Origin of the sequence: Roseibium sp. (assembly GCF_050301095.1) — a bacterium.
GTDB lineage: Bacteria > Pseudomonadota > Alphaproteobacteria > Rhizobiales > Stappiaceae > Roseibium.
This window is the reverse complement of record NZ_JBNKYW010000121.1, coordinates 1-57671: the sequence shown is the minus strand read 5'-3', so window position 1 is coordinate 57671 and position 57671 is coordinate 1. Positions and strand designations below refer to the sequence as shown.

Sequence of the window (57671 nt, the reverse complement as noted above, 5' to 3'; positions counted from 1 at the left end):
GTCTAGCCATGATGCCGGTGGTTCTCGCCATCATCGTCATGGCCCAGGTCTCCGGATATCTCTTCGGCAAGATCGCCTTCCGGCTACTGGCCATCACGGGAACGCTCGCCATTTCTCTCGGCTTCTTCTCCCAGGCCATCGTGCTGGAGCAGGGCAACATCCTCTGGATGATCCCCGGCATGTTGCTGATCGGCCTCGGCCTTGGACTGCTGGCGAGCACGGTGACCACGGAAGGCCTTTCCCAGGTATCGGCCGGGCAACGGGCAACTGCCTCCGCCATCCTGCAGACCCTGCGGCAAACAGGCGGTGTCTTCGGCATCGCCTGCATCGGCGCGGTCATCAACCTGATCGAGAAGACAAGGATCGCCGACGTTGCCGACCGGCTGGAGCCCGTGGCCCGAAAACGCCATGAGCTGCAAATGCTGCTGTTCCGGTCTGAACAGGCTCAGGCCGCCGCCACGACGGAGTTGAAAGAACATTGGCCGGATGCATTGGTGCAACTGAAAGGTATCACGACGGAAGCCATCGGATCCGGATATTATCTCGGCGCCGCTGTCGTACTCATCGCAACGCTCATTTCCCTCTGGGCCTTTGCGGCAAAAGTCCCGGCGAAGGCGGCGGCAGGCAAAGCCTGACACCGAACTATTGGCAATTTTCAAATCGAAAACCCGGACATTTGCGGCCCGGGTTTTCCTCTGCCCTGCCCGACTACGTCAGGTGTTCTTTAAAGAACGTAATTGTCCGCTCTTCCGCAAGCTTGGCGGACGCTTCATCGTACCGGGGCGTGGTGTCATTGTGGAACCCGTGGTTTACGCCCGGATAGACATAGGCCACATAGTCCTTGCCGTTTTCCTTGAGCGCGGCCTCAAATGCCGGCCAGCCCGCATTGATCCGCTCGTCCAGTTCGGCGTACTGCAGCATTAAAGCTGCCTGGATCTTCGGCACATCCGCCGCCGCCGGCTGCCGTCCGTAAAACGGCACCCCGGCGGCAAGTTCCGGATAGGCAACCGCGATCGCGTTGACAACGCCGCCGCCGTAACAGAACCCGACGGCTCCGACTTTGCCGGTACTGTCATCGTGGTTGAGCAGATATTCGAACCCGGCAAAAAAGTCGTTCATGAGCTTCGTGCCGTCCACGGTTCGCTGCAGTTCCCGCCCCTTGTCGTCCGACCCCGGGTATCCACCGACCGAAGTCAGACCGTCCGGCGCGAGGGCCATGAACCCGGCCTTGCCCATCCTGCGCGCAACATCCTCGATATAAGGATTGAGACCCCGGTTCTCATGCACCACCAAAACGGCGGGCAGCTTGCCGGTCGCACCGGCCGGTTTCACCAGATAGCCGTTGACCTCGCCGTGGCCGTTCGGCGAGGAATAGGTAATCCGCTCGGTCACGATGGCCGCATCGTCCGGCGCCACCTGCTGAGCCAGTGCATAGTTTGGTGAAAGTTGATCAAGCAGCATGGCGGCCGTCACCCCGGCAACTGCGAACTTGGCCGCCCCATTCAAGAACTCGCGCTTGGTAATCCTGCCGTGAGCATAGAAATCATAAAGATCGAGAAGTTCCTGCGGAAAGTCCTTTGCCGTCATGCGGCGGATCGGTGTCTGATCATTCATCTGGTCACTCCCTGAAAACACGAAACCCGTGCCTTCCGCAAAACTAGGAGCGCAAGCCCCCGGGTCCACACCCGCGAGCCAAAAGAAATGTAACGATATGTAATGAGGCCGGCGCTACAGCGTCAGCCGACCTGTCCGCGATGTCTGAGGAAATGGTCCGCCAGAACACAGGCCATCATCGCCTCACCGACCGGAACGGCCCGGATGCCGACACAAGGATCGTGGCGCCCCTTGGTCATTACGTCCACCTCCTCGCCCTGTTTGGTGATCGACTTGCGTTCCGTCAGGATAGACGAGGTCGGCTTGACGGCAAAACGTACCACCAGCGGATCGCCATTGGAAATGCCGCCCAGAATGCCGCCGGCGTTGTTGGTCAGGAACCTGGGCTGGCCAACGTCGTCGATGCGGATTTCATCGGCGTTTTCCTCGCCGGTCAGGCAGGCCGCGTCGAAGCCGTTGCCGACCTCGACGCCTTTGACGGCGTTGATGGACATCATCGCCGCAGCAAGGTCCGTATCGAGCTTGCCGTAGATCGGCGCGCCCCAGCCGGCCGGAACGCCTTCAGCCACCACTTCGACGACAGCTCCGACGGAAGAGCCCGCCTTGCGGATACCATCCAGATAATCGGCCCAGAATTCGGCAGCCTTCGCATCGGGTGAGAAGAACACGTTGTTGTCGACTTCCGTCCAGTTCCAATTACCGCGGTCGACCTTGTGAGGTCCGACCTGGACCAGCGCCCCACGGATGGTCACGCCCTGCAGCACCTTGCGGGCGACCGCACCGGCAGCGACGCGCATCGCTGTCTCGCGCGCGGACGACCGGCCGCCGCCACGATAGTCGCGAATGCCGTATTTGGCGTTGTAGGTGAAGTCCGCATGCCCCGGACGGAAACGGTCCTTGATCTCCGAATAGTCCTTCGACCGCTGGTCCGTGTTCTGAACCATCAGGGAGATCGGCGTTCCGGTGGTCTTCTGCACACCATCGTCGTCGACCATCACCCCGGACAGGATCTTCACTTCGTCCGGTTCGCGGCGCTGGGTGGTGAACCGCGACTGGCCCGGCTTTCGCTTTTCCATATACCCTTGGATGTCCACTTCGGTCAGCGGGATCAGTGGTGGGCAGCCGTCAATGACACAGCCGATCGCAGGGCCGTGACTTTCCCCCCAGGTTGTGACACGGAACAAGTGACCAAAACTGTTATGCGACATGATGGGCTTCCGGCGTTGCAGAGAATATCTCAGGCGCCGAGCGATACGCCATTGGACAGGCAAGCTCAAGCCCTGAAGACCAAAAGCTTACCACTTGGCGTATTCTTGCCCGGCAATACCTACAGCGGCAAGATTTTCAATTATTTGTGCTATTTTCGTATAATTTGAAGACAATACAAATATTTAGCAACGCTAGATAGAAAATAGCGGAAAATTCTCTGCGCATATACTTAAAGATTTCAAATCATTAAGGCCCACTTTCCTTCATGGACTTGCGAATATGAGTTGGTGGGACACCCAAGCGCGCATTCGGCCGTGGCTGACAGGATTGACGGTATTGCTGCTGGCTCCAAGCCTGCAGTTCGCTTCGCTATGGTTTTACAAGGAAATCGAGAAGGTGCAGGCAATCGACCGCAGCCTGACCAGCCTCAAACTGATACGCGCGTTTCAGCCCATGATGCAGGGGATGGCCCTCACCGGCCGGCCCCGGCGCCTGCCCGACCACCTGACGCGCAGCCTGGCGGAAATCGAAACCCCAGCGCAATCAGCGGGTTTTCCGGAAAAACTGCAGGCATTCCAGCGAGAACCGGGCCTCCTCCTTGCGCACCGCCAGGCCAGGGATCTGGCAGCCGCGATTTGCCGCCATGCCGAGATCAGTTCGTCCACCTCCTAAGACGCCTCCAGGCTTCCCCGCCTGATTACCGACCCCCTGATCTCTGTCGTCCTTGAATCGTCAATCATGGCGAAAACGCAGAAGACCTCCCGGCTTCTGGCCGACAGGCAATCTGACCGATCCCGTGCAGGTACTTTGAGCTCTTTCAGCTTGGGTCAGAGTTTGAGAATTCCGGGCTAAGCCGTTTTTGCGCCGCTCAGAGCCGCCTGCCTCAGTTTGAATTCCGCAGCCGCTACCGACAGACCGCCATCGGCGCCGTCCACAAAATGGATGTGACGGCCCTTGCCGATGTCTTCCACAAAACAGGTCATCAGCGCCGTGTCGGAGACATGCAGCCCGTAGACGAGCTCTCCAGCCTCAAAAGCCGACCCGAGCACCTTTTTCACCGCCCCAAGCTGCTCCCCGGACAGGTCCAGGACAAGCTGCAGGCTGTCACCGAGCTTGCGATGATCCGTATTGAGGCTGAGTTCCTTGAGGTACCGCCCGGCTTGAAAGGGACCGATCCGCCACCCGGTGAAATACCCAAGAACGAACACCAGGTTCTCCACCGTAACCCTCGCCCACCCCTTCAGAAGGTGCCGGGCATGCACCAGCCGGACCTCCAGTCCCAGCCTTCGCGGTGGAAAACGGAAGTTCAGATGATCCTTGTCCGCGAGTGTCGCGCGGGCGTCGTCAGTCAGGGGATTGAACCCGATTTCCTCCGCCATGGCCGCCATGATGTCCGTCAACGGCTTTCGGCCGGTCGGCTTGATAATCAGCGAAGCGATATAACCGTTCCTGGCCGGCAGCGGCTCCCAGCGGCAGGACAGTCCGTCGAGCGGCGGCAGGGCGGCTTCCCGATCCGTCAACGCAAAAGGCTTCACCGCTTCCGGATCCTTCAGGATCCGGTCTGCGATCGCCAGCCCGTCGCCCATGATCATGGCCAGGTGGTTTCCGCTGCTGAGCCTGTATTTGCGGACCCGGATGTCTCCTCCCTGCTCCCGGATATGGGCCAGGGGAATGACGGCCGCTCGCAGCTCCAGCTCCATCACCTGCCGCGCAAGATCGACCACGCCGGCAAGCACCTCGCGGCCAGCCACGACATCGCCCGCAGGCACGACGAGCATCGCTCCGTCGCCGCCGAAGACAAATGGAATGCGATCGCTACCAAGGCGGTTGAGGACAGCTGCAATCACCGCCGCCCCGACCATGTTCACTTCCTTGTAGCGGCCAGCGGCCACGGCGTCCTGGGATCGCACGATATCCGCGGCAAGGACATACCAGTCGTCGGGCACGGGGCGGTAGTCCGCAAGGGCGCTCACGGAACTGAAATCGGAGAAGCTTGGCAACTCGCTGTAGAAATTGTCAGCGGACACGATTTTCTCCCTGAGCCGTCTTCCCGGACCGGGTGTCTGTCACCGGGTTTCGGCAAATCACGGCGGCAATGTTCGGCCGAAGCCTTACATCTAGTTGTCGCCGCGCAGGTTTCCAGTCAGATCCTTGCCTTCAGAGGCGATCATACCTCGGTAAAGGCACCGTTCCGCCAGACAAAAACCTTGTCCTGCGGCACATCCAGCTTGGGAACCACGGTCTTGTCCAGGCCTTCCAGAAGGCCGCGCAAGGTACGGAACACACCACCGTGGGAGACGACCACGGACGGACGCTCGACGGTAACCAGCCATCGGGCGATCCTGTCCGACAGCATTTCATAGCTTTCCCCGCCCGGCGGCACGAATGCCCATTTGTCGGCCTTGCGCTCAAGGATCAGGTCCTGCTCCTCATCCGCGAGCTCCTCGAGTGTAAAGCCCTCCCAGTCGCCAAAGGTGATTTCCTTCAGCTGATCTTCGAGCCGGTAGTCTTCGGGAACAAGGCCCATGGCTTGCCGAAGCAGCTCCATGGTCTGACGTGTTCGGCCAAGCGGCGATGCGACGAAATCGAGCCCTCCGGCCTCCAGCCCCTCTTGTGCCAGAAACTCCTTCAGGCGCCGGCCGTTGCCACTTGCCTGGTCTTCACCAATCGGATTGAGCGGAATGTCCCTCTGCCCCTGCATGCGGCCTTCCGCGTTCCAGTCCGTCTGCCCGTGGCGGACAAAGATCAGCAGTTCCGGGTCAAACGCCTTCGGTGAGCTGGCAAAGTCTCGTGTGCTTGGAACACTCGTCATGGGATATCCGGTAATAGTGGCGGGCCGGTCCATATATCAGGACATGCCGGAAATAAAAATGGCCGGTCAAACCGGCCAATTTGTTTTGATGCTCTAAATCGTCAGTCCTTCACGACCGAGATATCCGGCGCATCCACCGCCTTCATGCCGACGATGTTGTAGCCGCAGTCGACGTGCTGGATCTCGCCGGTGACACCGCGGCCGAGATCGGAGAGCAGGAACAGGGCACTGTCGCCGACTTCCTCGATGGTGACCGTGCGGCGAAGCGGCGAATTGTATTCGTTCCACTTCAGGATATAGCGGAAGTCGCCGATACCGGAAGCCGCCAGTGTCTTGATAGGTCCGGCGGAGATCGCGTTCACCCGGATGTTCTGCGGGCCGAGATCCATCGCCAGATACTTCACACTTGTCTCAAGGGCAGCCTTGGCAACGCCCATGACGTTGTAATGCGGCATGACCTTTTCCGCGCCGTAGTATGTCAGCGTCAGGAGCGAACCGCCATCCGCCATAAGCTTCTCGGCACGCTGAGCGACAGCAGTCAGCGAATAGCAGGAAATATCCATCGTCCGGTTGAAGTTGTCGGAAGACGTATCGACGAAACGGCCGGTCAGTTCGGATTTGTCGGAGAAAGCGATGGCATGGACAACGAAGTCGATCTTGCCCCATTTGTCTTCCAGAGACTTGAAGACCGCATCGATCGTTTCGCCCTCGGTGACATCGCAATGGCCCGCGACGAAGGCCCCCAGCTGGTCTGCAAGCGGTTCAACGCGCTTCTTCAAGGCATCACCCTGATAGGTGAGCGCCAATTCGGCTCCGGCGTCGGCCAGCGCTTTGGCAATGCCCCAGGCAATTGATTTGTTGTTTGCCACGCCCATGATCAGGCCGCGTTTGCCGTTCATCAGTCCGCGCGTTTCCGCCATCGTCATCTCCGAAAAGAATTCCTCTACCGCCCCAGCGGGCTGGCTTCCTATGGCACAAGGGGTTAGTTCCTTCAAGAGAGCAAGCGGCGGAATGAGCCGTCGACGGCGGCGCGATCAGCCACTATGTTGGCGCCCGGATTTTACTGTCAAACTTCACAAGGACCCCTCGAATGGAGCGTTCTCCACATGCCGACCACTTCGCCAAACTGATCGGCGAAGCCAATGTTCTGACCAGCCCGGACGACCAGGCGCCCTATCTGACGGAGTGGCGCGACCTCTATCAGGGGATCACTCCGATGGTGTTGCGCCCGGGCTCGACGGAAGAGGTCGGCAAGGTGATGGCCTACGCCTATGAGCAGGGCCTGAAGATCGTTCCGCAAGGTGGCAACACCGGACTGGTTGGCGGGCAAATACCGCAGGAAACCGGGGATGAAATCGTCCTGTCACTCTCCCGCCTCAACAAGGTCAGGTCCGTCGATCCGGTCGGCTTCACCATCACCGTCGAAGCCGGAGTGGTCCTCGAAACGCTTCAGAACGAGGCGGAAAAAGTCGACCGTCTGTTCCCGCTTTCACTCGGCGCACAGGGCTCCTGCCAGATCGGCGGCAACATTTCCACCAACGCCGGCGGCACCGCCGTCCTTGCCTATGGCAACACCCGCGACCTGGTTCTCGGTCTCGAAGTGGTGCTGCCGACAGGCGAGATCTGGAACGGGTTGAGGACCCTTCGCAAGGACAATACCGGTTATGATTTGAAACAATTATTTATCGGCGGCGAAGGCACGCTCGGCATCATTACCGCCGCCTCGCTGAAGCTCTTTCCGAAACCGAAGAAGCTGGAGGCCGCCTTTGTCGGTTTGCCCGACCCTCAGTCCGCCCTCAAGCTGTTCACCCTTGCCAAGGCACAGGCCGGGCCGCTTCTGACCGGCTTCGAGATCATGCCGCGGGTCGGGGTCGAATTCTGCCTCCGGCACCTCGAGGGCGCTCGCGATCCACTGGAAGGCGAACATGCCTGGTACATCCTAATGGAGCTTTCCAGCGGATCCGACGCATTCGAAGTCCGCGACCTGATGGAAAGCATCCTGGGCGAAGCCTTCGAGGAAGGTCTTGTGGAGGATGCCGCCTTTGCCCAGAACCTCACACAGGTGCACGACTTCTGGCACATCCGCCACGGCATGTCGGAAGTCCAGAAGCCCGAAGGCGGGTCCATCAAGCATGATGTGTCCGTTCCCGTTGCCTCGATCCCCGACTTCCTCGACAAGGCCATGGCCGCGGTGGAAAGCCTCGTTCCAGGATGCCGGCCGGTTCCCTTCGGCCATATCGGCGACGGCAACATCCATTTCAACGTCAGTCAGCCCGTCGGCGCCGACAAGGAAGACTATCTGGCCAAGTGGGACGAGATGAATGCCATTGTTCACGGTATCGTTCATGACTTCGGCGGCAGCATTTCCGCCGAGCACGGCATCGGGCGCCTGAAACGGGACCTCCTCAAGGACGTGAAGACCGGTATCGAACTGGATCTGATGCAACGGATCAAGGACGCCTTCGATCCGAAAGGCCTTCTCAATCCCGGCAGAGTGCTCTGAGGCACGCCCGGGCGAATCCGACACCTTGACGTAACCGGCTCAAACCGTCCGGCATCCGCCGGGCGGTTTTTGCTTGCCGCCCAACCTCACCTGCCATCGCCGGCACGCATGAGGGGCCAGTTTTATGGAGCCGCCTCTTGAGGAAACAGGTGCTGAGCCGGTCTCATGCGAACGAATTCAGGACTAGCTCGTTAATAATAACGATCAAACAGATACGTAAAAACACATAAATTGTAGCTTGAAGACTGTCGTCGGCCGAAAAGTCACGAAGCCGGAATTGCAGGCAATTGTAAAAAATACGAACTCCCTGAAATTTCCTGTGCTCTGGGGATAACCATAGGCAGCCCCCTTATTTTTGACAAGTCTGCACTCGTGCCCGCGTTTTAGAATAACACATTGCGTTTAAACAACTTTTCAAAAATTCATCGTCGAGACGGGTTTTGAAGCCATTGGTCAAAAAACACGTTTGAGGGCCCAAAACTCTCCCCAGGAATCAGCCTTCGAAAGGACATCAGGAACGTCCGATCGGCCGCTTTCGCCCCCGGACCGGCTACCTCCGGTACATTCGATTCCCGAACGCTATCGTAAAAACTACCTTTCTTTTACGACGGATAGCGAATTTTCCATCGAAAAAACTGTCTATTTTCGAAGCTGCCTTTTGAAAACCCGCAGAAAAGAATGCGATTAGTTAAAAATTTCCTAAAACTGCTTGCATGCCCTGAGGCTTAGTTGAAGCGGTAAAAGGAGAACAACTTAAACAGGACTTGGCGGAAGTCCTGCACTCAATGCCCCGTAGATTCTCTATGTAGTTTTTACATTAGGACCGGGACACATCTACAAAAATCACAATACAAACCGTCTATGACCTCATAAAAATTAGCTATTTGAAAGTATGGTAAGCAAATGGTTAATGATTGTTCATAGGCGCTAACAAGCCACCCTGGTCAACGGAAAGACAGAACCCGCGACCAGACAAAATCAAACGGGCAGCGACGGCGGAATTTCGCTGCTCACAGACAGTGCACGGGGGGGGAGCGGTTCCAAGCGTTCCCTCGGATGGAGGCCACAATGCAGGTTCACAACCTAGCAACTTCGGATCAATGGGATCGCGTTAAAAAAGAACTTAGAAACGAACTTGGTGAAGATGTCTTTTCCAACTGGTTCGGCAGAGTAAATCATGAAGAAACAACGGACGGTTCCGTACGTCTGTCTGTTCCGACCCGTTTTCTTAAAAACTGGATCCTGAGCAACTACGAGAAACAGCTCGTCGGGCTTTGGAAACGCGAACAAAACGATATCAATCGGATCGAATTGACGGTGCGCGGCGCCCTGCGCCCCCGCCAGATCTCGAGCGGACATGCTCCCAAGGCGATCACCGCCCGCCGGATCAGCGGCCGTCCCGCCCCGTTCGGTTCCACCCCCCAGTTCGGCTCCTCTGCCAGCCAGGCGTCCATTCCTTGCCTGGTCGACATGGGCGAAGATGCGGCCCTCAGCTTCCTGAGCGGTGCGGCGCTCAATCCGAAGCTCACCTTCGATACCTTTGCCGAAGGCGCTTCCAACAGCCTCGCCTGCGCCGCCGTACGCCAGATGGCCGCCGGTCACGAAGGAACGCTGGATATGCTCTATATCCACTCCTCCACCGGCATCGGCAAAACCCATCTGCTGCAGGCAGCCGCGACCGAGGCCCGCAAGACAGGCCGTCAGGTTGCCTATCTCTCGGCCGAGTTCTTCATGTACCATCTGGTTCCGGCCCTCAGGACACCGGCTTTCCCGGTCCTGCGTCAGGCCATGAAGTCCATCGACCTGCTCTTGATCGACGACCTGCAGTTCCTGCACGGCAAACAGGCCCACGAGGAATTTTCCAAGACTCTTGAAATGCTGATGGAATCGCCGTCGCAGATCATCATAGCGGCCGACCGGGCACCGGAAGATCTCGACACGCTCGGAACCGGACTGTGCCACCGCATTCAAAGAGGCGAAGTCGTCCGCATCCAGGCGACCGACTATGCGCTGCGCCACGAGGTTCTGAAAAAACGCATCAACGCAGCCCGCCGGACACACCCGAGCTTCTCGGTGCCGGACGAAGTCATCGACTACATCGCCTGCTACGTCATCGCTTCGGCGCGTGACCTGGAAGGCGCGCTGAACAGGCTGTTTGCGCACAACCAGCTGACCAAGCAGCCGGTGACGATGGAACTGGCGGAAAAAACCCTGCACGACCTGGTGCGCATCGGCGAGCCTCGTTCCATCAAGGTCGAGGAAATCCAGCAGGTGGTCTGCAAGCACTACAGCGTCACCAAGGCCGACCTCCTGTCTTCCTGCCGGGCCCGCACCCTGGTCCGTCCGCGGCAGATCGCCATGTATATCGCCAAGGTCATCACCGGCCGCTCGCTGCCGGAAATCGGCCGCCGCTTCGGCAACCGCGATCATACGACGGTGCTGCATGCCGTGCGCAAGATCGAAGACATGGTTCGGAAGGACAAGTCGCTCGCTCAGGAAATCGAGCTGCTGAAACGGCTGATCCACGCCTGATCCGGTTTCAGGGATCCCCAGCCCTGATGTCCGTGGCAGCGGGTACGCCCGCTTCCACACCCGCACCCGGCGGTGGCGACCGCCAGGTGTTCATCGTAACCTCCCTCTCCTTGAAGCCGCTGTCTCAGCGGCTTTCTTTTTGCCCTGGGTGCGGTTTCCAGCGAGGTTGTTCACGTATTGACAGGAACACGTCCCGCGCCTATCGGTGTCAGCGGTCCGGGGGAGCCGGCCGCCCGCGGGGTTGACCCAAGGTGAATTCCCTCACGCGAAGTCCGGCTTCGCGGTTTCGATCGACCTTCACAAGACCGTGCAGGCTGATGGCAATGCGGGCCCCATGACTGGCAATCGCCAACCGCCTGCCTTTCTTGGAAAGGTAATCCCATGACGCTTCCCAGCGTTGCCGAACTGAAAGCCCAGGCCAAGCGCCTTCGGGCCGCCCTTGCGGCCAAGGGCCAGAACATCTCCCACAGCCAGGCCCTCGAACTCCTGTCCGCCCAATTGGGGTTCCGCGACTGGAACACGGCCAGCGCCACCGCCTCCCGTCCGAACCACATGGTGTTTTCGGTCGGCGACCGGGTGACAGGCACCTACTTGCAGCAGCCCTTCGTGGGGGAAATCAAGGCACTGTCAAAGATGGGTTCGTCGGAGCACTACAACGTGATCGTGTTGTTCGACACACCGGTGGACGTGGTGACCTTCGACAGTTTCTCAGCCTATCGCAGCCGGGTGACGTGTCTCATCCGGGCGGACGGAATTGCCGTGAAGAAAACCTCCAACGGCGAGCCGTACCTGAAAATGAAACCGCTGGAGTGAACATTCGCCAATTCTGTGACGTGAGGCGATAGGAAACGCTGGCGGGGCCGTGGCATACTCGGACGGAGAACACTGGTTGAGACGCCGGCAGGGCCTGGGCTCTCCCTCCGTTCAGGGAGACGCTCCGGCTTCCGGCCAGGGGAACTTTAGATGAATGAGCGCCTTTCAATTCCGATGCTCCCTTTGAAATTCCTCCTCATTCTCGTGTTCGCCGGTGTGCTGACCGCGGTCTCGGCCGTTGCAGGTGCGCGCGCCTCGGTCATGCCGGGCGGAAACAGCGGCTGGCTGGTTGTGGCCAGCCGTCCCGACGCCAACCAGGCCATTTCGGTTGCCAGCGGCTATGTCGGCCGGTTTCCGAAAACCAGCGTGTTTCAGTCCAATAACGGCTGGTATGCCGTCACCATCGGCTGGATGCGCCAACCCGAGGGCAACGCCTACAAGGCCCGGCTGATTGCCTCCGGAGCCATTCCCGGCGACAGCTATTTTCATAACGGTGAACGGTTTCAATACGTCATCTGGTCCGCGACCGGCCTGACCGGCGGTGCGTCGCAGGGGCTCTTTTCCGCGACGCTGCTTGTCCCGCCGGGAAGTGGCAGCTTCGGCGCTAGCCCGCCCGCCCCCAGGGCCTATGTTTCCGGCCTCAATCCCGATGGCGACAATTACCTCTCCCTGCGCACGGGACCAGGAACCGGTTACCGGGAAATCACGCGTCTGCGCGAAAACACGCAGCTGACCGTGCTCGCCCGCAAGGGATCCTGGGTGAATGTTGCGCTCGGCAACGGCCAGTCAGGCTGGGCCTACGGCAAATACATCACCGCGTCGCCCAGCTATTCCGCCCCGTCCTTTCCGCAAACCACCCCACCTCCTGCCAGCGCCCGGGCCTTTTCGCCACCGCGAGCAGGGCTTGTCGGTGACCTCAGCCCGAGCGGCGACACCTATCTGTCGCTCCGAACCGGCGCGGGAACCCAATACGCCGAAATCGCGCGGCTGCTGGAAGGCACGGAAGTGAAGATGCTCGCCCAGCAGGGCGCATGGATCGAGGTGGAGCTCGACAACGGAATGCGTGGCTGGGCTTCAGGGCGGTATCTGGCTGCCGCGCCCGAGAACCAGAGGCAACAGCAGGCCGCAGCTCCCGATATCCCGATCATCGGCCCGGCGCCGCAAAGCGGCCAGAACGCGGACTCCCAGTCATCGGGACAGGCTTCGGCGGGCAACACGAAGCTTCCGGATCTCTCCACCCTGCCCGACGGCAAGCGTGTCGCCCTTATCATGGGCAACTCCGCCTATGACAATGCCCCCTTCCTGCCCAATCCGAAAAACGATGCCGTCAGGCTGACGGATGCGCTGAAGCGCCTGGGTTTCACCGTCATTCTCGGGCTGGACCAGAGCAAGGTCGCGATGGAAAGCACGATCCGTTCCTATGTCCGCAACATCCGCGACGCGGATGTCGCCCTGTTCTTCTACGCCGGCCACGCCATGCAGATGAACGGCAAGAACTACCTGATCCCCATCGACGCCAAGCTTGAGGATGCCACCGCCGTCGACTTCGAGACCATCGAACTCGGTACCGTCCTGGATTACATGAACGCGCCCGGTCGCCTGTCGATCGCGCTCCTGGATGCCTGCCGGGACAACCCGCTGTCCCGCCGCTTCGCGCGCAATTTCAGCGCCAGCCGCAGTTCGGCTGCATCCCGCGGCCTTGCCGCCCCGCAAGCCGGTGGCGGCAACATCCTGATCGGCTATGCGACGGCACCGGGCGAAGTCGCCCTTGACGGCGACGGCGACAACAGCCCCTTCACCGCCGCACTGCTGAAGCACATCGAGACTCCGGGTCTCGAAATCGAAATCATGATGAAGCGGGTGAAAGCCGACGTTTACGCCACCACCGGCGGCTCGCAGTCGCCCTGGCACAACTCCGCCCTCCGCCGGGAATTCTATTTCATCAAGTAGGAGGCTTGCTGTTCTTAACGCAGACGGGCCATGACCAGATGGCCCGGTACCGGCTCGCCTTCCTCAAGGCGGACCGTGATCGGGTCCATCGCCAGGATTTCGAATCCCGCCGCATCGAGCGCTGAACGGATATAGGCTTCGCCCTGGGCGAACCGGTTCTTGGGACCGACCATATAGCGCCGGCCGCCCAACACCTCGTCGGGCAAGGTTTCCGTTGAAAAGGCGAGATAGCCTTTCGGTTCAAGCCGGCTGGCAGCCCCCGTCAGGAATGGCTCGACGGCGCCGAGGTACGGGAAGACATCTGTTGCCGCGATCAGGTCCCAGCGCGGACGGGAACCGTCCTCTTCTTCGAATTCCTGCAGGAACTCCACCGCCTCGCCGACATAAAGATCGTCATAGACCTCCCGGTCGAAGGCCAGTTCCACGATCCGCTCGGAAAGGTCGACGCCGGTGCGGTGGCTGGTGCAGTCTTGCAGCGCCATGCCGGTCAGGCCGGTACCGCATCCCAGATCCAGCAGGCGCTCAAAGGGACCGGTCCCGAGCCGCTGGATCTGGTCGCGCACCAGCAGCGGCACGCAATAGCCAAGCTCATCGACCAGGATTTCGTCGAAGACATCGGCATGCTGGTCGAAGAGCGTCGCCACATAGGCGTCAGGCATCTTCTCCGGCGAAACCTCGGCTCCAATGGCAGCAAGACGAATGCTGACACCTCCGATGTCGTCCGGGTCGATCGCCAGGGCTTCCCGGAAAGCTGCTTCTGCCCCTTTCAGGTCGCCCGCCTTCTGCAGCGCCAAGCCGCGGTTATAAGCTTCGGCCAGCGCCTCGTTGTCCGGCTCGTCTTCGGCTTCCGGTTGCTGCGTGCCGCTCTCGTCCATCTTGTCATCCTTACCTGTTCCGCCCTCCCCTACATCGGAGTTGCGGCATTTGCACGGTAAAACTGGTCAGAAAAGATCGAGCTGGCTGTCGCCGGAAGCCTGTTTGGCCTGACCATCGGACTTCGATGCCCTTTTCAAAGGAACCTCCATCTCCTCAGGAGAAATCGGGCGTTGCACATCCGGATCGTCATTGGCCACCTTGTTGACGCGCGGCGAGACCGGCACGGCGACCAGAAAGTCGTCCTCGACGGGCCGCAAGAGCTTTTGCGCCTCGCGCCGTTCCACATTGGCGACATCGAGCCAGGTATCGAAGGCCTCGGGTTTCAGGATAACGGGCATCCGGTGATGGATCGCGGACATCATCCGGTTCGACTGGATCGTCAGGATGGCGCCGGTATCGATATCGCCGCCATCGGGATCAGACCAGGTGTCCCAGAGACCGGCGAAAGCCATGAGGTCGCCGTCCGCAGGCCGGATCCAGAAAGCCTGTTTGCCTTCCGGCGTGCGTCGCCATTCATAAAAGCCTGAGGCGGGAACGAGACATCGATGATGGCGCATGGGCGAGCGGAACGACGGTTTTTCAGCGGCCGTTTCCGCGCGTGCATTGATCAGGAGCGTGAAGCTGGCCGGATCTTTCACCCAGGCAGGAATCAGGCCCCAGCGCACAAGGTGAAAGCGCCGCGTGCCGCCAAGATCCTGCCGGACAACCGCCAGAGGCTGGGTCGGGGCGATATTGTAGCGCGGCGGGAAATTCGGCTGGTCTGCATACTTGAAGAAATTCCGCACCGCATCGGGAGGTGTCGTGAGCGCGAGGCGGCCGCACATGATGATCTCTCCGTTCCTGATCCCGTCAAGTTAGGCAATTGGCAACAAAAAACCAGTAGCCTGAAGCTTAAATCGAATAGCAGGGGGATAGTATGGAATGTTTGGATCCAGTTCTGGGCGCCGGAGATCTGGCAGCCGAACGGCTGGAGCAGGCAAACATCAATCCCCAGACCGGCCTCGCCACGGATTATCTCAATCATTTCAATGAAGTCATGATGCTTCTGGAAATGCTTCCGGACATGCCCGATTGCGCCGAGGATATCCTGGAGTGGGAGCCGCTGGACTACGAGGGTCATTTCGAGAACTCGACCTTCAAGGACAAGCAGCTGGCGATTCTGGCCTACCGGGCGGCCCCGGCGCAACTGCGCGATCACCTGGAAGCCCAGGTCGCGGGAATCAACGCACTCGTGGGAAACATCCAGGACCAGCTGCGTGTCGAAACGGATCCGGTCCGGATTGCTTCCGAAATCGCGGAAATCGCAACGCATGAAATCAAACCGCTGATTGCCATTGCGGGCGCCGTGATCCACGGTCATGTTGAACCGGAAGCAACCCAGCATGAAGGCGACGGCGCTCAGGCGGAAATCGACGCTCTGTTCGCTTGATTAATTTCCAATGGTCATCGAGACGACCCTTGGCAAAACTCCTCCGAGGATAACGATGTCCCGGTTCTACCCGGATATGCCGCGGGTCGGCGTCAGCGTTCTGTGTCACCGAAGCGGCAAGGTGCTGCTCATCAAACGCGGCAAGCCCCCGTTCAAGGATCACTGGAGCCTGCCCGGCGGGCTTGTCGAACTCGGCGAAACGCTGCTGGCGGCGGCCGAACGGGAACTTCTTGAGGAAACCGGACTGACGGCCGAACTCGGCGCACCGGTGGAAACTTTCGATTCGATTCAGCGGGACGAAGACGGGCGCGTCGTTACCCATTTCGTGCTGTCGGTCTTTCTCGGCCCCTCCCTGTCCGGCGAAGCGGTTGCCGGCGACGATGCCAGCGCCCTTGAGTGGGTGCCCCTCGAAGAGCTGGAGGATCGCCCCACCACGCCGGGAACACCGGAGCGGATCCGGCGCCTCCTGGGGCGCTGACCTGTTCCCGCCCCTCACAAAGCTTTGCAGACGCTTGATTCCAACTGAACGACAAACGAGCCCAAACTTGGCCGACTTTTGTTTTCAGGAGGAAGGACATGCAAACAGTCAAACAGCGTTGCCGGAATTCTCTCGGAAGGCTTGGACTTGCGTTTCTCCTGACGATTGCCACAACCGGCCTTGCAGCCGCCGATCCCAAGCAGTGGAAGCGTGCGGGATTTACGACGGATTTCACCAAAGCAATCGTTGATCTGAAAACGATTTTTTCCGGTGGTCCACCGAAGGACGGCATTCCTTCCATCGACGCGCCTCGTTTCGAAACCGCACGCGACATCTCCTGGCTTGACGACCGTGAACCGGTAATCAGGCTCGAGGTGACTGGAACCATCAAGGCATACCCGTTGCAGATCCTGATCTGGCACGAAATCGTCAATGACCGGATCGGCAACGTTCCTGTCGCGATTACCTATTGTCCCCTGTGCAATTCCTCCATCGCCTTCGATCGCCGTCTGGGCGAAGAAACACTCGATTTCGGTACGACCGGCCTGCTGCGGAATTCCGATCTGGTCATGTATGACAGGCAGAGTGAAACCTGGTGGCAGCAATTCACCGGCGAAGCCATTGTCGGCACACATGCCGGACGGAAACTGAAGATGCTGCCCTCACGCGTGTTGTCGTTCGGCGCTTTCAGGAAGGCCCATCCGGAGGCAGAAGTTCTCGCACGCCCTGACCCGCCGCGCCGGGATTACGGCCTGAACCCCTATATCGGTTACGACAGCCGCAGAGCACCTTACCCGCTTTATCAGGGAGACCTGCCGGAAAATATCAATCCAATGGCGCGCGTCGTCATCGTGCGCGACGCGGAACGGTTCCATGCGGCGACGGTGGCCTATCTGCGGGAGAATGGCACCCTGGCCTTCAACGGATCGGTTGAGCTTCGCTGGACGGGAGAACAGGCCTCGGTACTGGACAACAGGTCAACGCGGGCCGGGCGATCGGTCGGCACCGTGTTGGCCGTCCGCAAGACCGCAGCCGGTGAAGAGCCCCTTGTCCACGATGTGACATTTGCCTTCGTCGTTCATGCATTTCACCCCGGCCTGGCAATTCTTGGGGTCAAACAGCCATAGCGCTTGCGGTAGGGCCTGCCGTTGAGCATGATCCGCCCATGAGCACCAAGAGCAAGCGATTTGGCGTTTTCCGGACGGCCCTTATGGCAGCCGCTTGCACCTTCATTGCCGGGCAGACCGCCATCGCACAGCAGAACGCCCCGGATGCTCCGCCTTACGAACAGGAGTTGATGCGCCTGTCGGAAATCTTCGGTGCGCTTCATTTCCTGCGCCCTCTTTGTAAAGAGGCAGATACGCCGAGCTGGCGCGACCGGATGGAAGACTTTCTGGACGCCGAAACACTGGACGAGAACCGCCGCCGCCGGTTCATCGAGCGCTTCAACCAGGGTTATCGTGGATTTTCAGTCGCTTACAGGGACTGCACGGACGCCGCGCGTCTCGCAATGGGACAGTATCTGAGCGAAGGCGAGACCATTATCGGCGACGTGACCAGCCGGTACGGGCGATAAATCTTCCCGAATTCCCCAATTTGTTACGAGTTGGTTAACCTTTTGAATCAAATTTGTGGGTGGCCGTTAAGTTTACGTTCACAGTTGCTTATCAGCACGCAGAGCCGTGCTAGGATCAAGTCATCAGATTCGGAGCTGGACACGCTGGAGTAAATTTCAAGCGTTCGGGAAGGACCGGTAAGGAAGCGAATGATAAACGACGATTATGCTGATGCGGCAATGGAAGCTGAATTTGCCGAAGACGAAGACATCAGGCGTGCCGCTCTCGGTTTTATTTCCGATGCCTGGGCCGAAGCCATAGCCAACGGTGTCGATGCGGATGCCGTTGCCCATGCAGCCATGTTTACCGCGCTCGCAGACCTTGTCGCCGCTTATGGCGAGGATGCAGTTGCCAAATTGGCCGAAGGCCTGCCGGACCGGATCCTGCAGGGCGATTACACGGTCAACCGCGTCCTTCAGTAAGCGCACGCAAACATACGACTGACTAAGGCCGGGTTTCCGGCCTTTGCGATTCCTGACGGGTGTCACACATTCTTGACAGATGTCACACCTTGGCGCGAAGCAGCTTCCAGACAAGGTTCAGGTAGATCAGCCCGCCAAAAGCGATGAGAAGCACGCCGGCGATATGGTTGATCCGGTCCAGCCAATGGTCGTCGATCCGGTGCTTGAAGTGTGACACGGATGCTGAGACGACCACCCACCATGAAGTCGCACCGCAGGCGATACCCGCGACCATCGTCAGGGCTCCCAGATGATTGCCATGGGCCGGCCTGTAGTCGCCGAGAACGCCGAAGATGGCGATAAAGGCAAAGATCGCCCCCGGATTCGTGATCGCCATGAAAAAGGCGGCCGTAGCTTCCCCCCAGAACCCCCGCCGCTTGCCGTTTCCGTCTTTGTGAATATGCGGGTGGGTATGCCAAATCTTGATGCCGAAGCCCAAAAGCAGCACACCGCCGATCATCTCAATCAGGTAAAACTGGTTGTCGATGAAATTCGTGACGGCCGAAACGCCGAAGATGGCACAGGCGGCGAAAATCGAATCCGCCAATACGGCCCCCAACCCGACGTAGACGCCCTGGCGGAACCCGCTGTGAACCGCGTGTTGTATGGCCATGATGTTGACGGGCCCGACCGGGGCCGTGGTGAGAATACCGATGACATAACCGATCAGTGCATATTCCAGAAATGTCACGCCCGGTCCTTTTCGGTCACCCGCAAAAATGTTCTGACAGGCAATGGAGCCTTTCGATAACCGGCCCACCTCGCGATGACAAGGATGAGATATTGTCATCACCCTGTTTTCACCATGGCACGAATTGTTTAAGGAACCGGCGGGGTTTGAAAAATGGAGCAGGTCATGACGTTTCGGATGATTGCCGCCGCCATCGTGGCGGCAACCTTGTTCTCGGGGACTGCAGGCGCAAAGACCGTCCAGACGGAAACGATACCGATTACGCCCGCCGCGCCGGCTTTCGAGCCTCCGGTGGAGGAGCTGACAGTCCCTGAGGCATCCGGACAGGCAGACGCTCCGGAGATGGCTGACGACGGTGCCCTACCGCAGGTTTTCTACGACACCTCATCCCTGCCGAAGCCGGTGGCGCGCATGCATGCCCAACTGAGGGAAGCCGCCCAATCCGGCAATCTGGAAAAGCTGCGCATGGTGTTTGAGAGCAACGAAATGCCACCGACGCTCTCTTTCGCCGAAATCGGCGATCCTATCGACTTCCTGAAGGAAAACTCAGGCGACGGCGAAGGCTTCGAGACCCTCGCCATTCTGGCCGACATTCTGGAGGCTGGATTCCTGCATGTCGACCAGGGCACGGCGCAGGAAATGTACGTCTGGCCGTATTTCGCCCGCTATCCGCTCGATAAGCTGACGCCGGATCAAAAGGTTGAACTCTTCCGGATCGTGACGGCGGGCGACTTCGCCGAGATGAAGGAATTCGGTGCCTGGACCTTCTACCGGGTCGGCATCGGTCCGGACGGTACCCTGCATTATTTCGTGGCGGGAGATTGAGCCTTCATCCGGTTCCCAGCCCGGATGAGCGGGCTGGCCGTGCTCAAGCCCGCTTTTCAGCCACCTGCCGGTCGCTGGCCGCGACGTCGCCGATCTCGTTCACATCGAACGGCGTCGTCTGGTAGACGTCGTTGATCCAGTTGCCGAACAGCAGATGCGCATGGCAGCGCCAACGGTTTTCAGGCGGCAGCGCCGGGTCGTCGCCGGGGAAATAGTCCACCGGCAGGGTGCCGGAACCGTCGCGGACATATTCCTCTCCGAGTGTCTCCGTGTCGTATTCGACATGATTGAACATGTGGAGCATGCGGCGGCGGTCATCGGACAGAAGGCAGAGCCCGTTTTTATCGTCCTCGGCAAGAATCTTCAGGCCGCTTGTCTCCGGAATGTCCTCACGGCGCACCTCGGTCCAGCGGGAAATGGGGATCCGGAAATTGTCGGAAAAGCCACGCAGGTAGGGCGAAGCCGGCTCGAGGATCTTCTGCTTGAAGACACCAAAGGCTTTTTCTGGCAGCAGGTATTTCTGCATGCCGTGGAAATGATGCACGGCTGCCTGGGCCGCCCAGCAGATCGTGAAGCACCGGTGGACATGTGTCTGGGTCCAGTCGAACACCTCAGACAGCTCCGGCCAGTAGTTGACCTCCTGGAAGGGGCGTTTTTCCACCGGTGCGCCGGTAATGATGAAGCCGTCGAAACGCTCGTGGCGAATGTCCCGCCAGGGCCTGTAGAAGGATTCCATATGGTCGGCAGGCGTGTTCCTCGGCACGTGGTCCGACATGCGCACGAGCGTCAGTTCGACCTGCAGGGGTGTCGCTCCCAGCAGGCGTGCGATCTGGGTTTCCGTCTTGATCTTGTTGGGCATGAGATTGAGCAGGCCGATCCTGAGCGGCCTGATATCCTGCCGGACGGCATCCGCCTCGCGCATGACGATGACGCCTTCGGCGTCGAGGGAACGGCGGGCGGGTAGATCGTCTGGAATTTTAATCGGCACTTTGCGTCAATCCTCATCCGGGAACGACGCCTGTGATGTGATCCGCTTGGTTGCCGGATAGGCCACATCCTCCGTCATGGAGTACCACCTTGCTCGGTCGGGCAGGTTGGCGTTGGGCGTCGCCCCAACTCTCAATGCGAGCCCATATGTATGAGGTCGGGTCGCCGATGACAATCAATTTGTGGTGACCAGCGCAATCCGTAGAAGGGCATGATCTCCCCATGAACAACGGCCGAGCCCAAGGGAACGGTTACACCAGGAACTGCGCATCCGACAGTTTTCTCCTCTTCCAGACCCGCCCCTCACCGCATGGTGGTGGTGAACCCGACGCATTTAAACTACACTCTGCGCAGAATTACGCCGCGTAAGCAGGTGCTCGAATGGAACGTCGATTGACTGCGGTACTGGTTGCCGACATGGCCGCCTACAGCCGGCTCATGGAACTGGATGAAGACGGTGTCATCGCTCGTCAGAAAGAATACCGGCGCGAAGTCATAGATCCGGCGATCGCAATCAGAAACGGCCGAATCGTCAAGACGACGGGCGACGGGATGCTCGCCGAGTTCCAGAGCGCCCAGGATGCTGTCCAGGCAGCCGTGGATATCCAGGAGACGATGTCCAGGCGCGAAGCCGAAAGCATACCCGACAAACGCATTACCTATCGGGTGGGGATCAACCTGGGAGATGTGGTTCACGATGAGGACGACATCTTTGGCGACGGTGTGAATGTCGCTGCCCGTCTTCAGACTATCGCCGAGCCGGGTGGCATCTGCGTTTCCGATCTTGTGCACCAGACCGTAAACGAGCGGATAGGCGCGCCTTTCCGCGACATGGGCCGGCAGCGGGTGAAGAACATTTCGCGGCCCATCCGGGTCTGGCAGTGGACGCCCAAGGCAAAGTCGGAAATGATTGAACCCGTCGAGGAAGCGCTGCAACAGCGTGTCCACTACACGACATCGGAAGACGGAACGCATATCGCCTGGGCGGGAGTGGGTCAGGGCTTGCCGGTCCTGAAAGCACCAAACTGGCTCAATCACCTCGAGTATGAATGGAAAAGTCCCTGCTGGGCGCCGATGCTCGCCGAATGCGCACGCAGGTTTCAGCTGGTTCGCTTCGACCAGCGCGGCAACGGTCTGTCGGATTGGGACCCTGACATCATCTCGGCAGACGCCATGCAACAGGACATGAACGCAGTGGCTGACGCTGCCGGGCTCGGCAGATTTGCACTTCTCGGCATTTCACAGGGCGGTGCGTTTTCCATCCGTTACGCCGTGGAAAACCCGGAGCGGGTCAAATGCCTGATTATTCTGGGCGGCTATGTTCGCGGCAGATTGCGGCGCCCCGACCCCGAACAGAAAAAGCTGTTCGACATGCTCACCAACACGATTACCCAGGGCTGGGGGTCCCCCAATCCCGTTTTCCGTCACTTTTTTACCTCCAGCTTCATCCCCGACGCCTCCTCCGGCATTGCCGACAGCTTCGACGAATTGCAGCGGATTGCCACGAACCCCGACGCGGCCCTCAGGCTGTGGCGAATGAATGCGGAGATCGACGTGTCGGACCTGGCTACGAAAGTTCAGGTTCCAACGCTCGTTCTGCACTGCGCCGGTGAACGTGTGGCCCCGATCGAGGAAGGCCGGCTCATTGCGCGTCTGATCCCGAACGCAACATTCGTGGAATTGCCCGGAAACAACCACGTCCTTCTGGAAAACTCGCCCGCCTTCGCTCTGTTTTTCGAAGAAGTATCCGACTTTCTGAAGAAACACGCCGATTGATCATGGAAAATCATAATCTTTTCAGTGCCAGCAGCCGTTCAGGTGGCTAGCCATCACGGCCACACACCTCATTCACCCTTTTCAAACACCTTCCGCCGGAAAAGTTGCTTTGCGTCAGTAACTTTGCGACACTCGCTGCCGCTTGGAGAGGATCGGGCCCGATGAGTTTCGAGAGCCCGTGGAAGGAGTGATAAATGTCGGTCGCGCGGTTCGCATTCCCCGTTCTGACGGGCATGTTTTTGGCTCTTTCAATGCTTCTGCCACCGGCAAACGCGGAGGAAGGTTTCTTCGAACGCGGCTGGACCTTGCAGCGCGACGCCTCCTCGCTCCGTTTTCAGTCGGTCAAGAACCTTACCAAGGTCGAATCGAGCGGCTTTGCTGAATTCGAGGGCGGGATCGATGAGGCAGGCAACGCTTCCATCCGCATCTTTCTCGATTCGGTCGACACAAAGATCGACCTCCGCAATGTCCGCATGCGGTTCCTGTTTTTCGAAACCTTCCAGTTTCCCGAAGCCCTCATCACCGCGAAGATCGACAAGGCGCTCCTGACGGACTTGCCGGTGCTCAAGCGCAAGATCATTCCGCTGACCTTCACAATGAACCTGCACGGGAATTCCAGGACCTACGACACCGAAGTCGCGGTTACGCTGATGAGCGACGATCTCGCGGCCGTGTCGACGACAGCTCCGATTTCCGTGCCGGCCGCCGACTTCGGCCTGGACGGCGGTGTCAAGAAGCTCGAGGAGGCGGCGAATGTCGTCATCGTGCCGTCGGCAACGGTCTCCTTCGACTTCGTCTTCGCCCGCAATGGCGACGGCAAGGAAACGGTTGCGGTAGCGGAAACCACCCCGCCTGCAACACAGCCTGCCGCGGCAAAAGCCCTGGAACCAGAGGGCGATTTCGACCTCGACGCCTGCAAGGGGCGGTTCGAGATCCTGTCACGGACGGACAACATCTATTTCCCGAGCGGCAGTGCGCGGCTGGATGCACGCAGCGAACCGCTTCTGAACAGTCTCGTCGATATCATCTCCCGCTGCCCGGGACTAAAGATCGAGGTCGGCGGCCATACAGACAGCGATGGCAGCGCGGGCGCGAACATGCGGCTGTCCGATCGCCGCGCGGCCGCCGTCACCCAATATCTCACATCAAAGAACATACCCGCAGAGCGGATCGTCAGCGTCGGATACGGGGAAACGCGCCCCGTCGCCTCCAATGACACGCCGGAAGGCAAGAGCCGCAACCGCCGAATAGAGTTCGTCGTTGTCGAATAAAACACTCATACGCTGCCTGTCAGCGGTCTTTGCCGCAGCCATGGTGCTGTTTGTTTCACTTGTGCCGGTTCCGGCGGCCGCCGAGCCGCGGCTTGCGCTGGTCGTGGGCAATGGAGCCTATGTCAACGTCGCTCGCCTCGACAATCCGGTGAATGACGCGACGCTGATGGCCCAGTCGCTGGAGCAGGTCGGGTTCGACGTGACGCTGATCACTGAGGCCACGCAAGATGAACTCATCCGGGCGATCTCGGAGTTCGGGCGAAAGCTCCGCACATCGGGTGCGGATACGACCGGCCTGTTTTACTATGCCGGTCACGGGGTTCAGTCCTTCGGAACCAATTTCCTGGTTCCCGTCGACATCGAATTGCACGATGCAGCCGACCTCAGCCTTGTCGGCGTGCCGGCACAGGCCGTGCTCCGCCAGATGTTCTCCGCGCGCAACAAGACGAATATCGTCATTCTGGATGCCTGCCGGAACAACCCCTTCGTCGCGATACCCGACATCAGCGACAACGGCCTTGCCGAAATGAAGGCGCCGAGGGGAACGTTTCTGGCCTATGCGACCGCGCCGGGCGAGGTGGCCTTGGACGGCACCGGATCGAACAGCCCCTTCTCCCAGGCAATTGCCAAGCACCTGGATACGCCTGGCCAGCCGATCGAAGCGCTGTTCAAGGATGTCCGAAACGACGTCCTGAAGCAGACCGACGGCCACCAGATCCCCTGGGATACATCTTCGCTCACAACCAATTTCCAGTTTGTGCAGGCAAAGGTGCCATCGCCCGCGGAAATCCAGATGCGTCAGCTCTGGGACTCCGTGCGCCTCAGCCGCGATCCCGTCCAGGTGTTGCTTTTCATGCGCGCGAATCCCGACAACATATATGCGGAAGAAGCACGTGCGCTGCTGGCCGAGCTCATGTCCAGCGAGTTGAAGCAGGGCGAGGAAGCCCCGCAGACCAAGGCGCCGCCTCCTGCGCCCGTTGTCGATCCCGCCAAGGCGGAGCGCGACCTGATAGAGGAAGCCCGCAAGACGGGAACCGCGGATGCCTACCAGACCTATCTGGAGGCTTATCCGGATGGCGCCTATTCCGAACTCGCACGCCTTGAGCTGCAGACGATCCTGAACAAGGAGCAGCGGACGGACCCGATCTCCGATCCACCTCCCGCAGTCGTGGAAAAGCCGGCCGAACCGAAGACGGATCTGCCGGCAACAGTTGCCTTCAACACGCCGCTCGGCGTCGGGGATCCGGAAATCGCGACACGGAGTATTGCCGAGCTTATTACCGGTTCACCGCGTTTCCCGCCCATCGAGGGCCTGCCGGAGGCCGTCTGGAAGGACAAGACCTGTTCCTCCTGCCATCATTGGGAGCAGTCGAACCTTTGTACGCAGGCCAAGACCTACCTCGCCGACAGCACGCGCGCGCTTGAAAAGCAGCACCCCCTGGGCGGCGCCTTCAAGGAAGCGCTCCGCATCTGGGCCCGTGACGGCTGCAACTGAGGCCTGACACCGCCACAAGGACCTGAACCGGCAAGCCGGACACAAATGTCCGGCTTGCCGGTTCAGCTCGTCGGGGCTGGTTCCGTGCACACTGTGCCGCTTACTTCAGGACATCCGTTGCCTTGTGATCAGCGTCGACACCGTCGATCAGAAACACCTCGCCCCTGGCCCGCGCCAGCCGTTTCGGCAGGACCTTCTGATAGGCAGGAGACCTGTACCAGGCTTCGGCCTGTTTGCGGTCCGGGAAGGCAATGACGATCAGGTCTCCCTTGAATGCGCCTTCAAGCATGTGTTTTTCGCCGCCATGGATGAGGTACCGCCCCTCATAGGGGGCAAGTGTCGCGTCAATCCCTTCCAGATAGGCCACGATTTCGGGTCCCATTTCAACTTCACGCAAGTGGCCGACTGCAAAACAGGTCATTGTTTTCTCCTTCATCGCGCTTGTCATTCGCCCGCAGGCACCTGGTTTGCCGAGGCCCGCCATTCGAGCCAGGAAAGCACCACGACGGCGGCGGCCTGGATCAGCAGAAATGCCCAGCCAAGCGTGTTGGGCGCGATGACCCCGGCAAACGGCAGCACCAGACTGGCCAGCACCCAGGCCAGATTGCCCAGTACCACCAGATTGACCGCCCACCCGGGAACCTGAGCGGCCCGGGCTGACAGCGCCATGAAGACGGCAACGGGAAAAAGCAGCAGCCCTGCCCAGAACAGCAGCGGTGCGCTGATCTGCGTCACACCGGCAATATCGCCCGAGACCAGCACAAGCAGTCCTCCCATGGCGGCACAGGTTGCGGCATCGACTCCCAGAAGCGAGCGGAGGGACAATTGCGTCGGTGAAAACATGGTCAGTTCCTTTCATGATCTGCCAGTCCGATCGGCTGGCTGTGCATGGATCATTGCGGCGATGTGTTCTGAAGTCGATTACGTCGCAGGTAATTGAAGCGAAGAAACCGGTGGGCTAGTGTCCGGCCATGACGGAGACACAGGAAACGGCCGGTCACATGTTGCGCCGGTGGCGACGGCACCGCCGGCTCAGCCAGCTCGATCTGGCGACCGAGACGGATATTTCACAACGGCATCTGAGTTTTCTGGAATCCGGGCGGTCCCGCCCCAGCCGTGACATGGTCATGCACCTGACGGAATTCCTGGATGTCCCGCTGCGCGAGCGAAACGCCATTCTGACAGCGGCGGGCTTTGCGCCGCATTACCCGCAACATGAACTCAAGGCGCCCGAATTATCGGCCGCCAACGCGGTGATCGAGCGGATCCTTCAGGGGCACCTGCCCCACCCCGCGCTCGCCGTGAACCGGCATTGGGAGCTGCTTGCGGCCAACAAAGCGGTCTTCGCGATGCTCGATGGCATCGCGCCTCACCTCCTTGAAGGCACCGTCAATGTCCTGCGGCTGAGCCTGCATCCGGAGGGGCTCGCTCCCCGCATTCTCAATCTGGCCGAATGGCGCACGCATATCCTGGCGCGGCTCGCTCACGAAATCGACCGGTCCGCCGACCCGGCACTCGCGGCCTTGCGGAACGAGCTTGAAGCCTTTCCGGTCGAGAATGGGACCGGCACCAGGTCTGCCGCCGATCCCGTCGACAACCGCATCGCCGTTCCGCTGCGGTTCAAGGGACCGTCCGGTCCCTTGAACTTCCTGAGCACGACAACGGTCTTCGGCACGGCGGTGGACGTGACCCTGTCCGAGATCGCCATCGAGGCGTTTTTCCCGGAAGACGAAGAAACGGCTCAGACAATGACCGCATTGGCGGCGCGGAAAGCCTGAGGCCGTCCGGTTTCATCGGCTTTTCGTTGGAAAACACAGCCTCCGGCCGCGCCAACCTGATCGGCATTTATTTGCTGAGTTCGGCGTAGTCCGCATAGCCCCGGTAAAGAGGCTTGAATCGCAGCTCCGCGCCGATGGACCGGGCAAGACCCTGCAATTCGTCCTCAAGATCCGCGCGCGGCGACACATGAAAGGACTTCAGCCATTCGAACAGAACGGACCTGAACCAGCCGGGAAGCCTGCCCTGCTGGCCGAAATCGACCACGTGGATCCGCCCGTCTTCGGCAAGCCGCGCGGCACCAGCGGCGAGCGCCTCCCGCCAAATGGGGATCATGGACAGCGTATAGGAATAAAACACGCGGTCGAAGGCCGGAACGCCGGTTCCTTCCGTTGCAGCCGGATTGGCGGCATCCCCTTCGATCAGGGTAATCCGTCCGGCCAGTCCGGCTTTGGCGATGTTCGCGGCGGCCGTCTCCAGCATTTGCCGGGATATGTCGAGACCGTAGAAACTCGCGTCCGGATACCGCCTGGCCGCGGCGATGAGATTCCGGCCCGTGCCGCAGCCGAGTTCCAGAACCACCCCGCCTCTCGGCGGCTCCAGCCTTTCGATCAGACAATCCCGGCCGAGCAGATAGTACTTGCGGGTGAGGTCGTAGACATGGCGCTGGCGGCGATAGACACTGTCCATCAGCCGGGCTGTGTCGGCGGTTCCACTCATGAGGCTGCCTGCATCAACCGTTGAAGACATAAAGATGGAAACCGCCGTAGATGGACGAGCGATCCTGACGGCCAAGCTCCAGGCTTTCCTCCTCCTCGTAGGTCCAGCGTTGCAGGACACGGTCCTCGACGCGTCCTGGCAGCAGGCTCGGTTCGGCGGCGGTCCGGAAGATCACCCGGGCGCCCGGACGCGCCGTCCGGGTGATTTCCGCCCAGAGCGCATTGAGCTGCTGGTCCGTCATCCAATCCTGCGCGTCCAGAAGCACATAGGCATCCAGCGTATCGTCGGCAACGCTCTGGAGATGCTCGGTGAAGTTTCGGTTGAGCACCCGGACCCGGCCGGCGCGCTGGCGGATTGCCTCAAAATGCTCGCGCTTCAGATAAGGCGGCAGCGGCCCGGACGGACCGGTTGAACTGCCGCTGGCCGCCGGCGCGTAGCCGCGGCCGAAGGCCTGCCAGGCGAAATAATTGTCCCGCATGGAAAAGTCGCAGGCGAGTTTCTCGAGGCGCTGGCGCAGTACCGCGGACATGTTGCCGTCGGCATTTGCGGAAACCAGCGCGTCGTATTGCGCCGGCGGAATGCCGAGCCCGTAGAGCGACATTTTCTTCGATGTCGCCCAGCGCACCAGACGCTTGTCGAACAGGGGCGCCAGCGCGGTATCGAAAAAGCTCCGCTGTTCCTCGAGCGATTTGGTCTTCACCATGTGCCCGGGATCAATGCCGTAAAGGCGTGCCACCAGGTGGCCGATGCCGATGAAATATCCGAGCAGGCCGTGATGATAGAGGTCACGCGAGAACAGGGTGATGCGTTTGCGGCCCCAGTTGGCAAGGTCCCGGCCTTCCCAGTAGGCAACCGTTTCGGCATCCAGATTGTCCTTCAGGAAACGCCGGTATGCGGCAACATTCGCCTTTTCGTCCGCTTCGCCGAAGAAGCGGTAGAAGGTTTCGTAGTTCGGGAAATGCCGGGCGGCAGCAAGTTTCAGGCGGCCCAACGCCACATGGGCCCGGTTGAGGTCCACCGCCGTGATCTCCGCCGGGCTCGCGGTCAGATAGGACATCACATTGCATCCGCCCGAAGCGATGGTGATCATCCGGCTGTCCGGCGTGAGCCTGAGGGCTTTCATGTCCACATCCGGATCTTCCCAGATCTGCGGATAGACCAGCCCCTTGAAGACGAAGGTGAAAAGGCGCTCCAGAATACCGTCGCGGGACGTGGCATCTGAGCGATGCACCGCTTTGCTGAGCCGTTTCTTCGAAGCCGTAAGCGTGCCCTGCGCCATTTTTCTCTCCCGAGTCACCGCACAAATAAGCTGCCCTCCGATACGTCAGAGTGACGACAGTTTGGTGACGACCGGGAAGATTTGTTCCGTCAACCGAACAACAAAAAGCCCCCGCCGGAGCGGGGGCTGATCTCAATCGGTTTGGCTCCGGGGCCGGATGCTGGGGTCAGCGCGTGACCACCACGAAGTCCGTGCCAAGGCCCGTATTGCGCTTGAAGCTTCTGTCCGTGATCGTCAGCGAAGTGCCAGGCGTCAGCATTCTGGACAGGTCCTCGGCGACCTCTTCCGGAATATCGATACGGTCCAGAACGTCCATCGGTTTTGCACCGCGTGCGCCTTCCGCATTGACTGCAATCCAATTCACCGAGCCGTCACCCTGCTCGAAGTCGAGGGCAGTGAACACGTGGGTGCCGATTTCCGTTTCGATGTCCCTGATCGAGACAGGAGCCTCATAGATGTCATGGAACTTGCGGCGGACACGCAGCATGGCGTTGCGCGGCTTCACATAACCGGCATCCGCACGGATGCGGGCTTCAAGGGCATCGGTCAGCTTGCCGGTCACCGGCAGGTCGGCACCTTCCTGATAAAGGCTGATCGCGGCGCGTGTCTTGCGGCCCATGACGCCATCGGCGGGGCCGGCATTAAAGCCCATCTGGTTGAGAAGTTTCTGCAGGACCTCGACCCGTCCCGGCTGCTTCTGCGGCGTGATGATCATACGCAGCGGCCGGTCGAAATACGGGTTCTCCGGCAGAACCACCGACATCGGCGTTTCCACTGAGGCTTCCCGGATGGCGCCGCGCAGCGCAGGGTCGGCGGCAATATTGTCACCGGACAGGCTGGCGACTTCCGTTTCCGGAACAAAGGGTTGCGGCAGCACGTCGTGGCGGATGCTCAACGGTTCTGCAGCCTCGCGGGTCACGACCACATGCGCGCCTCGTTGCGTAATCCCGAAGAGCGACTTGGCGAAGGAGCGCGGCAGACGGATGCAGCCGTGCGATGCCGGGTATCCCGGAAGCCTGCCCTGATGCAGCGCAATGCCCGACCAGGTAAGCCGCTGCATGAACGGCATCGGCGCATCGTCGTAGAGGTTGGAAAAATGCTTGCGGCGCTTTTCAAGGATCGAAAACACGCCTGTCGGCGTGCTGTATCCACTTTTGCCGGAAGAGATCGGTGACGTTTCGACGAGATCCAGACCGCGATATACCTTGATGGTCTGTTCGTTCAACGACACCAGCATGTGAAGCGGTTGCTCGACTGCCGGTTCTTCGGCATGCGGCGCGCCGTCACGCGCGAGCGCACCGGAAAAGGCGGTAGCGGAAAAAATCGCGGCACCGGCAAGGCTCAGAAGCGCACTTGCCCGCTTATTCCTGTTGTGAAATCCAAATGACAACATCCCGGAGCTCCCCAACGCAAAACACTAAAGCTCGATACAAACTTTATTCGAGACTTCTATAGATGGGGTTAGGAAACACGGTTACTTATTGGTTTCCCTTCCCCTTATCCCATTCCTTCGCACAAATGCCGGGCCGAAGCTGTTATTCACATCACAAAACCGCCGGAAAAATCCGGCTCTGCAAGTGCCCGGCCCGGAAGCGGCGAGGATTTCCCGGGAATCTATGTCAGGCTTTCAATCCGTCCAGAAAGACAACAGCCTCGCCACGGGAGGCATCGGTCAATTCGCCTTCCCACATCACCCGGCGACCGCGCACCAGTGTGCCGACCGGCCAGCCTGTAACCTCCTTGCCGTCATAGGGCGTCCAGCCGCATTTGGAGGCGATCCACTCGTTGCGGATCGTTTCCTTGCGCTTGAGGTCGACGACGGTGAAGTCGGCATCGTAACCGACCGCGATCCGGCCTTTGCGCGCGGTCTGGAAAAGGCGTGCCGGTCCGGCGCTGGTCATGTCGACAAAACGGGCAAGGCTCAGCCGCCCGGCGTTGACATGGTCCAGCATGATCGGGACGAGCGTCTGCACGCCGGTCATGCCCGACGGCGAGGACGGATAGGGCTTCTGCTTTTCCTCCAGAAGATGCGGCGCATGGTCGGACCCGAAAATGTCCAGAATGCCCTGGCTCAATCCCCACCACAGCCGCTCCGAATGGCGCGGCGCACGCACCGGCGGGTTCATTTGCACCAGCGTTCCAAGGCGATGGTAAGCCTCGTCCGTCAGTGTCAGGTGATGCGGTGTCACCTCGATCGAGGCGACATCCTTGTGGTCGATCAGGAAGTCGACCTCCTCCGCCGTCGACAGGTGCAGGATATGGATCTTGGCGCCGGTTTCCCGGGCGATCGCCACCAGCCGCTGCGTGCATTGCAGGGCGGCGATCTCGTCGCGCCAGACCGGATGGGAACTCGGATCTCCTTCAACCTGTTCGCCCTTGCGCTCGCGCAGGCGGAACTCGTCCTCGGAATGAAAGGCCGCCCGGCGGCGGGTGGTGGAAAGGATTTCCCTGACGCCCTGATCGTCCTCCACAAGGAGGTCTCCGGTCGAGGAGCCCATGAACACCTTGATCCCGGCAGCGCCCGGCAGGCGCTCGAGGTCCGGAATGTCCTTCACGTTGTCCCGCGTTCCGCCAACCCAGAAGGCGAAGTCGCAATGCATGCGGTGATGCCCCCGGCTGACCTTGTCGGCAAGTGCTGCTTCAGAGGTCGTCAGCGGATTGGTGTTCGGCATTTCGAAGACCGCGGTCACCCCACCCATCACGGCGGCCCGGGATCCCGATTCCAGGTCTTCCTTGTGATCGAGCCCCGGCTCGCGGAAGTGGACCTGCGTGTCCATGACCCCGGGCAGCACATGCAGTCCGGAACAGTCGATCACCTCGCCCGCCTGTGACGCGTCGAAAGAGCCGATGCCGGCAATGCGTCCGTTTCTGACGGCGACATCGCGCATCCCCTCGCCGTCCTGATTGACAACGGTTCCGCCTTTCAGGATCAGGTCATAGGTCTCGCTCATGTGGCTCCTCCGGCAATGGCATCGGGTGGTGACATTCAGGTTTATCCGGGCTTATACGCGCCTCCCGCGTAAAGAACCAGACGCGGTTTCCCCTTTCCCCGCCTTGCCCGCTTGAAGCAAAGCGCCTATGTGGCACTGGAGGAAAGCTGTTTCCCAACTTCTCTTGCTAGGAGCGCCCGTGCCGTCGCCATTCTTCTCTCATCTGACCGACCGTGCCCTGATCCGGGTTGCCGGTGCCGATGCGCATCACTTCCTGCAGAACCTTGTGACGGCCGATATGGAGACGATCGATCAGACCGGAGCCGGCGCGGCCGCCCTCCTGACGCCGCAGGGCAAGATCCAGTTCGATTTTCTGATTTACAAGACCGGTGACGGTTATCTGATTGACGCGGCAAGAACCGTGGCGGCAGATCTCCTGAAACGCCTCACCTTCTACCGGCTGCGCGCCAAGGTGGAACTGGAGCTCATGCCGGAAGACACCGGCGTCTTCGCCGCCTGGAACGCGCCGGACATCGACAACACCCTCGTGACCGTCGCAGATCCGCGCCTGCCGGAACTCGGCCGCCGCATCGTCGCTCCCGCTCTTCCGATCCTGCAGAGCGAGAAAGCGGAAATCGCCTCCCCTGCGACTTACGAGGCCCACCGTATCCGCCTTGGCGTGCCGGAAGGCCTGAAGGACTACGACTATTCCAGTATCTTTCCGCATGACGCGGATCTGGACCAGCTCGGCGGCGTTTCCTTCACCAAGGGCTGTTATGTCGGCCAGGAAGTGGTCTCGCGCATGCAGCACCGCAGCAGTGCCCGCAAGCGTTTCGTCCAGGTGACCAGCGCAGAGGCCTTGCCGGCACGCGGTACCGATATCACGGCCGATGGCAAAAGCATCGGCACGTTGGGGTCTTCCACTGCCAGCGGTGACGGTGTCATCGGTCTTGCACTTGTCCGTCTTGACAAGGTCGCCCATGCCAAGGACAACGGCATCCCTCTTCAATGCGGTGACTCGCTGGTCAGCGTCAGACTTCCCGAATGGGCGGAATTCACCTGGCCGGAACCGAGTGCCGCAAACTGAAACTCGCGTTTTAAAGCGGAACGACCGATGTCCCCTGCCCGCTCTGATCAGCCACCGCGCGCCTGGCAGCGCATGTTGTCCGGGAGACGCCTCAACCTGCTGGACCCCTCGCCGCTGGACGTTGAGATTTCGGACATCGCCCATGGCCTTGCCCGTGTGGCGCGCTGGAACGGGCAGACCATCGGGAACCATGCGTTTTCCGTCGCCGAACATTCGCTGATCGTGGAAGAAATCGCCCTGCAGCTGAAACCGGACTTGGCCCCGCACTGGCGCCTGGCGGTGCTCCTGCATGATGCCCCCGAATATGTGATCGGAGACATGATCTCCCCGTTCAAGGCCGTGATCGGCGAAGCCTACAAGGGCGTCGAGGCCCGCTTGCAGGGCGCGATCCATCTGCGCTTCGGCCTGCCGGCGGAAATTCCGCAGACGGTGAAGAAACTGGCCAAACGCGCGGACATCATCTGTGCCTATTTCGAAGCGGTCGAACTGGCCGGTTTTGACGAGGAAGAAGCCGGCAGGATCTTCGGACGGCCGCGCAACTTCCCCCTGAACAGCGACGGCAAGCTGCGCTACGGCCTGGAACCTCTTCCCGTCGCGAAGGCGCAGGAGAAGTTCATGGCGCGCTTTGACGAAATCGAGGCTCTGCGCGAAGCGGCGAACAAGCCGAAGTCCCGGCATGCGAACGGGTAACACACAGTTCTTTGCACGAAGGGCATTTTCTTGGAATAGCCTCTCGCCCTAACCGGCGAATACACCTAATTTATGGGAATAACGAACAAACCGGTTTTTCCATGCTGCATGTGTGCTCCCTGTCGAAATTGCCTGAAACAATCGCCGAAACCGGCGCGAAATCCCTTGTCACGCTGATCAATGCGGAGATGGCGGTGCCGACACCTGAAGGAATTCGTCCGGACAGGCACCTGTTTCTAGCCTTCAACGATATCGCCCAGCCGGTCGACGGGCTGGTTCCGCCCAGCGAGCGGCACGTCGAGGATTTCCTTGCCTTCGTCCGGGCCTGGGACCGGCAGGCGCCTCTGGTCATTCATTGCTGGGCCGGTATCAGCCGCTCGACGGCCGGCGCCTATGTCGCCGCCTGCGCCCTGAGGCCCGAGGCCGACGAATACCGGCTGGCGGCTTTGCTGCGGGAAAAGTCGCCCTCGGCGACCCCCAACACCCGCATCGTTGCCATGGGCGACAAGTTGCTCGGCCGCGAGGGCCGCATGATCGACGCGATCCGCGGCATCGGCCGCGGTGCGAATGCATTCGAAGGCTCACCCTTCGTGATGCCGATTGACTGAGCGCCAGGACGACACACGGGAGAGATCATGCCGCATCGGCAAGCGAGTATCGAGATTGGCCTGAACGCCGTCATTGTTTCGGTAAGCGGCGGCATTCCACAGGTTGTCCAGGTCAGGGATACCGACAACGTCTTTCCCGACAGCCTGCCCTTCGGCCCTTTCGATCCGATCCACCACAGGACCTTCGAAATCGGCCTGAGATCCTGGGTGGAAAACCAGACCGCCCTGAATCTCGGATATGTGGAACAGCTCTACACCTTCGGCGACCGTGGCCGTCACCGGGTGTCCGGCGACGAAGGCCCGCATGTTGTCTCCGTAGGCTATCTGGCCCTGACCCGCCAGACCGCCGATTCAGACGACACACTGGCCAAGCACAATTCCGCCTGGCGGTCGTGGTACGACTATTTTCCATGGGAGGACTGGCGCACGGGACGGCCGACGGTTCTGGATCAGGAAATCCTGCCCGCGCTCAATGCCTGGGCCGAGAATCCGCCGACCGAGGGGGAAATTCCCAAGCCGCTCAGCCGCATCGAACGTATCTGCCTTGCCTTCGGCACCGGAACAACAAGCTGGGACGAAGAACGGGCGCTGGAGCGCTATGAACTGCTTTACGAGGCCGGCCTGCTTCTGGAAGCGCAACGGGATGGCCGCCCTGCGGCGCTGGCGCGTGCCTCCCTGCCCTTTCTTGGGGCCCCCATGCGCTTCGACCACCGCCGCGTTCTGGCAACGGCCATCTCGCGGCTGCGCGGCAAGCTGAAATACCGGCCCGTCATCTTCGAGCTGATGCCGGAGACCTTCACGCTGACCGAACTGCAGACCTCGGTCGAAGCCATTTCGGGACGGCATCTTCACAAGCAGAATTTCCGCCGCCTGGTGGAAAATGCCGATCTGGTGGAGCCGACCGGTGCCACTTCGACTGCGACAGGCGGCCGCCCGGCGGCCCTCTTCCGCTTCCGCCACCAGCTCTTGAGCGAACGGCCGGCACCGGGATTGCGAGTCGGCGGGCGATAGGTTCACAAGCTGCAAACCGGGAAATATCCGGCTGTTTACTGGTCAGTTATACTTAGAGCAATTAACCATAACCGCGCCTCCGACGCGAAAACTTCCACGAATTTCTGCGATTTCCCGGCTTATTAACGCTCTTTCAAGGTTAAGCAGACATCTTCAATTCTAGCGCTGCGGTTTACCCGGTCTTTGCGCTGATCGTCCGGCGTGTTGAGGACGATGTGGTTCGAGTTGGAGCTGGCTGCGTATGTTTGGCCTAATGTCCCGCAACAAAAAGCGGTTTTCTGCTACTGTGACACGTGACAACACCCCGGTCCGGGCGCGTCTGCGCCGGCTCAAACATGTCCTCCTCGCCTGCCCGCTGGTCTATCTCGGCCTGGGTGGAACGATCGGCCCGCAAGATATTTTCGCGCTGATCAATGCAAGGACCAACGAAACGCCCCGCTGGATGATGGCGCTTGAACCGGCCAACTTTACGTCCCGGATCACGCCGACGCTGTCGCTCGGCTCCACGCCGGTCCCGGACCCCCACAGCGGACCGGTGCTGACACTGACTTCGGCTGATAAAGGCTTCGAGGCCAGACCGCTGGTCGGCCTTGAAGATGTCGTTAAAAGCATCCGTCCGACCGAACTTCCCGACACGATCGTCACCAACAAGGCCACCAAGGGAAACCGCCTGATCACCATGGCGCCCGATAGGCAGTTGGTGGATAAGTCGTCCGGCAACCTCTACGCCATGTCCAGCCTGATCTCCACGAGCAAGAAGCACGAGGACCTGCCCCGTGTCGCTTTCGTGAAACCCGAACCAATCGGCTCCAGGGAAACCGATGCAATCCTTGCCCAGGCAGACAAGGACGGACATCCGCTGGAAGGCCCGCTGGACCTGCAGAAGCTGATGATGGCCCGCAACGCCGCGGCCGCCAGCTTCTCCCTCGTTTCCGCATACGCTCCCGAAAGCGTCAAGGAAACCAAGGAACCTTTCGACGCCCTCTTCGGGGCAGCGAAATACGAACAGGACATGCCGCCGCCGGAAGATCCCAACAATCCGCATTGGTGGGCCCAGAAACCGTTGCCGCTCTCCGTCGGCACCAAGAAGGAGCAGCGCTGCCTGGCCGAGGCCATCTATTTCGAGGCGCGTGGCGAAAACGACGAAGGCCAGATCGCGGTCGCACAGGTCGTTCTCAACCGGGTCAAGAACCCGTCCTACCCGAATTCCATCTGTGGTGTGGTTTACCAGAACCGCCACAAACGCAACCGTTGCCAGTTCTCTTTCGCCTGTGACGGTATCAAGGACCGCATTTCCAGTCCTGGCGCCTGGGCAAAGGCACAACGCCTTGCTTTGGAAGTCCTGGACGGCAAGCAGTACCTGAAGTTGGTTGATGCTTCGACGCACTACCACGCGACTTACGTTAATCCCCGGTGGGCCAAGTCCATGGCAAAACGGGGCCAGATTGGCGAACACATCTTCTACAAGACCTACGCCGGCGGCTGGAACTGAATGGGCATGGGCAAAGGCCAACCGGTTTCCTTTGCCTTCCGGAATCGGTAAGAGTACGGAACGGTTCGTTCAGGGTTCGCCCTGGAACCGCATGAACGGTGTGACCCATCCCGGGGCACCGGATTGACCCATTGAAGGATCGTTTCATGATTTTCCGCCTGGCGCTTGCTGCCACCCTGGCCCTTACGGCCACCTCTCCCGCCTTCGCGCACCTCGATCCTGCCGAGCACGGTTCCTTTGCGGCCGGTTTCAGCCATCCCCTCTTCGGCACGGATCATGTACTGGCGATGATTGCCGTCGGCCTCTGGGCCGCGCTTCTCTGCGGTCGTGCCGTTCTGGCTTTGCCGACCGCCTTTGTCAGCGCGATGATTGCCGGCTTCGGTCTGGCGCTCGCCGGCTTTCCCTTGCCTTATGTTGAACCGCTCATCCTGACTTCGGTGATCGTTCTGGGCCTCGTTGTCGCTCTTGCCCTGCGCCTGCCGCTGCCCGCCTCAGCTGCGTTCGTTGCCCTCTTCGGCATCTGCCACGGGTATGCGCATGGCGGTGAAATGGGAGCGGCAACGGAATTCGGTTATGCGGCCGGATTTGTTCTGGCAACGGCGCTCCTGCACGCCACGGGCCTTCTGATCGGCTACAGCGCGTCGATCTCCGCGCGCAACGATCCTGCCCGCGCCACGCGGATCATCCGTGGCCTCGGTGCCCTGATGGCTCTCGGCGGAATTTACCTTGCGGCGGCCTGAAGCCGCTTCCATTTCAGGAAATCTCGATATCGAGCCCGAGATCCAGAACCGGAGCCGAATGGGTGATCCAGCCTGAGGAAATCAGGTCCACCCCGGCTTCGGCAACCGCCTTGACAGTATCGAGTTCGATCCCGCCGGACGCTTCCAGGAGTACCCGGCCACCGGCAATCGCCACGGCTTCCCTCAGAACGTCCGGCGGCATGTTGTCGAGCATGACGACATCGGGACCGGCGGCAAGCGCCTCACGCAACTGGTCGAGCGTGTCGACTTCCACCTCGATCTTCACAAGGTGACCGGCAAAGGCCTTTGCCGCCTCGATGGCTTGCGTCACACCGCCCGCGACCGCGATGTGGTTGTCCTTGATCAGGATGGCATCATCCAGCCCGAAGCGGTGATTGGAGCCGCCGCCGCATTTGACCGCGTATTTCTCGAAAGCGCGCAGACCGGGCGTCGTCTTGCGGGTGCAGACGATGTCGGCCTTGGTATGCGCGATCAGATCGGCAAATGCCGACGTCGCGGTGGCGATGCCAGAAAGATGTCCGAGATAGTTCAGTGCGACCCGCTCGGCGGAGAGCAGCCCTCGGGCCGGCCCCTCGATCCGCGCCACTACGTCTTTCGGCGCTAGCCTGTCGCCGTCCCGTTTCACAGCTTCGAAGCGAAGGCCTGCATCCGTCTGCCGGAACGCGCTCTCGGCAAAGCCGATTCCCGACAGGACACCAGGCTTGCGGGCTGCGATGACTGCCGTTGCACGAGCCCCCTCGGGAAGGGTCGCCTGGCTGGTAATATCGCCGGCTCTGCCCCAGTCCTCCAGCAGCGCGGTCTTGACCGCCTCGTCAATCATCAGCTGCGGCAGGTGCGGCAGGGTCTTCCGGGTCATGCGTCTCTCCGCTCAGGTGGATTTCGGGCGGTTCTCAGGCGGTTTCCAGGGCCTCGGCGGCAAGCGCCTCGACTTCCTTCAAGGTGGTGTAGGAGCGCTTTGCAAGCGCAGGATTTTCGTCCGGGAAATCCTTGCGGAAATGGCCGCCCCGGCTTTCCTGCCGCATCAGGGCGGAGGCCGCGATGATCTTGCCCGTCACCATCATGTTGCGGATCGATTGGCGCACGCAGTTCTGCTCGACCCTGGCGATGTCGGCGAGTGCCGTCCTCAGACTGTCTGCGTCCCTCAGCACTCCGACATTGCGGGCCAGTGTGCTGCGCAGCACTGTGATGGCATCGCGTTCTTCTTCGTTGCGCTGGCTCGGCAGGCCCGGTGCGGCATCCATCTCGTTCCAGTGCGCGCTGCGCGGGGTCGGCATCAGGCCCTGGATGTCCTCGGCGATGCGGGCCGCGAAGACAACCGCTTCCAGAAGAGAATTGGACGCCAGCCTGTTGGCGCCGTGCGCTCCGGTGGAGGCGACTTCGCCGGCTGCCCACAGACCGTCCAGCGATGTCCGCCCGTTGGCGTCCGTCAAGACACCCCCCATGTGATAATGCTCGGCCGGCGCGACCGGCAGGAGATCCTTTGCAGGGTCGAGGCCGGCGGCCATAGCCGCGGCAAAAACCGTCGGGAAATCGTCCTTGAAACGAGCGCCGATCGCGTCTCGGCAGTCCAGGAACGCCCCCCGGCCTTCGGCGATTTCATTGTGGATCGCCCGGGCGACGATGTCGCGCGGCGCTAGCTCCAGGTCCGGATGCACGCGCTCCATGAAGCGCTCGCCCGCCTTGTTCAACAAAGTGGCGCCTTCGCCGCGCAGGGCTTCGGTTGCCAGTGGTGCCGGATCCCGGCCGACATCAAGTGCCGTCGGGTGAAACTGGACGAACTCGGCGTCGGCAATCACCGCTCCTGCCCGGGCGGCCATGGCCAGCCCGTGGCCGTTGGCTTCCGGCGGATTGGTTGTCAGGCCGTAAAGGTGGCCGATGCCACCGGAAGCGAGCACCACGGCCTTTGCAGGAAACGCCATGCGCTCCAGACCGCCGCGGCGACGTGCCAGAACGCCGGTGACATAGCGGCCTTCGCCCAGGAAGCTCTCGCCGAGATACCCTTCCAGAATTCGGATCGACGGCGTCTTTCGGACGGCTGCGATCAGGGCATCCATGATCGCCTTGCCCGCCATGTCGCCGCGCACGCGAACGACGCGGCTCTGGGAGTGTGCGGCTTCGCGGGAGAATTTCAGGCGGCCTTCGAGATCCTGGTCGAACGGCACGCCGTACGACAGCAGATCATGCACCCGCTCGCTGCCCTCGCGAGTCATCTGTTCGACGATCTTGTCCTCGCAGATGCCGCAACCGGCCGCAAGCGTATCGTCCCGGTGTTTCTCAACCGAATCCTGTTCGGAGATCGCGGCGGCAATGCCGCCCTGCGCCCAGGCGGAGGACGCGCCCTCGCCGATCGGGGCATTGGTGATCACGGTGACGGGCCGCGGGCTGAGCTTCAGCGCGCAGAACAGCCCTGCGAGACCACCTCCCAAAATGACGACATCATCCACGTCCTTACCTGAATGGGCAGGCGCAAAATCCTCAACCGACACGGCCATGGGAAACTTCCTGGAACAGATTGGGCATTGCCCGAAAGACTTCCGGGCCCAGGAACATCCTTAGCCCGGAAGGGATCGCTTTGCGGTTTAGACCGAAGCCGGTCAGATTTTCAAGTTGATCATGCGCTCGACGGCGGTGCGGGCCCTGTCGGCGACCGCCGGATCGACCACGACTTCCTCTTTCATCTCAAGCAGCGAGTCGAGGATCTTGTCGAGCGTGATCCGCTTCATGTGCGGGCACAGGTTGCACGGACGGATGTAGTTGACGCCCGGTGTCTCGCTGGCCACGTTGTCGGCCATGGAACATTCGGTGACCATCATCACCTTTTCCGGCCGCTTTGTTTTCACCCAGTCTATCATATGGGCCGTCGAGCCGGCGAAATCGGCTTCCGCCACCACGTCCGGCGGGCATTCCGGGTGCGCGATGATCTTCACGTCAGGTTCGATCTTGCGGTAGTCCCGCAGTTCTTCCGCCGTGAAACGCTCATGCACCTCGCAGGCACCATCCCAGATCAGCACCTCGACATCCGTCTTGTTGCCGACGTTGGCCGCCAGATATTTGTCCGGAATGAGAAACACCTTGTCGACGCCGAAACTCTCCACGACCTGCAGCGCATTGGAGGACGTGCAGCAGATGTCGCACTCCGCCTTCACCTCGGCAGACGTGTTGACATAAGTGATGATCGGAATGCCGGGGTTGCGTTCACGCAGCCCGCGCACGTCCGCACCGGTGATGGATTCGGCCAGCGAACAGCCTGCCCGCATGTCCGGGATCAGCACGGTTTTTTCCGGGCTCAGGATTTTTGAGGTCTCGGCCATGAAATGCACGCCGCACTGGACGATCACGTCCGCGTCGGTCCGGGTTGCCTCGATCGCCAGCTGCAGGCTGTCGCCGACGATATCGGCAACACCATGGTAGATGTCCGGCGTCATGTAGTTGTGGGCCAGAACAACCGCGTTGCGCTGCTTCTTCAACTGGTTGATCGCGTGAATGGTCGGCGCCAGCGCCGGCCATTCGATGGCCGGGATGATGTGTTTGACCTTTTCATAGATCGGGGCGGTCGCCTCGGCGACTTCCGGCGTGTAGCGCAGTTCCGGGCGCTCCAGTTTGCCGTAGCGCTCCAGTGCCGTCAGACCAGGTGCGACCGGCTGGCCGATCGGGGCAGATGTCTGGGCGATGGTCATGGCGACCTCCCTTTGTGCTGACCGGGCGTTCCAGGAAAAGCCCGAAAAACATTTATACTCATTTTGAGCATATTACCAGCAAAAGAAAACGGGCGCTCAGGCCTACTTTTGCTCTTTCTGAGTTTATATAGGTGTTTCTCGGACAAAAATCCATCACTTTCCGGCTTGGCAAGGTGAAGAATTTTTTGTCTGTTTGTTTTCAGATAGATAAGATCGAATTTTCCGCCACGAACAACAACCGGCTAACCACCTTGCCAGTCTGTTCGCGTCCGATAAATCATCTCCAAATTTGATGCATCGATCAAAAATTCGCGTTTTCCGTTAGAACCGATCCGGGCTATCTAATCGTAATATCACGATGAGAGGCTTTGTTTGCATGACCGGAAAGACACACGCAGCGCGTCAGGGGCCCAATATTCCGCTGGTAATCGCCTGCGGTTGCCTGGTTGCTCTGATTTCCTTTGGGCCCCGCTCCGCAATGGGCCTGTTTTTCCAGCCGATGACCGAAGCCCGGGACTGGAGCCGCGAGATCTTTGCCCTGGCCATTGCCCTCCAGAACCTCATGTGGGGTCTGGGCCAGCCTGTCGCCGGAATGATGGCCGACCGCTTCGGCACCTGGAAAACCATGACCATCGGTGCCTTCCTCTATGCTTCCGGCCTCGTTCTTATGATCGACGCGGAAAGCGCCGTGGCGCTGAACGTCTCCGCCGGCGTGCTGATCGGGCTCGGCATCGCGTTTTCTTCGTTCTCACTGGTTCTCGCCGCCTTCGGCCGCACGGTCACCCCGGCGCAAAGATCGCTTGCCTTCGGCATCGGCACGGCCTCCGGATCTCTCGGGCAATTTCTGTTCGCCCCGCTCGGCGGTGCGCTGATCACGCATATCGGCTGGCAGGACACCCTGCTTGTCTTCACCGGTCTGGTGGCGCTGATCCCGTTTCTGGCCGCGGCCCTCAAGGGCAGGTCCGAACTGCCGAAAGACAGCCATCCCGCCGCGGAACAGAAACTCACCTCGGCCATGGCTGAAGCCTTCAGGACGCGCGGCTACATTCTGCTGACCTGCGGCTTTTTCGTCTGCGGCTTCCACGTTGCCTTCATCACAGTTCACCTGCCGCCCTATATCGCCGACCTTGGACTCGATCCGTCGTGGGGAGCAACGGCCATCGCCCTGATCGGCCTGTGCAATATCGTCGGGTCGCTGGCCTCCGGCTATATCGGTGGCCGCTATTCCAAATCGCATTTCCTGTCGCTGATTTATCTGGCCCGCGCCGCCGCGATCTTGGTCTTCATCATGGTTCCGGCAACGCCCGTCACCGTGCTGGTTTTCTCAGGTGTTATGGGAATTCTGTGGCTTTCCACGGTGCCGCCGACCTCGGGCCTGGTCGCCGTCATGTTCGGCCCGCGCTACATGGCGACCCTTTTCGGCTTTGTCTTCCTGTCGCACCAGATCGGCTCGTTCCTGGGCGTCTGGCTCGGCGGCAAGCTCTACGACGAAACCGGATCCTATGACGCCATCTGGTGGTGCGGCATCGTCCTCGGCCTCTTTGCGGCTCTCATACACTGGCCGATCCAGGAAAAACCGGTAGCGCGCCTCGTTCTGCAACCGGCGGAGTGAGGTTCAGGCGAGTAGGCCTTTGATAATTCGCGACAGCAAAGGATACCCCCACCCCTAACCCATCCCCCCTTGTGGAGAGGGGTTAGGGGTGGGGGTATCTTGCTGTTTCAACTGTTCGGTGTCTGGCCAACAAAAAGGCGGCCCCTAAGGCCCGCCTTTCCACATAACTACCACTTTGAACCGCTTAGCCCGCCACCTTGGAGAAATCCGCCACCACATGGGTCGCATCGCGGATTTCGGCGAGGAGCTGCAGGCGGTTCATTCTGAGTGCCGGATCCTCGGCGTTGACGAGAATATCCTCAAAGAACCGGTCGACCGGTACGCGCAGCTTGGAAAGCGCTTCCATCGCGCCTTCGAAATCCTCGGCGGCCACGGCGTCGGCGGCTTCCGCGCGGGCGGTTTCGATGGCGGAAGCAAGGTCGATCTCGGCCTGTTCGCGGAAGTGATCGGCATGCGGCTTGCCGTTGACCGGCGCACCGTCCTTCTTTTCTTCCGCCTTCAGGATGTTGACCGCGCGTTTGTAGCCTGCGAGCAGGTTTGTGCCGTCGTCGGAGGAAATGAACGCCCCGAGCGCTTCCACCCGCTTGACGACCATCAGCAGGTCGTCCTGGCCTTCGAGCGCAAACACCGCATCGATCAGGTCGTGACGGGCGCCCTCGTCCTTCAGGTGAACCTTGAGACGGTCACCGAAGAAACCGAGGAGATCGCCTACAAGCGTTGCCGGATCGTCGAGTTCGACCGAATGCAGCTTGGCTGCGGACAGGATGACCTCGCCGAGCCGGATCCGGAGATTGTTCTCCAGCACGATCCGGATCACGCCGAGCGCGGCGCGGCGGAGCGCATAGGGGTCCTTGGAGCCGGTCGGTTTTTCGTCGATCGCCCAGAAGCCCGCCAGAAGGTCCAGTTTCTCGGCAAGCGCAACGGCAACGGCCACCGGGTCGGACGGCACGCTGTCGGACGGGCCCTGCGGCTTGTAGTGCTCCTCGATGGCGGTCGCGACAGACGCATCCTCGCCCTGGGCTTCGGCGTAATAGCGGCCCATCAGGCCCTGCAGTTCCGGGAACTCGAAGACCATGGCCGACACGAGGTCGGCTTTGGCCAGTTCGGCCGCCCGTCTGGCCTTCGTCTCGTCGGCACCGGCGACCTGGGCCAGTTCGGCGGAAAGTGCAATCAGACGGTTGACCCGTTCGCCGACGCTGCCCAGCTTTTCGTGAAACTTGACTTCGGCAAGCTTCGGCAGGTTGTCCGAAAGCTTCGACTTCAGGTCCGTGTCCCAGAAGAAACGCGCATCGGAAAGTCGGGCCCGGATCACCTTTTCGTTGCCGGCAACGATCATCTTGCCGCCATCATCCGCAACAACGTTGGAGACCAGCACGAAACGGTTGGCGAGCCGGCCCGTTTTCGGGTCCTTCAGGACGAAGCACTTCTGGTTGACGCGGATCGTCAGCTGGATGCATTCGTCGGGGATCGACAGAAAGTCCTCGTCGAAGGTTCCGGCCAGAACCACCGGCCATTCCACGAGACCGGCGACTTCTTCCAGAAGACCGGGGTCTTCCACCAGCTCCAGGCCAAGCGCCAGAGCCCGGTCCTTGGCATCGTTCAGGATGATTTCCTTCCGCCGGTCCGCGTCCAGAACCACCTTGTGCTTTTCAAGGCTGGTGGCGTAGTCGTTGAAACGGCGTACATCGAAGGCTTCATCGGCAAGGAACCTGTGTCCGCGCGTAGTCTTGCCCGACCGGATGCCGTCGAATTCGAACGGGACGACGTCCGGCTCCTCGGTTTCCGGACCAAAAGTGGCAACGATGGAATGCAGCGGCCGCACCCAGCGGGTAGACGTTGTTCCCCAGCGCATGGACTTCGGCCAGGGGAAATTGCGCAGGATCCCGGGCATGAACTCGGCGACGATGTCGATTGCCGACCGGCCCGGCTTCTCGATTACCGCCACGTAGAAATCGCCCTTCTTCGGGTCGCTCTGGATAGTCGCCTCACCGACGGAGGCAAGGCCCGCACCGCGCAGAAACCCCTCGACGGCCTTTTCCGGTGCACCGACGCGCGGCCCCTTGCGTTCTTCGCGGGTGGCGGCGGAGCCGACCGGAATGCCGGCCACATGCAGCGCCAGCCGGCGCGGCGTCGCGAGCGCCTTTGCGCCTTCATAGGTCAGGCCGGCATCCACCAAGGCGTTGGTCACGAGGGATTTCAGGTCATCGGCCGCCTTGCGTTGCATACGGGCCGGAATTTCTTCGCTGAACAGCTCAAGCAGAAGATCGGGCATGGAAATTGACGCCTTTGGTCTTGGTGGGATTTCGCCGGAAATACACTGCGCGTCCGTTACCAAGTCGATGGCGACTTGTCACCCCCTTTCCGGTTCGTTCGCCTTGCCGTCCGACGGGTTTTCACCCCGTCCGCTCCCCCGTTTCGACGCCGCTTATTTTTCAAGGCCAATGTTTCACTCTTCTTCAACAAATGCATGTGAAGCTCTGCGCCGAGTACAATACCTGTTGTTTTGGGACCGAATACGTGGCGCACCGGGAAGTCACCAATAGCCGATACTTGACCATTTCCCTGGTGGCGTTGCTGGTCGTCGTTGTCGCCAGTTTTGCTGCGCTGAAATTCTTCCCGGTATCTGTTCTGGGCATCGGTTCCGACCACGATCACCTGACATTCGAAATCATCACCAGCATACTGCTTGTCATTGCAACATTCGGCCTCGGCTTCGGCATCTGGGCGACGCGCCGTCTCCGGAAGGAACTTCGGATCAGGTCTTCCGCCCACACGGAAGCCCTTGCGTTGGCCCAGCACGATCCGCTTACCGGACTGGCCAACCGACGCCGTCTCCTGGAAGCCTTCACCGATCTCAGCCGGGACCTGAAGCCGGACAGCTTCCGCGCCGTGATGATGCTGGATCTCGACGGTTTCAAGCCCATCAACGATGTTTACGGCCATTCCTTCGGCGACAATCTGCTGCGCAGTTTCGCCGACAGGCTGGCAGAAACCGTGGGCACGGACGGGATCGTCGCGCGCCTGGGCGGCGACGAGTTCGCGGTCGTCAGTCCGGCATTCACCGACAAGGCGGAAGTGTCGGGATTCGCGCGAAGGCTGCTGACCCGCATCAGCGACCGGTTCGAGTTCGGCGACCGGCAGATTGCCATTGGAACGGGTATCGGCATCGCGCTTTATCCGCATGACGGTCACGCGATCACCGAACTCCTGCGCCGGGCCGACATCGCCCTTTACCGTGCCAAGTCCTCCGGTCGCTCGACCTACCGTTTCTTCGAAGTCGACATGGACGCTTCGATCCTGCACAGGACCCTGCTGGAGCAGCGCCTTCGCCAGGCGATATCGAACAACGAGGTCAAGGTTCATTACCAGCCCATCCTCGACCTGGACAAAGGGCGGATAGCGGGTTTCGAGGCCCTTGCCCGATGGTTTGACAGCGACTTCGGCAACGTCGAGCCGCAGCAGTTCATCCCGATCGCCGAGGATTGCGGCATCATATCGGAACTGACCCGGCACCTGCTGGAAGAAGCCTGCAAGGTAGCCCGAACCTGGCCGGAAGGGCTTTACCTCTCCTTCAACCTTTCCCCGGTGCAGTTGCAGGACGCGGGACTTCCGCACCAGATCCTGTCGCTGCTTGAGAAAACCGGTCTGCCGCCCGAGCGACTGGCGCTGGAAATCACCGAAACCTCGCTGGTGAAGAACCCGGAACTTGCCAAGCGTATCCTGACCGAACTCACCGAAGCCGGTATCTTCATTGCTCTTGACGATTTTGGTGCCGGTCATTCCAGTCTCAGTTACCTGCGCGACTTTCCGATCCGCAAGGTCAAGATCGACAAGTCCTTCACCGAACGCATGCTTGTCGACAAGCAGTGCGCGGCAATCGTCGAGGCCATTCTGGTTTTGTCGAAAGGGCTTGAGATCGATGCGGTCGCCGAAGGCGTGGAAGAGAACGAAATCCACGAAGCCCTCAATGCCAGCGGCTGTCATTATGGACAGGGTTTCCTCTACGCGAAAGCAGTTCCCGCTGAGGAGGCCAACAACCTGCTGGCTTCCCAGAAGGACGGCCGGCTGCCCTTTGCCGAAAGCGCCGAAACGGTCTGATCCCCTTCACGATTGCCAGCGGGTTCAGACAAAGCCGCTTTACGTTACCCGTCCAGGAACAGCAGGATAATGACGGCATTGGCGAGATCGACGAAAAACGCCGAAACCAGCGGCAGAACCAGAAAAGCCTGCGTTGCCGGACCGTAGTGTTTGGAAACCGCCGTCATGTTGGCAATCGCGGTCGGTGTCGCGCCGAGTGAAAACCCGGCAAACCCCGCCCCCAGAACCGCCGCATTATAGTCCCTGCCCATCACCGGAAACAGCACGACAACGATGAAAAGCCCGGCAACCAAAATCTGGGCAGCGAGGATCAGCATCATGGGTCCGGCGAGACCTGCGAGCGTCCACAGCTGCAGGCTCATCAGGGACATCGTCAGAAAGATACCAAGCGCAAGATCGGAGAGAACAGCGAGGGACCGGCTCCGGGCGGGCCAGGTCATCTTCGGGAAAAGCGCCGGAACGGTGTTGGACAGGACAATGCCGCAGAAGAGGCAGACAACGAAGACCGGAAGATCCAGTCCGAACCATGTCTTCAACGCCTCCTGAAGCCAGACGCCGAGACCGATGGCAATGTTCAGGACCAGCAGAGAGCGCATCAGGCCGGTATGGGTCACGCTGGTCCCGCCTTCCCGGTCGCTTTCGATACCGATCATCGGCGCTTCCTCCGGCCGGTCCGCTGCGGGCTTGGCGCCTCTTTTTTCGATGAGGTAATTGCCGACCGGGCCACCCAGAAGGCTGGCTGCGATCAGGCCGAGCGTTGCAGTGGCGGCCCCGATTTCCACCGCCCCCGGCACACCGTAATCGGCCACCAGCTTCGGTCCCCAGGCGATCGCCGTACCATGTCCGCCCACAAGCGAAACCGTGCCTCCCAGAAGACCGAAACCGGTTGGCAGCCCCATGGCCAGCGCAATGCCAGTGCCGACGATGTTCTGCAACAGCATGTAGCCGACTGTCAGGAAAAGCAGAAGGAGCAGCGGTTTGCCGCCTTTTGCAAGATCTGAAAATCGTGCATTCAGCCCGATGGCAGTGAAAAAACAGAAGAGCAGATAGTCGCGCGATTTCAACGAGAACCCGATTTCCTTGTCGAACCCCAGGTAGATCAGGAGCGCAACAAAAGCGACCAGCAAACCGCCGGAGACAGGTTCGGGAATGTTGAACCGGTTCAGAAACGGGATCTTCTTGTTCAGCCGGACACCCAGGAAATAGACAAGGATCGCCAGATTGAAACTGGCGAACTCATTGATGGAGAGGGACTCGGGCATCATGGTTCCGGCGTTTTCCGTTGCTTGTTGTTGTTCGTCAGGCAAAGACCGCCCTGTTACCAGCCTCCGCCACCGCCACCACCGCCGCCGCCGCCGGAAGAGCCGCCGGAGGAGCCCCCGGAAAACCCGGAACTGGAGGATTTGGGAACCGGCAGCGACGACTGGAACGAACCGGCCATCGAACTCGCCGTCGAACCGACGCTGTCGGAAATGCGGCGGGCATCGAAGTGACGTCCGGAATACCAGCCGGGGTGGTAGCTGGCGGCAACCGCCGCACCGGCAGCGGTTGCAAGCCATGCCTCGAAGGACTTCGCCCAAGGCTTTTCCACTCCGAGAGCGACGGCATAGGGCAGAAGCTCCTCAAAGTGCTCCGTGCTCATATCCGGCGCTTCCGCCATGTTGAGGCGCTCCTTCTCGGCAACGGAAAGATACATCTTCAACCCTTCGATCTCGTCGAGGGCCCGACGCCCGGCGGCAGTCGGCGCACCGAGAAGAAAAAAGAACAATATGTTCAGAGCGCCCAGCGCGACCGCGATCAGAGGCAGGACAGGCAGCGACTCCATTCCGCCGTTGACCTGATAGGCCCCGAAGGCGGCACCGGTCATAGCAAGGCCGAAGGTGACGAATATGACCGCCATGCGGGATTGCATGCCCACAAAGCGGAAAACGATCTTGCCGAAATTGACCGCGAAGACCGATGCGAACACCGAAAAGACGATGAAGACGACCATAAAGCCGACCTGATCCGGCATCAGTTGTCCGAAGATCAGAAGCGCGAAAATCGTCACCACGCTGAGGATTGCTCCGGGGATCAGAAACGCCCTGTTGTTGCGGAAAAACACATTCCGGCTTTCACGCTCTATCGCCCGGCGGAACTTGGTGCCGAGGGATTTGATCGACGTGCCGTTCGACTTGTTCAGCGTCAGCGGGCTGCCCCGCCCGATCAGCCAGGCTTCAAGCACAGCTTCCCCCTTTGGCAGGCCGAAGCCGGGAATTTGGTCCTCCCGGCCCTTCCGGGTCAGTTTCAGCGTCACATCGCCATCGTCTTCGTCCAGCTTGAGGCGCTTCTTGACCGCAAGATTGAGACAGGCCGCCGACAAGGCGACCCAGCCGCCGTCGCCGAAACCGCGATTGACGATGTACTTGGCAAGGGCCGGTGAAATGTCCGACGGCGGTTTGAACCTCGGGAAGATCACGCCTTTTGCCGGATCCCGGCCGACCATCCACCAGGCGGCAAGGTAATAAACCAGCACCAGGGTGAGCCCGGCGCCACCGATCAGTTCGCCTGCATAATCACTCAGGAAAAAGCGCAGTTTGTCAGCCTCGTTCGGCGGTGTGACGGCACCAACCGGCATGGCCACGACCACCGACAGCCCCGCGTAGGGCGGCAGTCCCGCAGTGGTCTTGAAAATGACCTCCCGCCCGCCTTCATCGGCGCGGGCCTCATAGGCCGTACCGGTATCGCCAAAATAGCCGGTATAGGCCGTCCACTTTGTGGCGACGGCCCCCTCAGGCAACACCACCCGTGCGACGGCTTCGTCGATCGGAAACGCCCATTCGTTCCCCGTCGCATTCCAGTAGACTTCATCGTGGTCCTCGAAAAACCGGATCTGACGGTCGGTCTTGTATTCAATGGTGTATGTGTAGGACCCAGGCTGCAGGAAAACGCTTTCCTCGCCGATGTAGATGCGGATGCCCTGGTTGTTCCTGTCGGCGAAGTAAGTCGCAGGGCGGCCGTCCTGCAGGACGGACAGCAATTCGAAACCAACCTGATAAACGCGGCCGTTGGCACCTTCCGCGGTCAGCGGAATATCCCGGAATATGCCGCGCTTGATCTGGTTGCCTTCTGCCCGGACCTTGATGGTTTCCGTAACGGTCAGCGTACCGTCCTTGGCCACGTCGATGTTGGAGACGAACCGCTGGATACGTTCGTCTGCCTGAACCTGGAGGGCGGCAAAAACGAGAAAGACCGTGCCGAGTGCGCAGGCAAGGAAGCGTTTCAGCATATGACCGCCTCCTTCAGAACTGCACCTTGGGCACAGCCCTGTCCGTCTCGTCCTCGATCTCGAAATATTCGGCCTTCTCGAACTTGAACTGATTGGCGATCAGGTTGGAGGGAAAGCTTTCGACCGCCACGTTCAGACCGCGTACGGCACCGTTGTAATAGCGGCGCGCCATCTGAATGGCGTGTTCGATTTCATCGAGCGAGGAATGCAGATCGGAGAAGTTCTTGCTGGCCTTCAGATCCGGATAGGCTTCGGCAACGGCAAACAGGCGCCCGAGCGCTTGTGACAGTTCACCTTCCGCCTTGGCCCGGCCGACCACGTCATCCTTGGGCAATGCGGTAACCTGCGCCCGCATCCGCGTCACCGTATCGAGCGTCTCGCTCTCGTGCGACGCATAGCCTTTCACGGTTTCCACGAGGTTGGGGATCAGGTTCGCCCGTCGCTTGAGCTGCACGTCGATGCCGCTCCAGCCCTCCTCGACCATCTGCCGCTTCTTGACGAGACCGTTGTAGAGAATGATCGCAAAGACAGAGAGCGCAATCAGAAAAGCCAGAATGAACCAGGTCGCCATAAATCCCTCCAAAATATATCGTTTCGGAGGCTACAAGTTACAGCAAGGCTTGTCATCCCGTTCAAGGCGGGCTTGCGGAAGCAGGCAACCGGGAATTCAGAAATTCCCGGTGCTACCTCCAGGCACGCTTGACGGATCAACCGGCCTTCGGAGGCGTTTCGCGTCCGGTTCTCAGCCCTGGTTGTGGTAGCCGACGCCCCCGGCTTCCGTTTCCAGGAAAGCCGCACCGCAGGCCTTGGCAAGTTCGCGCACGCGCAGAATGTAGCTCTGGCGTTCGGTCACGGAAATCACGCCGCGCGCATCGAGCAGGTTGAAGGCGTGGCTGGCCTTGATGCACTGGTCATGGGCCGGCAGAACCACCTGGTGCACATTCGCGCCGTTCTCGTCACGGGCCTTCGCGCCCGCGTCCAGAAGGGCGCGGCACTCGCTTTCCGCGTCCTTGAAGTGCCGGAACAGAACTTCGGTGTTGGCATGCTCGAAATTGTGCCGCGAATACTCCTGCTCGGCCTGCAGGAAGACGTCGCCATAGGTGACCTTGCCGTCGCCTTCCTGTCCGTTGTAATTGAGATCGTAGACGTTATCGACGCCCTGAATATACATGGCGAGGCGTTCAAGACCGTAGGTCAGTTCGCCCGAAACCGGGGAACATTCGAAGCCCGCGACCTGCTGGAAATAGGTGAACTGGGAGACTTCCATGCCGTCGCACCAGCATTCCCAGCCGAGCCCCCAGGCGCCGAGGGTCGGGCTTTCCCAGTCGTCTTCCACGAACCGGATATCGTGAAGTTTCGGATCCAGACCGATGGCATAAAGCGAATTGAGATAAAGGTCCTGCAGGTTGGCAGGCGACGGCTTCAGGATGACCTGGAACTGGTAATAGTGCTGCAGCCGGTTGGGGTTCTCGCCGTAACGGCCATCGGTCGGACGGCGGGAGGGCTGCACATAGGCGGCCTTCCACGGGCGCGGCCCGAGCGAGCGCAGGGTGGTTGCCGGATGGAACGTCCCGGCGCCGACTTCCATGTCGTAGGGCTGAAGCACCACACAGCCCTGGTCGGCCCAGTAGCGCTGCAGGGTCAGGATCAGGCCTTGAAAGGAATTTTCCGGCCGCATATGCGCCGGCAGGGTTTCGGTCGACATGGGGTACTTCCGCAAATGAGCTCGTTGCGGCGGGCAAGCGCCGCCTTTCCGGTGGCGACAGGTGCCACGATGCGCCGGTCAGGTCAAGGCAGCGTTTTCCCCCGGCCGCGGCGCTGCTTTTTAGTGCGCCCTGCAAGCAACAGTGCGCGGATTTCGGGCAGGCCACCCGCTTGCCTGATTGACGGCGCATCTGCAGGTGCAGTACAGGAAGAGCGGTTTCAGACGCCCGCCGCCCGCGGACATATGTCCTGGTGAAGGTCTGACTTGGACGAGTGTTTTCAGCTCCACGCATTTCGTGCTGGTGGCAATGCGGGCCCCTCCTTCTCCTCGAAATGACACTTACGGGAGACTGGAATGTCGTCTGACACTTCAAGAACCAACAGCTTCACGCACGGGGCGCTCGGCCCCACCCTGATCAGAACCGCCCTGCCGATCATCTTCGTCATGAGCATGAACGGGCTCCTCACGGTTATGGACGCGGTCTTTCTTGGACTCTTTGCCGGACCGGACGCGCTCGGTGCCGTCACGCTGATGTTCCCGGCCTATATGCTGCTGGCCGCGCTGGCGACGCTTGTCTCGAGCGGCATGTCGAGCCTGCTTGCCCGCCGTCTGGGCGCCGGGGCCACGGATGACGCCCGTGCCGTCTACAGCGGCGCGCACGGGCTGGCGCTCTGCATCAGCCTTGCGGTCATCATCCTGTTCCTGCTGCTCGGCCGGCAGGCAACGCTTGCGGCGGCCGACGGCCAGGCATCCATTGCCACGATGGCTCACACTTACCTGGAAATCACGGTCTGGGCCTCGCCCCTGATGTTCGTCCTTGCCATAAATGTCGATGCCCTGCGGAACGAAGGCCGGGTTGGCCTGATGGCCGGTCTGAGCCTGCTGGTCTCGCTTGCCAACATCGGCTTCAACTACGTTTTGATCGGTCTGATGGACCTCGGGGTCGCCGGCAGCGCCTACGGTACGGTGCTCGCCCAGCTGCTTGCCTTCACCTGCGTGCTGGCCTTCCGCATCCGCGGTGGAACCGCACTTCGGCCAACGGCCCTGATCAGATACCCGCTCTCCTCGGACTGGCGCTCCATCCTGGCGCTTGGTTCCCCGCAGAGCCTCAGTTTCATCGGCATCGCACTCGGATCCGCGGCAACCTTCACAATGCTGCAGGCCATCGGTGCGGAAGGCTACAAGACCACCGTGGCCGCCTTCGGCATTATCACGCGCATCATGACTTTCGCCTATCTGCCGCTTCTGGGGCTGGCCCAGGCGCTGCAGGCGATGATCGGCAACAACTTCGGTGCACGGCTCCTGGACAGGTCAGACGGCACGCTGCGGCTCGGTCTGGCGGCGGCGCTTGTCTATTGTGGATCGGTACAGGTGGTGCTGCTGTTGTTCGCACGCCCGATCGGCCTGCTTTTTGTTGAAGAGAATGCAGTTGCGGATGAAGTCGCGCGCATCCTGCCGGTTATGACTGCCATGTACTTCGCCGCCGGTCTGCTCTTTGTGGTGGCAACCTATTTCCAGTCGCTCGGTGATGCGAAGAGGGCAGCTCTCCTGAGCCTTGCGAAACCCTATCTCTTTTTTGTCCCGCTCGTTTTCACGCTGCCCCTGTTCCTTGGCGAACCGGGTGTCTGGCTGGCGGGACCGGCCGGTGAAGCCCTGCTGCTGCTGACAACGGCCGTCGTGCTCGCTCAAGCGGCGCGCAGCAGCACGGCAAGATGGGGGTTGTTTCGGGCAGTTTCTGCCCGATGAACCAACCTGCGGGCGGGATTTCCTGCCCGCGGCCCTTCACCTGGCGCACGGGACGCGGTCGGCCTGTTGTCAGGCCTGCGGCTTGTACTTGCCGGTGACCGGATCAAGAACAAGCTTCTCTCCCCGCCCCCTTGGGTCCGCGCTGGCGGCCGCCTTCGAAATCCTGTTCTCGACTTCGGCCATCTTGCGCTTGACCCGTTGCATGATCCAGTAGCCCCCGACAGCCAGGGCCGCCACGCCAATCAATTCCGTCATCCCGTTCCCCTTCTTCTTTCGGCCCGCGGCAAGGTTTCAACCGCGCTAGAGACCATAGCGCATCCACATCAGACGATCTTCGGCAGCCGAAATCAGTTCTTCGCCAAGCCCCTCGGTCAGCCGAGCGCCGGCAAGACCCACACCAACTCCGGTTTTGCGTCCGAACATGCTTCTGGGGGCGGAAATCAGTTTCGGCTCGGCCTTCTCGCCGTAACGCTCCTTCAGCACGCTCCTCAAATCGCCGATGGCATCCGCCAGGCCGAGCTGAATGGCCGTGCGGCCCGTCCAGAACTTGCCCGAATAGAGGTCAGGATCATCCGCCAGTACATCGCCGCGGCGGGACTTGACCATCTCGATGAAGGTCTCGTGGATTTCCTGCTGAAGGCCCTTCAGGTATTCGATGTCTTCGGGAACTTCCGGCTGGAAGGGGTCGAGCGTGACCTTCTTCTCGCCCGCCGTATAGACCCGTCGGTCGACACCGATCTTCTTGATGAGTTCGGTAAAGCCGAACCCCGCGGCCACCACGCCGATCGAACCGACGATGGAGGAAGGGTCGACGAAAATCTCGTCGCCCGCCAGGGAAATCATGTAACCGCCGCTGGCAGCCACATCTTCCACAAAGACCAGCACCTCTTTATCGTGCTCCTTGGCCAGATCCCGGATGCGCTTGAAAATCAGGCGCGACTGCACCGGCGACCCGCCCGGCGAATTGATGATGAGGGCAACCGCCGGCGCCTTCTTCACTGAAAAGGCCTTTTCCAGCGGCAGGGAGGCGGATGCCAGGGAAAGGCCGGACCGCATCGGGCCCGACATGCCGATTGCTCCCTGAAGGCGGACCACCGGAATGACCGGCTTGTCCTTGCGAAAAGGCTTCGGAAGAAAACGGCGAACGCTTGAAATCACGAGATCAAAATCCTGAATGAGACATAGCCTCAATCCGATATAAGTATCGCTCTCCGGCTTGCAAAGGTGCACTGAAGCGAAATCCGGCGGGGCACCTCCGCCGGGCGGACCTGATCAACGGCCGAAGGCACTGATCCGTATCTTTCGGGCGGGCTTTGCCACCCCGTCTTCCCCGCGGCCGGTCTGTTGCGGTTCCTGCGTTTCCGGCCGGCTTTCAAACGACCAGTTCAGCTTCACGCCCGCATGATTGTCCCTGCGCCAGACGATGGTGCCGTCGATCGGCAAGTCCAGCTCAGGAATGGAGATTTCGATCTCGGACGGCAGACGGTCGATCCTGTCGCCTTCCAGCCGGCAACCGGACCTGCTGGCGTCCACGATGCGGCATCTTTCGGAAACCGGGCTGGTTTTTCCGCACACAATTGCCGTGATAAAAACCGGTCGGCGGATTTCGCGCCGCTTTTCGGACGGCATGTCCTGCGCCACCTCAAAGGAGATTTGCGCCTCTTTGTCGCCATAGGCGATCACCGTGCCCCGGATCAGCCTGTCGAACCCTTCGACCCTGAGGCCGATTTCCTCTTTCAGGAGGTCGACCTTGTCGGAGACGATCCAGCAGCCCCTTTCCGTGAGGTCCCGGGCGGACACCTCAAAGCAGGACATATCCGCAAGATCGACGACAAGCGCCGGCGCATTTATCTTGGCATCAATCGCCATAATGTGATTGCTCAAATAAATTTCACACTGAATGCGAGTAGTCGTGCACCTTCTAGCCCAACCGGCAGGTTTACGCAACGTCGCCTTTCCTCCGCCCCACCGGAGGAAATGAAAAAACGGCAAGGAAGTTTGAGGTCTTGCCCGGCTCCTCTCCAAAGGCGGAGGGAGACCGGCGCTGATTGTCACCTTTCGGCCCCCGTCTGAAGCTTTTGCCTGATTGCCAGAAAATCGCGCCAGGAGAGCCGCTTTTCCAGCGGACTGCGCAATAGATACGCCGGGTGATAGGTGGCGATTGCCGCTACATCCCTTCCCCCGACGGGGTAAGTCATCCAGCGCCCGCGCATCTTGCGGATGCCGTCCTGAACGCCCAGCAGCGTCTTCGCGGAAGCAGCCCCCAGAAATACCAGGACATCCGGATTCACCAGCTCGACCTGCCGCTTGATGAAAGGCTTGCAGATTTCCGTTTCCTGCGGTGTCGGGGTTCTGTTGCCGGGCGGGCGCCACGGAACGACATTGGCGATATAGGCCGCGGAGCGATCCAGCCCGATCGCCTCCAGCATCCGGTCCAGAAGTTGACCCGAACGGCCGACAAAGGGCTTGCCCTGCAGATCCTCGTCGCGTCCGGGGGCCTCGCCTACAAACATCAGTTTCGCCGAAGGATTGCCATCGGCAAATACAAGCTTCTTGGCGGTCAGCTTGAGATTGCAGCCTTCGAAAGCTTCCAGACAGGCTCTCAGTTCATCAAGGCTCGCCGCGGAAGACGCCATGTCGCGTGCCGCCGCGATCACTTCCCGGTCCGGAAGGACCGCGCTTTGCCCGCTCGCCGTCCCCTGACCGCCGGCCATGGGAGTGCCGGCCATAGGAGTGCCGGCCATGGGAGCGCCGGAAGGAGGTGCTTGATATCCGCCGGCCGGGACACCGGCCTGCGGCATGGGCGTTCCGGCCTGCAGGCGCGACACTGGCTGACTTGCCGGAGGGTGGGCCTTGTGACGCTGCTCGGCCTGCTGCCGGGTCAGCTCGAACCAGTCGGCCGGTTCGTCGCCCAGAAAACAGTCCACCCCCGAGCCGGCATAAAAATCCAGCAGGGCTTCGATGTGGCGTAGTTCGTCCGGGGTTTGCTGCAAGGTGTCGGCCTCCGGCGGCGGAGTTTACCCGGATGCGGGTAGAGTACAAGGCTGCCGGGTCTGAATGAAGCTTTCGACAGGGGTTTTCCAAGGGCTGTACACATTGGAAACAATCAGATAAATAACGTTTACGTAAACGTAACTAACCCCTCTTGACGCCTTGACCGCGCTTTGCTCTATCTGCTCCCTAACGAGGCAAAGCCGGAAAGATTTCGCAATCGACCATGAAAAATGTCGTGTTTTGCACTGCGAATTGGGGCAAATAGGGCGAAATGAGCTGGGACATGCCCCTTCTGGGCTGAGGGAGACAAGTATGAGCGAACAGGAAGCGCTTGGCGAGCGCGAGAGCATGGATGTGGATGTTGTGATTGTTGGCGCGGGCCCGGCAGGGCTTGCAGCGGCAATCCGGCTGAAACAGATCGCCAACGAAAAGGGCGAAGAGCTGAGCATCGTGGTTCTGGAGAAGGGCTCGGAGGTCGGCGCCCATATCCTGTCCGGTGCCGTCATCGATCCGATCGCGCTCGACAAGCTTCTCCCCGATTGGCGCGAAGAAGAGAACACACCGCTCAAGACGCCCGTTACCGCCGACCACTTCCTGGTGCTCGGCCCGGCAGGCTCCATGCGGCTGCCGAACATGTTCATGCCGAAGCTGATGAACAATCACGGCAACTACATCGTCTCTCTCGGCAACGTCTGCCGCTGGCTGGCGGAAAAGGCCGAAGCGCTCGGCGTTGAAATCTATCCGGGCTTCGCCGCCGCCGAAGTGCTTTACGACGACGAAGGCAAAGTCGTCGGCGTTGCCACGGGCGACATGGGCATCGGCCGGGACGGCAAGCCCAACGCCATGTTCACCCGTGGCATGGAGCTGCGTGGCAAATAC

53 protein-coding genes and 1 riboswitch (1 of these 54 running past the window's edge) are annotated in these 57671 nt (G+C 60.6%); of the genes, 26 read left to right on the top strand and 27 right to left on the bottom strand.

Annotated features, from left to right (window positions below):
• A protein-coding gene (locus ACQY7U_RS11100; protein WP_428644428.1) for a DHA2 family efflux MFS transporter permease subunit crosses the window boundary here: on the top strand, positions 1-635 show its 3' portion. It extends 895 nt beyond the left edge of the window; 635 of the gene's 1530 nt are visible here — the last part of the coding sequence; the start codon falls outside the window, past its left edge; its stop codon occupies positions 633-635.
• Between the two features lie 73 nt (positions 636-708).
• On the opposite strand, the gene yghX is transcribed toward ACQY7U_RS11100, so the two are convergent.
• Both yghX and aroC read right to left on the bottom strand, forming a co-directional pair.
• Positions 709-1596, bottom strand: coding sequence for a YghX family hydrolase (gene yghX, locus ACQY7U_RS11095; protein ID WP_428644466.1), 888 nt, complete (start codon positions 1594-1596; stop codon positions 709-711).
• Between the two features lie 140 nt (positions 1597-1736).
• Positions 1737-2822, bottom strand: a complete 1086-nt coding sequence (gene aroC, locus ACQY7U_RS11090) for a chorismate synthase (protein WP_428644426.1) — start codon at positions 2820-2822, stop codon at positions 1737-1739.
• A 280-nt stretch (positions 2823-3102) separates the two neighbouring features.
• Between aroC and ACQY7U_RS11085 the strand changes: the two genes are divergently transcribed.
• The gene (locus ACQY7U_RS11085) at positions 3103-3495 is read left to right on the top strand and encodes a hypothetical protein (protein WP_428644424.1); all 393 of its coding nucleotides are present in this window, start codon (positions 3103-3105) and stop codon (positions 3493-3495) included.
• 176 nt (positions 3496-3671) lie between these two features.
• Here ACQY7U_RS11085 and ACQY7U_RS11080 read toward each other — a convergent pair whose 3' ends face one another.
• The 3 genes from ACQY7U_RS11080 to fabI form a co-directional block, all read right to left on the bottom strand.
• On the bottom strand, positions 3672-4850 hold the full coding sequence (locus ACQY7U_RS11080) for a DUF3095 family protein (RefSeq protein WP_428644423.1): 1179 nt from the start codon (positions 4848-4850) through the stop codon (positions 3672-3674).
• A 140-nt stretch (positions 4851-4990) separates the two neighbouring features.
• The gene (locus ACQY7U_RS11075) at positions 4991-5635 is read right to left on the bottom strand and encodes a histidine phosphatase family protein (RefSeq protein ID WP_428644421.1); all 645 of its coding nucleotides are present in this window, start codon (positions 5633-5635) and stop codon (positions 4991-4993) included.
• Positions 5636-5736: 101 nt separating this feature from the next.
• Positions 5737-6555 (bottom strand): enoyl-ACP reductase FabI, encoded by an 819-nt coding sequence (fabI, locus tag ACQY7U_RS11070; protein WP_428644419.1) that lies wholly within the window; start codon positions 6553-6555, stop codon positions 5737-5739.
• A gap of 170 nt (positions 6556-6725) precedes the next feature.
• On the opposite strand from fabI, the gene ACQY7U_RS11065 reads away from it, so the two are divergent.
• The 4 genes from ACQY7U_RS11065 (at position 6726) to ACQY7U_RS11050 (ending at position 13433) form a co-directional block, all read left to right on the top strand.
• Positions 6726-8138 (top strand): FAD-binding oxidoreductase, encoded by a 1413-nt coding sequence (locus ACQY7U_RS11065; RefSeq protein WP_428644417.1) that lies wholly within the window; start codon positions 6726-6728, stop codon positions 8136-8138.
• A gap of 1068 nt (positions 8139-9206) precedes the next feature.
• A complete protein-coding gene (gene dnaA, locus ACQY7U_RS11060) occupies positions 9207-10670 on the top strand; it encodes a chromosomal replication initiator protein DnaA (protein ID WP_428644415.1) in 1464 nt (487 codons plus the stop codon).
• Positions 10671-11051: 381 nt separating this feature from the next.
• On the top strand, positions 11052-11483 hold the full coding sequence (locus tag ACQY7U_RS11055) for a glyoxalase superfamily protein (RefSeq protein ID WP_428644413.1): 432 nt from the start codon (positions 11052-11054) through the stop codon (positions 11481-11483).
• A 150-nt stretch (positions 11484-11633) separates the two neighbouring features.
• Positions 11634-13433 (top strand): caspase family protein, encoded by a 1800-nt coding sequence (locus ACQY7U_RS11050; protein ID WP_428644411.1) that lies wholly within the window; start codon positions 11634-11636, stop codon positions 13431-13433.
• 14 nt (positions 13434-13447) lie between these two features.
• Here ACQY7U_RS11050 and ACQY7U_RS11045 read toward each other — a convergent pair whose 3' ends face one another.
• On the bottom strand, positions 13448-14308 hold the full coding sequence (locus tag ACQY7U_RS11045; protein ID WP_428644409.1) for a methyltransferase domain-containing protein: 861 nt from the start codon (positions 14306-14308) through the stop codon (positions 13448-13450).
• Positions 14309-14374: 66 nt separating this feature from the next.
• Positions 14375-15133, bottom strand: a complete 759-nt coding sequence (locus ACQY7U_RS11040; protein ID WP_428644407.1) for an SOS response-associated peptidase — start codon at positions 15131-15133, stop codon at positions 14375-14377.
• Positions 15134-15225: 92 nt separating this feature from the next.
• On the opposite strand from ACQY7U_RS11040, the gene ACQY7U_RS11035 reads away from it, so the two are divergent.
• From ACQY7U_RS11035 to ACQY7U_RS11015, 5 genes are all read left to right on the top strand, one after another.
• Complete coding sequence (locus ACQY7U_RS11035) at positions 15226-15738, top strand: hypothetical protein (protein ID WP_428644406.1); 513 nt, start codon at positions 15226-15228, stop codon at positions 15736-15738.
• A 55-nt stretch (positions 15739-15793) separates the two neighbouring features.
• Complete coding sequence (locus ACQY7U_RS11030) at positions 15794-16216, top strand: NUDIX hydrolase (protein WP_428644405.1); 423 nt, start codon at positions 15794-15796, stop codon at positions 16214-16216.
• Positions 16217-16314: 98 nt separating this feature from the next.
• A complete protein-coding gene (locus ACQY7U_RS11025; protein ID WP_428644403.1) occupies positions 16315-17343 on the top strand; it encodes a DUF3179 domain-containing protein in 1029 nt (342 codons plus the stop codon).
• A 38-nt stretch (positions 17344-17381) separates the two neighbouring features.
• Positions 17382-17792, top strand: a complete 411-nt coding sequence (locus ACQY7U_RS11020) for a TIGR02301 family protein (protein WP_428644402.1) — start codon at positions 17382-17384, stop codon at positions 17790-17792.
• Between the two features lie 189 nt (positions 17793-17981).
• Positions 17982-18254 carry a hypothetical protein gene (locus ACQY7U_RS11015; RefSeq protein WP_006933467.1) on the top strand — a complete coding sequence of 91 codons (273 nt, stop codon included), beginning with the start codon at positions 17982-17984 and terminating at the stop codon, positions 18252-18254.
• Between the two features lie 82 nt (positions 18255-18336).
• Here the strand turns inward: ACQY7U_RS11015 and ACQY7U_RS11010 are convergent, their stop codons facing one another.
• On the bottom strand, positions 18337-18984 hold the full coding sequence (locus tag ACQY7U_RS11010; protein WP_428644401.1) for a LysE family translocator: 648 nt from the start codon (positions 18982-18984) through the stop codon (positions 18337-18339).
• Between the two features lie 165 nt (positions 18985-19149).
• Here ACQY7U_RS11010 and ACQY7U_RS11005 point away from each other — a divergent pair, with 165 nt between their 5' ends.
• The gene (locus ACQY7U_RS11005; RefSeq protein ID WP_428644399.1) at positions 19150-19809 is read left to right on the top strand and encodes a hypothetical protein; all 660 of its coding nucleotides are present in this window, start codon (positions 19150-19152) and stop codon (positions 19807-19809) included.
• A gap of 43 nt (positions 19810-19852) precedes the next feature.
• Here the strand turns inward: ACQY7U_RS11005 and ACQY7U_RS11000 are convergent, their stop codons facing one another.
• On the bottom strand, positions 19853-20797 hold the full coding sequence (locus ACQY7U_RS11000; RefSeq protein WP_428644397.1) for a homoserine O-succinyltransferase: 945 nt from the start codon (positions 20795-20797) through the stop codon (positions 19853-19855).
• A 36-nt stretch (positions 20798-20833) separates the two neighbouring features.
• Positions 20834-20940: riboswitch (SAM-I-IV-variant riboswitch) on the bottom strand.
• 237 nt (positions 20941-21177) lie between these two features.
• On the opposite strand from ACQY7U_RS11000, the gene ACQY7U_RS10995 reads away from it, so the two are divergent.
• From ACQY7U_RS10995 to ACQY7U_RS10985, 3 genes are all read left to right on the top strand, one after another.
• Positions 21178-22572, top strand: a complete 1395-nt coding sequence (locus ACQY7U_RS10995) for an alpha/beta fold hydrolase (RefSeq protein WP_428644395.1) — start codon at positions 21178-21180, stop codon at positions 22570-22572.
• A 233-nt stretch (positions 22573-22805) separates the two neighbouring features.
• The gene (locus tag ACQY7U_RS10990; RefSeq protein WP_428644393.1) at positions 22806-23843 is read left to right on the top strand and encodes an OmpA family protein; all 1038 of its coding nucleotides are present in this window, start codon (positions 22806-22808) and stop codon (positions 23841-23843) included.
• Complete coding sequence (locus ACQY7U_RS10985; RefSeq protein WP_428644392.1) at positions 23833-25338, top strand: caspase family protein; 1506 nt, start codon at positions 23833-23835, stop codon at positions 25336-25338. The genes ACQY7U_RS10990 and ACQY7U_RS10985 overlap by 11 nt, the downstream gene beginning before the upstream one ends.
• Positions 25339-25438: 100 nt before the next feature.
• Here the strand turns inward: ACQY7U_RS10985 and ACQY7U_RS10980 are convergent, their stop codons facing one another.
• Positions 25439-25759, bottom strand: coding sequence for a DUF1330 domain-containing protein (locus ACQY7U_RS10980; protein WP_428644390.1), 321 nt, complete (start codon positions 25757-25759; stop codon positions 25439-25441).
• 23 nt (positions 25760-25782) lie between these two features.
• Positions 25783-26181: a hypothetical protein gene (locus tag ACQY7U_RS10975; protein ID WP_428644388.1), complete on the bottom strand. Its 399-nt coding sequence runs from the start codon at positions 26179-26181 to the stop codon at positions 25783-25785.
• 128 nt (positions 26182-26309) lie between these two features.
• Between ACQY7U_RS10975 and ACQY7U_RS10970 the strand changes: the two genes are divergently transcribed.
• Positions 26310-27116: a helix-turn-helix domain-containing protein gene (locus tag ACQY7U_RS10970; RefSeq protein ID WP_428644386.1), complete on the top strand. Its 807-nt coding sequence runs from the start codon at positions 26310-26312 to the stop codon at positions 27114-27116.
• A 67-nt stretch (positions 27117-27183) separates the two neighbouring features.
• Here ACQY7U_RS10970 and ACQY7U_RS10965 read toward each other — a convergent pair whose 3' ends face one another.
• The 4 genes from ACQY7U_RS10965 to ACQY7U_RS10950 form a co-directional block, all read right to left on the bottom strand.
• A complete protein-coding gene (locus ACQY7U_RS10965; protein ID WP_428644384.1) occupies positions 27184-27834 on the bottom strand; it encodes a class I SAM-dependent methyltransferase in 651 nt (216 codons plus the stop codon).
• A 13-nt stretch (positions 27835-27847) separates the two neighbouring features.
• On the bottom strand, positions 27848-29113 hold the full coding sequence (locus tag ACQY7U_RS10960; RefSeq protein WP_428644383.1) for a DUF3419 family protein: 1266 nt from the start codon (positions 29111-29113) through the stop codon (positions 27848-27850).
• A gap of 166 nt (positions 29114-29279) precedes the next feature.
• A complete protein-coding gene (locus ACQY7U_RS10955) occupies positions 29280-30506 on the bottom strand; it encodes a L,D-transpeptidase family protein (protein WP_428644381.1) in 1227 nt (408 codons plus the stop codon).
• 226 nt (positions 30507-30732) lie between these two features.
• The gene (locus ACQY7U_RS10950; RefSeq protein WP_428644379.1) at positions 30733-32064 is read right to left on the bottom strand and encodes a dihydroorotase; all 1332 of its coding nucleotides are present in this window, start codon (positions 32062-32064) and stop codon (positions 30733-30735) included.
• A 178-nt stretch (positions 32065-32242) separates the two neighbouring features.
• On the opposite strand from ACQY7U_RS10950, the gene ACQY7U_RS10945 reads away from it, so the two are divergent.
• The 6 genes from ACQY7U_RS10945 (at position 32243) to ACQY7U_RS10920 (ending at position 37671) form a co-directional block, all read left to right on the top strand.
• The gene (locus ACQY7U_RS10945; RefSeq protein ID WP_428644377.1) at positions 32243-33130 is read left to right on the top strand and encodes a YgfZ/GcvT domain-containing protein; all 888 of its coding nucleotides are present in this window, start codon (positions 32243-32245) and stop codon (positions 33128-33130) included.
• A gap of 27 nt (positions 33131-33157) precedes the next feature.
• Positions 33158-33820 carry a YfbR-like 5'-deoxynucleotidase gene (locus ACQY7U_RS10940; RefSeq protein ID WP_428644376.1) on the top strand — a complete coding sequence of 221 codons (663 nt, stop codon included), beginning with the start codon at positions 33158-33160 and terminating at the stop codon, positions 33818-33820.
• A 101-nt stretch (positions 33821-33921) separates the two neighbouring features.
• The gene (locus ACQY7U_RS10935; RefSeq protein WP_428644374.1) at positions 33922-34428 is read left to right on the top strand and encodes a tyrosine phosphatase family protein; all 507 of its coding nucleotides are present in this window, start codon (positions 33922-33924) and stop codon (positions 34426-34428) included.
• 27 nt (positions 34429-34455) lie between these two features.
• Positions 34456-35439 (top strand): NUDIX hydrolase, encoded by a 984-nt coding sequence (locus ACQY7U_RS10930; RefSeq protein ID WP_428644372.1) that lies wholly within the window; start codon positions 34456-34458, stop codon positions 35437-35439.
• A gap of 286 nt (positions 35440-35725) precedes the next feature.
• Complete coding sequence (locus ACQY7U_RS10925; RefSeq protein ID WP_428644370.1) at positions 35726-36931, top strand: cell wall hydrolase; 1206 nt, start codon at positions 35726-35728, stop codon at positions 36929-36931.
• 146 nt (positions 36932-37077) lie between these two features.
• Positions 37078-37671, top strand: a complete 594-nt coding sequence (locus ACQY7U_RS10920; RefSeq protein ID WP_428644368.1) for a HupE/UreJ family protein — start codon at positions 37078-37080, stop codon at positions 37669-37671.
• A 13-nt stretch (positions 37672-37684) separates the two neighbouring features.
• On the opposite strand, the gene nadC is transcribed toward ACQY7U_RS10920, so the two are convergent.
• The 3 genes from nadC to nadA form a co-directional block, all read right to left on the bottom strand.
• On the bottom strand, positions 37685-38548 hold the full coding sequence (gene nadC, locus ACQY7U_RS10915) for a carboxylating nicotinate-nucleotide diphosphorylase (RefSeq protein ID WP_428644367.1): 864 nt from the start codon (positions 38546-38548) through the stop codon (positions 37685-37687).
• A gap of 34 nt (positions 38549-38582) precedes the next feature.
• A complete protein-coding gene (locus ACQY7U_RS10910; RefSeq protein ID WP_428644365.1) occupies positions 38583-40184 on the bottom strand; it encodes an L-aspartate oxidase in 1602 nt (533 codons plus the stop codon).
• A 102-nt stretch (positions 40185-40286) separates the two neighbouring features.
• Positions 40287-41369 carry a quinolinate synthase NadA gene (gene nadA, locus ACQY7U_RS10905; RefSeq protein WP_428644363.1) on the bottom strand — a complete coding sequence of 361 codons (1083 nt, stop codon included), beginning with the start codon at positions 41367-41369 and terminating at the stop codon, positions 40287-40289.
• 376 nt (positions 41370-41745) lie between these two features.
• Between nadA and ACQY7U_RS10900 the strand changes: the two genes are divergently transcribed.
• Complete coding sequence (locus ACQY7U_RS10900; protein ID WP_428644361.1) at positions 41746-42981, top strand: MFS transporter; 1236 nt, start codon at positions 41746-41748, stop codon at positions 42979-42981.
• A gap of 184 nt (positions 42982-43165) precedes the next feature.
• Here the strand turns inward: ACQY7U_RS10900 and glyS are convergent, their stop codons facing one another.
• Positions 43166-45253 (bottom strand): glycine--tRNA ligase subunit beta, encoded by a 2088-nt coding sequence (glyS, locus tag ACQY7U_RS10895; protein WP_428644359.1) that lies wholly within the window; start codon positions 45251-45253, stop codon positions 43166-43168.
• Positions 45254-45498: 245 nt separating this feature from the next.
• On the opposite strand from glyS, the gene ACQY7U_RS10890 reads away from it, so the two are divergent.
• Positions 45499-47079: a putative bifunctional diguanylate cyclase/phosphodiesterase gene (locus ACQY7U_RS10890; protein WP_428644357.1), complete on the top strand. Its 1581-nt coding sequence runs from the start codon at positions 45499-45501 to the stop codon at positions 47077-47079.
• A 44-nt stretch (positions 47080-47123) separates the two neighbouring features.
• Here ACQY7U_RS10890 and gltS read toward each other — a convergent pair whose 3' ends face one another.
• The 4 genes from gltS to ACQY7U_RS10870 all read right to left on the bottom strand — a co-directional run bounded on the left by gltS (position 47124) and on the right by ACQY7U_RS10870 (position 52025).
• On the bottom strand, positions 47124-48341 hold the full coding sequence (gltS, locus tag ACQY7U_RS10885; RefSeq protein ID WP_428644355.1) for a sodium/glutamate symporter: 1218 nt from the start codon (positions 48339-48341) through the stop codon (positions 47124-47126).
• A gap of 56 nt (positions 48342-48397) precedes the next feature.
• Entirely contained in the window at positions 48398-50347 is a 1950-nt protein-coding gene (locus ACQY7U_RS10880) for a DUF2207 domain-containing protein (protein ID WP_428644353.1), read from the bottom strand.
• Positions 50348-50360: 13 nt separating this feature from the next.
• Complete coding sequence (locus ACQY7U_RS10875; protein WP_428644352.1) at positions 50361-50918, bottom strand: LemA family protein; 558 nt, start codon at positions 50916-50918, stop codon at positions 50361-50363.
• 171 nt (positions 50919-51089) lie between these two features.
• The gene (locus ACQY7U_RS10870) at positions 51090-52025 is read right to left on the bottom strand and encodes a glycine--tRNA ligase subunit alpha (RefSeq protein WP_428644465.1); all 936 of its coding nucleotides are present in this window, start codon (positions 52023-52025) and stop codon (positions 51090-51092) included.
• Positions 52026-52406: 381 nt separating this feature from the next.
• On the opposite strand from ACQY7U_RS10870, the gene ACQY7U_RS10865 reads away from it, so the two are divergent.
• A complete protein-coding gene (locus ACQY7U_RS10865; RefSeq protein WP_428644350.1) occupies positions 52407-53798 on the top strand; it encodes an MATE family efflux transporter in 1392 nt (463 codons plus the stop codon).
• Between the two features lie 69 nt (positions 53799-53867).
• Here the strand turns inward: ACQY7U_RS10865 and ACQY7U_RS10860 are convergent, their stop codons facing one another.
• The 4 genes from ACQY7U_RS10860 to ACQY7U_RS10845 form a co-directional block, all read right to left on the bottom strand.
• Positions 53868-54053, bottom strand: a complete 186-nt coding sequence (locus tag ACQY7U_RS10860; protein ID WP_428644349.1) for a hypothetical protein — start codon at positions 54051-54053, stop codon at positions 53868-53870.
• Positions 54054-54098: 45 nt separating this feature from the next.
• On the bottom strand, positions 54099-54956 hold the full coding sequence (locus ACQY7U_RS10855; RefSeq protein WP_428644347.1) for a S49 family peptidase: 858 nt from the start codon (positions 54954-54956) through the stop codon (positions 54099-54101).
• 114 nt (positions 54957-55070) lie between these two features.
• The gene (locus tag ACQY7U_RS10850; protein WP_428644346.1) at positions 55071-55682 is read right to left on the bottom strand and encodes a PilZ domain-containing protein; all 612 of its coding nucleotides are present in this window, start codon (positions 55680-55682) and stop codon (positions 55071-55073) included.
• A 167-nt stretch (positions 55683-55849) separates the two neighbouring features.
• Entirely contained in the window at positions 55850-56791 is a 942-nt protein-coding gene (locus tag ACQY7U_RS10845) for a uracil-DNA glycosylase (RefSeq protein WP_428644343.1), read from the bottom strand.
• Between the two features lie 313 nt (positions 56792-57104).
• On the opposite strand from ACQY7U_RS10845, the gene ACQY7U_RS10840 reads away from it, so the two are divergent.
• On the top strand, positions 57105-57671 hold a 567-nt coding region (locus ACQY7U_RS10840), incomplete at its 3' end, for an NAD(P)/FAD-dependent oxidoreductase (RefSeq protein WP_428644342.1).

Coding starts and splice junctions, on each gene's coding strand:
- ACQY7U_RS10995 (WP_428644395.1), top strand. CDS start 21,178: ATGGAACGTCGATTGACTGCGGTACTGGTTGCCGACATGGCCGCCTAC.
- ACQY7U_RS10960 (WP_428644383.1), bottom strand. CDS start 29,113: ATGGCGCAGGGCACGCTTACGGCTTCGAAGAAACGGCTCAGCAAAGCG.
- ACQY7U_RS11075 (WP_428644421.1), bottom strand. CDS start 5,635: ATGACGAGTGTTCCAAGCACACGAGACTTTGCCAGCTCACCGAAGGCG.
- nadC (WP_428644367.1), bottom strand. CDS start 38,548: ATGACCCGGAAGACCCTGCCGCACCTGCCGCAGCTGATGATTGACGAG.
- ACQY7U_RS10980 (WP_428644390.1), bottom strand. CDS start 25,759: ATGACCTGTTTTGCAGTCGGCCACTTGCGTGAAGTTGAAATGGGACCC.
- fabI (WP_428644419.1), bottom strand. CDS start 6,555: ATGGCGGAAACGCGCGGACTGATGAACGGCAAACGCGGCCTGATCATG.
- aroC (WP_428644426.1), bottom strand. CDS start 2,822: ATGTCGCATAACAGTTTTGGTCACTTGTTCCGTGTCACAACCTGGGGG.
- ACQY7U_RS10990 (WP_428644393.1), top strand. CDS start 22,806: ATGTTTTTGGCTCTTTCAATGCTTCTGCCACCGGCAAACGCGGAGGAA.
- ACQY7U_RS11025 (WP_428644403.1), top strand. CDS start 16,315: ATGCAAACAGTCAAACAGCGTTGCCGGAATTCTCTCGGAAGGCTTGGA.
- gltS (WP_428644355.1), bottom strand. CDS start 48,341: ATGCCCGAGTCCCTCTCCATCAATGAGTTCGCCAGTTTCAATCTGGCG.
- ACQY7U_RS11020 (WP_428644402.1), top strand. CDS start 17,382: ATGAGCACCAAGAGCAAGCGATTTGGCGTTTTCCGGACGGCCCTTATG.
- ACQY7U_RS11040 (WP_428644407.1), bottom strand. CDS start 15,133: ATGTGCGGCCGCCTCGCGCTCACGACACCTCCCGATGCGGTGCGGAAT.
- ACQY7U_RS11055 (WP_428644413.1), top strand. CDS start 11,052: ATGACGCTTCCCAGCGTTGCCGAACTGAAAGCCCAGGCCAAGCGCCTT.
- nadA (WP_428644363.1), bottom strand. CDS start 41,369: ATGACCATCGCCCAGACATCTGCCCCGATCGGCCAGCCGGTCGCACCT.
- ACQY7U_RS11005 (WP_428644399.1), top strand. CDS start 19,150: ATGACGTTTCGGATGATTGCCGCCGCCATCGTGGCGGCAACCTTGTTC.
- ACQY7U_RS10935 (WP_428644374.1), top strand. CDS start 33,922: ATGCTGCATGTGTGCTCCCTGTCGAAATTGCCTGAAACAATCGCCGAA.
- ACQY7U_RS10940 (WP_428644376.1), top strand. CDS start 33,158: ATGTCCCCTGCCCGCTCTGATCAGCCACCGCGCGCCTGGCAGCGCATG.
- ACQY7U_RS10970 (WP_428644386.1), top strand. CDS start 26,310: ATGACGGAGACACAGGAAACGGCCGGTCACATGTTGCGCCGGTGGCGA.
- ACQY7U_RS10880 (WP_428644353.1), bottom strand. CDS start 50,347: ATGCTGAAACGCTTCCTTGCCTGCGCACTCGGCACGGTCTTTCTCGTT.
- ACQY7U_RS10955 (WP_428644381.1), bottom strand. CDS start 30,506: ATGTTGTCATTTGGATTTCACAACAGGAATAAGCGGGCAAGTGCGCTT.
- ACQY7U_RS11035 (WP_428644406.1), top strand. CDS start 15,226: ATGGAATGTTTGGATCCAGTTCTGGGCGCCGGAGATCTGGCAGCCGAA.
- ACQY7U_RS11065 (WP_428644417.1), top strand. CDS start 6,726: ATGGAGCGTTCTCCACATGCCGACCACTTCGCCAAACTGATCGGCGAA.
- dnaA (WP_428644415.1), top strand. CDS start 9,207: ATGCAGGTTCACAACCTAGCAACTTCGGATCAATGGGATCGCGTTAAA.
- ACQY7U_RS10920 (WP_428644368.1), top strand. CDS start 37,078: ATGATTTTCCGCCTGGCGCTTGCTGCCACCCTGGCCCTTACGGCCACC.
- ACQY7U_RS10975 (WP_428644388.1), bottom strand. CDS start 26,181: ATGTTTTCACCGACGCAATTGTCCCTCCGCTCGCTTCTGGGAGTCGAT.
- ACQY7U_RS10965 (WP_428644384.1), bottom strand. CDS start 27,834: ATGAGTGGAACCGCCGACACAGCCCGGCTGATGGACAGTGTCTATCGC.
- glyS (WP_428644359.1), bottom strand. CDS start 45,253: ATGCCCGATCTTCTGCTTGAGCTGTTCAGCGAAGAAATTCCGGCCCGT.
- ACQY7U_RS10870 (WP_428644465.1), bottom strand. CDS start 52,025: ATGCGGCCGGAAAATTCCTTTCAAGGCCTGATCCTGACCCTGCAGCGC.
- ACQY7U_RS10860 (WP_428644349.1), bottom strand. CDS start 54,053: ATGACGGAATTGATTGGCGTGGCGGCCCTGGCTGTCGGGGGCTACTGG.
- ACQY7U_RS10950 (WP_428644379.1), bottom strand. CDS start 32,064: ATGAGCGAGACCTATGACCTGATCCTGAAAGGCGGAACCGTTGTCAAT.
- ACQY7U_RS10930 (WP_428644372.1), top strand. CDS start 34,456: ATGCCGCATCGGCAAGCGAGTATCGAGATTGGCCTGAACGCCGTCATT.
- ACQY7U_RS10910 (WP_428644365.1), bottom strand. CDS start 40,184: ATGGCCGTGTCGGTTGAGGATTTTGCGCCTGCCCATTCAGGTAAGGAC.
- ACQY7U_RS11050 (WP_428644411.1), top strand. CDS start 11,634: ATGAATGAGCGCCTTTCAATTCCGATGCTCCCTTTGAAATTCCTCCTC.
- ACQY7U_RS11015 (WP_006933467.1), top strand. CDS start 17,982: ATGATAAACGACGATTATGCTGATGCGGCAATGGAAGCTGAATTTGCC.
- ACQY7U_RS10865 (WP_428644350.1), top strand. CDS start 52,407: ATGTCGTCTGACACTTCAAGAACCAACAGCTTCACGCACGGGGCGCTC.
- ACQY7U_RS10875 (WP_428644352.1), bottom strand. CDS start 50,918: ATGGCGACCTGGTTCATTCTGGCTTTTCTGATTGCGCTCTCTGTCTTT.
- ACQY7U_RS10900 (WP_428644361.1), top strand. CDS start 41,746: ATGACCGGAAAGACACACGCAGCGCGTCAGGGGCCCAATATTCCGCTG.
- ACQY7U_RS11045 (WP_428644409.1), bottom strand. CDS start 14,308: ATGGACGAGAGCGGCACGCAGCAACCGGAAGCCGAAGACGAGCCGGAC.
- ACQY7U_RS11085 (WP_428644424.1), top strand. CDS start 3,103: ATGAGTTGGTGGGACACCCAAGCGCGCATTCGGCCGTGGCTGACAGGA.
- ACQY7U_RS11030 (WP_428644405.1), top strand. CDS start 15,794: ATGTCCCGGTTCTACCCGGATATGCCGCGGGTCGGCGTCAGCGTTCTG.